The organism is Candidatus Pelagibacter sp. HIMB1493 (assembly GCF_052047995.1).
Taxonomy (GTDB): domain Bacteria; phylum Pseudomonadota; class Alphaproteobacteria; order Pelagibacterales; family Pelagibacteraceae; genus Pelagibacter.
The window spans coordinates 862,000-919,531 of sequence record NZ_JBNAIP010000001.1 but is presented as its reverse complement, the minus strand read 5'-3'; the positions used below and the strand labels follow the sequence as shown (position 1 = coordinate 919,531).

General features: G+C 27.2%; 60 protein-coding genes, 2 tRNA genes and 1 other RNA gene (2 of these 63 running past the window's edge). 35 read left to right on the top strand and 28 right to left on the bottom strand.

What is annotated here, in order from left to right:
• Window positions 1–303: the end of a putative zinc-binding metallopeptidase gene (locus ACTTBK_RS04950; RefSeq protein WP_440618872.1), read on the top strand. 762 nt of this gene lie to the left of the window's left edge; only the last 303 of its 1,065 coding nucleotides appear in the window; the start codon falls outside the window, past its left edge; it ends in the stop codon at window positions 301–303.
• Here the strand turns inward: ACTTBK_RS04950 and ACTTBK_RS04945 are convergent.
• From ACTTBK_RS04945 to ACTTBK_RS04935, 3 genes are read right to left on the bottom strand one after another with little or no spacing between them, the layout of a single operon-like run.
• Window positions 300–1,997 (bottom strand): tetratricopeptide repeat protein, encoded by a 1,698-nt coding sequence (locus ACTTBK_RS04945; RefSeq protein WP_440618871.1) that lies wholly within the window; start codon window positions 1,995–1,997, stop codon window positions 300–302. The genes ACTTBK_RS04950 and ACTTBK_RS04945 overlap by 4 nt on opposite strands.
• Before the next feature lie 33 nt (window positions 1,998–2,030).
• Window positions 2,031–2,786 (bottom strand): prepilin peptidase, encoded by a 756-nt coding sequence (locus tag ACTTBK_RS04940; RefSeq protein ID WP_440613839.1) that lies wholly within the window; start codon window positions 2,784–2,786, stop codon window positions 2,031–2,033.
• On the bottom strand, window positions 2,787–3,299 hold the full coding sequence (locus tag ACTTBK_RS04935) for an STAS domain-containing protein (protein ID WP_440613840.1): 513 nt from the start codon (window positions 3,297–3,299) through the stop codon (window positions 2,787–2,789). It abuts the gene before it with no gap.
• A 38-nt stretch (window positions 3,300–3,337) separates the two neighbouring features.
• Here ACTTBK_RS04935 and ACTTBK_RS04930 point away from each other — a divergent pair, with 38 nt between their 5' ends.
• Complete coding sequence (locus ACTTBK_RS04930; protein WP_440613841.1) at window positions 3,338–4,111, top strand: hypothetical protein; 774 nt, start codon at window positions 3,338–3,340, stop codon at window positions 4,109–4,111.
• Between the two features lie 9 nt (window positions 4,112–4,120).
• Here ACTTBK_RS04930 and ACTTBK_RS04925 read toward each other — a convergent pair whose 3' ends face one another.
• A complete protein-coding gene (locus ACTTBK_RS04925) occupies window positions 4,121–4,798 on the bottom strand; it encodes a hypothetical protein (RefSeq protein WP_440618870.1) in 678 nt (225 codons plus the stop codon).
• A 68-nt stretch (window positions 4,799–4,866) separates the two neighbouring features.
• On the opposite strand from ACTTBK_RS04925, the gene ACTTBK_RS04920 reads away from it, so the two are divergent.
• Complete coding sequence (locus ACTTBK_RS04920) at window positions 4,867–6,492, top strand: hypothetical protein (RefSeq protein ID WP_440618869.1); 1,626 nt, start codon at window positions 4,867–4,869, stop codon at window positions 6,490–6,492.
• On the opposite strand, the gene ACTTBK_RS04915 is transcribed toward ACTTBK_RS04920, so the two are convergent.
• Both ACTTBK_RS04915 and ACTTBK_RS04910 read right to left on the bottom strand, forming a co-directional pair.
• Complete coding sequence (locus tag ACTTBK_RS04915) at window positions 6,481–7,188, bottom strand: glycosyltransferase (protein WP_440618868.1); 708 nt, start codon at window positions 7,186–7,188, stop codon at window positions 6,481–6,483. The two genes, ACTTBK_RS04920 and ACTTBK_RS04915, sit on opposite strands and share 12 nt — an antisense overlap.
• On the bottom strand, window positions 7,181–9,070 hold the full coding sequence (locus tag ACTTBK_RS04910; RefSeq protein ID WP_440618867.1) for a tetratricopeptide repeat protein: 1,890 nt from the start codon (window positions 9,068–9,070) through the stop codon (window positions 7,181–7,183). The genes ACTTBK_RS04915 and ACTTBK_RS04910 overlap by 8 nt, the downstream gene beginning before the upstream one ends.
• A gap of 246 nt (window positions 9,071–9,316) precedes the next feature.
• On the opposite strand from ACTTBK_RS04910, the gene ACTTBK_RS04905 reads away from it, so the two are divergent.
• Window positions 9,317–9,904 carry a pilin gene (locus ACTTBK_RS04905; protein WP_440613846.1) on the top strand — a complete coding sequence of 196 codons (588 nt, stop codon included), beginning with the start codon at window positions 9,317–9,319 and terminating at the stop codon, window positions 9,902–9,904.
• A 39-nt stretch (window positions 9,905–9,943) separates the two neighbouring features.
• Here ACTTBK_RS04905 and ACTTBK_RS04900 read toward each other — a convergent pair whose 3' ends face one another.
• From ACTTBK_RS04900 to ACTTBK_RS04880, 5 genes are read right to left on the bottom strand one after another with little or no spacing between them, the layout of a single operon-like run.
• A complete protein-coding gene (locus ACTTBK_RS04900) occupies window positions 9,944–11,800 on the bottom strand; it encodes a hypothetical protein (RefSeq protein WP_440618866.1) in 1,857 nt (618 codons plus the stop codon).
• Window positions 11,781–13,715, bottom strand: a complete 1,935-nt coding sequence (locus ACTTBK_RS04895; RefSeq protein WP_440618865.1) for a transglutaminase family protein — start codon at window positions 13,713–13,715, stop codon at window positions 11,781–11,783. Before ACTTBK_RS04895 ends, ACTTBK_RS04900 begins: the two co-directional genes overlap by 20 nt.
• On the bottom strand, window positions 13,708–14,619 hold the full coding sequence (locus ACTTBK_RS04890; protein ID WP_440618864.1) for a hypothetical protein: 912 nt from the start codon (window positions 14,617–14,619) through the stop codon (window positions 13,708–13,710). The genes ACTTBK_RS04895 and ACTTBK_RS04890 overlap by 8 nt, the downstream gene beginning before the upstream one ends.
• Complete coding sequence (locus ACTTBK_RS04885) at window positions 14,609–15,493, bottom strand: AAA family ATPase (RefSeq protein WP_440618862.1); 885 nt, start codon at window positions 15,491–15,493, stop codon at window positions 14,609–14,611. The genes ACTTBK_RS04890 and ACTTBK_RS04885 overlap by 11 nt, the downstream gene beginning before the upstream one ends.
• A complete protein-coding gene (locus tag ACTTBK_RS04880; protein ID WP_440618860.1) occupies window positions 15,490–16,098 on the bottom strand; it encodes a class I SAM-dependent methyltransferase in 609 nt (202 codons plus the stop codon). The genes ACTTBK_RS04885 and ACTTBK_RS04880 overlap by 4 nt, the downstream gene beginning before the upstream one ends.
• 20 nt (window positions 16,099–16,118) lie before the next feature.
• Here ACTTBK_RS04880 and ACTTBK_RS04875 point away from each other — a divergent pair, with 20 nt between their 5' ends.
• The 4 genes from ACTTBK_RS04875 to ACTTBK_RS04860 are packed head-to-tail and all read left to right on the top strand — an operon-like array spanning window position 16,119 to window position 19,030.
• Window positions 16,119–16,814: a glycosyltransferase gene (locus ACTTBK_RS04875; RefSeq protein WP_440618858.1), complete on the top strand. Its 696-nt coding sequence runs from the start codon at window positions 16,119–16,121 to the stop codon at window positions 16,812–16,814.
• Window positions 16,815–16,821: 7 nt separating this feature from the next.
• Complete coding sequence (locus ACTTBK_RS04870; RefSeq protein WP_440618856.1) at window positions 16,822–17,238, top strand: hypothetical protein; 417 nt, start codon at window positions 16,822–16,824, stop codon at window positions 17,236–17,238.
• Window positions 17,235–18,356: a DegT/DnrJ/EryC1/StrS family aminotransferase gene (locus ACTTBK_RS04865; RefSeq protein WP_440618855.1), complete on the top strand. Its 1,122-nt coding sequence runs from the start codon at window positions 17,235–17,237 to the stop codon at window positions 18,354–18,356. Before ACTTBK_RS04870 ends, ACTTBK_RS04865 begins: the two co-directional genes overlap by 4 nt.
• Before the next feature lie 26 nt (window positions 18,357–18,382).
• On the top strand, window positions 18,383–19,030 hold the full coding sequence (locus ACTTBK_RS04860; protein WP_440618853.1) for a prepilin-type N-terminal cleavage/methylation domain-containing protein: 648 nt from the start codon (window positions 18,383–18,385) through the stop codon (window positions 19,028–19,030).
• 32 nt (window positions 19,031–19,062) lie between these two features.
• Here ACTTBK_RS04860 and ACTTBK_RS04855 read toward each other — a convergent pair whose 3' ends face one another.
• From ACTTBK_RS04855 to carA, 5 genes are all read right to left on the bottom strand, one after another.
• Window positions 19,063–19,365 (bottom strand): STAS domain-containing protein, encoded by a 303-nt coding sequence (locus ACTTBK_RS04855; RefSeq protein WP_440618851.1) that lies wholly within the window; start codon window positions 19,363–19,365, stop codon window positions 19,063–19,065.
• A 99-nt stretch (window positions 19,366–19,464) separates the two neighbouring features.
• Window positions 19,465–19,677 carry a hypothetical protein gene (locus tag ACTTBK_RS04850; RefSeq protein WP_440618849.1) on the bottom strand — a complete coding sequence of 71 codons (213 nt, stop codon included), beginning with the start codon at window positions 19,675–19,677 and terminating at the stop codon, window positions 19,465–19,467.
• 4 nt (window positions 19,678–19,681) lie between these two features.
• Window positions 19,682–20,068 carry a hypothetical protein gene (locus ACTTBK_RS04845; RefSeq protein WP_440618847.1) on the bottom strand — a complete coding sequence of 129 codons (387 nt, stop codon included), beginning with the start codon at window positions 20,066–20,068 and terminating at the stop codon, window positions 19,682–19,684.
• Between the two features lie 87 nt (window positions 20,069–20,155).
• The gene (gene carB, locus ACTTBK_RS04840; RefSeq protein WP_440618845.1) at window positions 20,156–23,374 is read right to left on the bottom strand and encodes a carbamoyl-phosphate synthase large subunit; all 3,219 of its coding nucleotides are present in this window, start codon (window positions 23,372–23,374) and stop codon (window positions 20,156–20,158) included.
• Complete coding sequence (carA, locus tag ACTTBK_RS04835) at window positions 23,352–24,548, bottom strand: glutamine-hydrolyzing carbamoyl-phosphate synthase small subunit (protein ID WP_440618844.1); 1,197 nt, start codon at window positions 24,546–24,548, stop codon at window positions 23,352–23,354. The genes carB and carA overlap by 23 nt, the downstream gene beginning before the upstream one ends.
• Window positions 24,549–24,675: 127 nt before the next feature.
• Here carA and ACTTBK_RS04830 point away from each other — a divergent pair, with 127 nt between their 5' ends.
• The 6 genes from ACTTBK_RS04830 to ACTTBK_RS04805 all read left to right on the top strand — a co-directional run bounded on the left by ACTTBK_RS04830 (window position 24,676) and on the right by ACTTBK_RS04805 (window position 30,789).
• The gene (locus ACTTBK_RS04830) at window positions 24,676–25,137 is read left to right on the top strand and encodes a GatB/YqeY domain-containing protein (RefSeq protein ID WP_440618843.1); all 462 of its coding nucleotides are present in this window, start codon (window positions 24,676–24,678) and stop codon (window positions 25,135–25,137) included.
• Window positions 25,137–26,912 carry a DNA primase gene (dnaG, locus tag ACTTBK_RS04825; RefSeq protein WP_440618841.1) on the top strand — a complete coding sequence of 592 codons (1,776 nt, stop codon included), beginning with the start codon at window positions 25,137–25,139 and terminating at the stop codon, window positions 26,910–26,912. Before ACTTBK_RS04830 ends, dnaG begins: the two co-directional genes overlap by 1 nt.
• Before the next feature lie 65 nt (window positions 26,913–26,977).
• The gene (gene rpoD, locus ACTTBK_RS04820) at window positions 26,978–28,801 is read left to right on the top strand and encodes an RNA polymerase sigma factor RpoD (protein ID WP_440618840.1); all 1,824 of its coding nucleotides are present in this window, start codon (window positions 26,978–26,980) and stop codon (window positions 28,799–28,801) included.
• Between the two features lie 3 nt (window positions 28,802–28,804).
• A tRNA-Val gene (locus ACTTBK_RS04815) sits at window positions 28,805–28,879 on the top strand.
• 232 nt (window positions 28,880–29,111) lie between these two features.
• On the top strand, window positions 29,112–30,029 hold the full coding sequence (locus tag ACTTBK_RS04810; RefSeq protein ID WP_440618839.1) for a glycosyltransferase family A protein: 918 nt from the start codon (window positions 29,112–29,114) through the stop codon (window positions 30,027–30,029).
• Window position 30,030: 1 nt separating this feature from the next.
• Entirely contained in the window at window positions 30,031–30,789 is a 759-nt protein-coding gene (locus ACTTBK_RS04805) for an FkbM family methyltransferase (RefSeq protein ID WP_440618837.1), read from the top strand.
• Between the two features lie 30 nt (window positions 30,790–30,819).
• Here ACTTBK_RS04805 and ACTTBK_RS04800 read toward each other — a convergent pair whose 3' ends face one another.
• Complete coding sequence (locus ACTTBK_RS04800) at window positions 30,820–31,515, bottom strand: hypothetical protein (protein WP_440618836.1); 696 nt, start codon at window positions 31,513–31,515, stop codon at window positions 30,820–30,822.
• 74 nt (window positions 31,516–31,589) lie between these two features.
• Here ACTTBK_RS04800 and ACTTBK_RS04795 point away from each other — a divergent pair.
• Window positions 31,590–31,666, top strand: a tRNA-Ile gene (locus ACTTBK_RS04795).
• Between the two features lie 164 nt (window positions 31,667–31,830).
• On the opposite strand, the gene ACTTBK_RS04790 is transcribed toward ACTTBK_RS04795, so the two are convergent.
• Window positions 31,831–32,133, bottom strand: a complete 303-nt coding sequence (locus tag ACTTBK_RS04790) for a hypothetical protein (protein ID WP_440618834.1) — start codon at window positions 32,131–32,133, stop codon at window positions 31,831–31,833.
• Window positions 32,134–32,181: 48 nt separating this feature from the next.
• On the opposite strand from ACTTBK_RS04790, the gene ACTTBK_RS04785 reads away from it, so the two are divergent.
• Together ACTTBK_RS04785 and ACTTBK_RS04780 are read left to right on the top strand one after the other, a co-directional pair.
• Window positions 32,182–32,844 carry a hypothetical protein gene (locus tag ACTTBK_RS04785; protein WP_440618833.1) on the top strand — a complete coding sequence of 221 codons (663 nt, stop codon included), beginning with the start codon at window positions 32,182–32,184 and terminating at the stop codon, window positions 32,842–32,844.
• A gap of 9 nt (window positions 32,845–32,853) precedes the next feature.
• On the top strand, window positions 32,854–33,045 hold the full coding sequence (locus tag ACTTBK_RS04780; RefSeq protein WP_440618832.1) for a hypothetical protein: 192 nt from the start codon (window positions 32,854–32,856) through the stop codon (window positions 33,043–33,045).
• 196 nt (window positions 33,046–33,241) lie between these two features.
• Here the strand turns inward: ACTTBK_RS04780 and ACTTBK_RS04775 are convergent, their stop codons facing one another.
• From ACTTBK_RS04775 to ACTTBK_RS04750, 6 genes are read right to left on the bottom strand one after another with little or no spacing between them, the layout of a single operon-like run.
• Window positions 33,242–33,742 (bottom strand): hypothetical protein, encoded by a 501-nt coding sequence (locus tag ACTTBK_RS04775; protein WP_440618831.1) that lies wholly within the window; start codon window positions 33,740–33,742, stop codon window positions 33,242–33,244.
• The gene (locus tag ACTTBK_RS04770; RefSeq protein ID WP_440618829.1) at window positions 33,732–33,989 is read right to left on the bottom strand and encodes a hypothetical protein; all 258 of its coding nucleotides are present in this window, start codon (window positions 33,987–33,989) and stop codon (window positions 33,732–33,734) included. Before ACTTBK_RS04770 ends, ACTTBK_RS04775 begins: the two co-directional genes overlap by 11 nt.
• Complete coding sequence (locus ACTTBK_RS04765; RefSeq protein ID WP_440618827.1) at window positions 33,958–34,485, bottom strand: terminase small subunit; 528 nt, start codon at window positions 34,483–34,485, stop codon at window positions 33,958–33,960. The genes ACTTBK_RS04770 and ACTTBK_RS04765 overlap by 32 nt, the downstream gene beginning before the upstream one ends.
• A gap of 29 nt (window positions 34,486–34,514) precedes the next feature.
• On the bottom strand, window positions 34,515–36,299 hold the full coding sequence (locus ACTTBK_RS04760; protein ID WP_440618826.1) for an AAA family ATPase: 1,785 nt from the start codon (window positions 36,297–36,299) through the stop codon (window positions 34,515–34,517).
• 4 nt (window positions 36,300–36,303) lie between these two features.
• Window positions 36,304–36,654, bottom strand: coding sequence for a hypothetical protein (locus ACTTBK_RS04755; protein WP_440618824.1), 351 nt, complete (start codon window positions 36,652–36,654; stop codon window positions 36,304–36,306).
• Entirely contained in the window at window positions 36,654–36,908 is a 255-nt protein-coding gene (locus tag ACTTBK_RS04750; protein WP_440618822.1) for a hypothetical protein, read from the bottom strand. The genes ACTTBK_RS04755 and ACTTBK_RS04750 overlap by 1 nt, the downstream gene beginning before the upstream one ends.
• A gap of 541 nt (window positions 36,909–37,449) precedes the next feature.
• On the opposite strand from ACTTBK_RS04750, the gene ACTTBK_RS04745 reads away from it, so the two are divergent.
• The 5 genes from ACTTBK_RS04745 (at window position 37,450) to ACTTBK_RS04725 (ending at window position 40,008) form a co-directional block, all read left to right on the top strand.
• Window positions 37,450–38,052: a hypothetical protein gene (locus tag ACTTBK_RS04745; RefSeq protein WP_440618821.1), complete on the top strand. Its 603-nt coding sequence runs from the start codon at window positions 37,450–37,452 to the stop codon at window positions 38,050–38,052.
• Window positions 38,049–38,222, top strand: a complete 174-nt coding sequence (locus tag ACTTBK_RS04740) for a hypothetical protein (protein ID WP_440618819.1) — start codon at window positions 38,049–38,051, stop codon at window positions 38,220–38,222. Before ACTTBK_RS04745 ends, ACTTBK_RS04740 begins: the two co-directional genes overlap by 4 nt.
• Before the next feature lie 123 nt (window positions 38,223–38,345).
• Window positions 38,346–39,242, top strand: coding sequence for a DUF3427 domain-containing protein (locus tag ACTTBK_RS04735; protein WP_440618818.1), 897 nt, complete (start codon window positions 38,346–38,348; stop codon window positions 39,240–39,242).
• A 24-nt stretch (window positions 39,243–39,266) separates the two neighbouring features.
• On the top strand, window positions 39,267–39,725 hold the full coding sequence (locus tag ACTTBK_RS04730; protein ID WP_440618817.1) for a hypothetical protein: 459 nt from the start codon (window positions 39,267–39,269) through the stop codon (window positions 39,723–39,725).
• On the top strand, window positions 39,715–40,008 hold the full coding sequence (locus ACTTBK_RS04725; RefSeq protein ID WP_440618816.1) for a hypothetical protein: 294 nt from the start codon (window positions 39,715–39,717) through the stop codon (window positions 40,006–40,008). The genes ACTTBK_RS04730 and ACTTBK_RS04725 overlap by 11 nt, the downstream gene beginning before the upstream one ends.
• Here the strand turns inward: ACTTBK_RS04725 and ACTTBK_RS04720 are convergent.
• From ACTTBK_RS04720 to ACTTBK_RS04705, 4 genes are all read right to left on the bottom strand, one after another.
• A complete protein-coding gene (locus tag ACTTBK_RS04720) occupies window positions 40,005–40,952 on the bottom strand; it encodes a tyrosine-type recombinase/integrase (protein WP_440618815.1) in 948 nt (315 codons plus the stop codon). The two genes, ACTTBK_RS04725 and ACTTBK_RS04720, sit on opposite strands and share 4 nt — an antisense overlap.
• 153 nt (window positions 40,953–41,105) lie before the next feature.
• Window positions 41,106–41,576, bottom strand: coding sequence for a hypothetical protein (locus tag ACTTBK_RS04715; RefSeq protein WP_440618814.1), 471 nt, complete (start codon window positions 41,574–41,576; stop codon window positions 41,106–41,108).
• 6 nt (window positions 41,577–41,582) lie between these two features.
• A complete protein-coding gene (locus ACTTBK_RS04710) occupies window positions 41,583–42,167 on the bottom strand; it encodes an MlaC/ttg2D family ABC transporter substrate-binding protein (RefSeq protein ID WP_440618813.1) in 585 nt (194 codons plus the stop codon).
• 17 nt (window positions 42,168–42,184) lie between these two features.
• Window positions 42,185–42,991 carry an MlaA family lipoprotein gene (locus tag ACTTBK_RS04705; protein WP_440618811.1) on the bottom strand — a complete coding sequence of 269 codons (807 nt, stop codon included), beginning with the start codon at window positions 42,989–42,991 and terminating at the stop codon, window positions 42,185–42,187.
• A gap of 104 nt (window positions 42,992–43,095) precedes the next feature.
• Between ACTTBK_RS04705 and ACTTBK_RS04700 the strand changes: the two genes are divergently transcribed.
• The 13 genes from ACTTBK_RS04700 to murC all read left to right on the top strand — a co-directional run.
• Complete coding sequence (locus ACTTBK_RS04700) at window positions 43,096–43,827, top strand: N-acetylmuramoyl-L-alanine amidase (RefSeq protein ID WP_440618810.1); 732 nt, start codon at window positions 43,096–43,098, stop codon at window positions 43,825–43,827.
• A gap of 41 nt (window positions 43,828–43,868) precedes the next feature.
• An RNA gene (rnpB, locus tag ACTTBK_RS04695) (RNase P RNA component class A) lies at window positions 43,869–44,225 on the top strand.
• Window positions 44,226–44,488: 263 nt separating this feature from the next.
• Window positions 44,489–44,956: a division/cell wall cluster transcriptional repressor MraZ gene (gene mraZ, locus ACTTBK_RS04690; protein WP_440618809.1), complete on the top strand. Its 468-nt coding sequence runs from the start codon at window positions 44,489–44,491 to the stop codon at window positions 44,954–44,956.
• 1 nt (window position 44,957) lies between these two features.
• Window positions 44,958–46,433, top strand: coding sequence for a cell division protein FtsZ (gene ftsZ / locus ACTTBK_RS04685; RefSeq protein WP_440618808.1), 1,476 nt, complete (start codon window positions 44,958–44,960; stop codon window positions 46,431–46,433).
• An 18-nt stretch (window positions 46,434–46,451) separates the two neighbouring features.
• Window positions 46,452–47,462: a 16S rRNA (cytosine(1402)-N(4))-methyltransferase RsmH gene (gene rsmH, locus ACTTBK_RS04680; RefSeq protein ID WP_440618807.1), complete on the top strand. Its 1,011-nt coding sequence runs from the start codon at window positions 46,452–46,454 to the stop codon at window positions 47,460–47,462.
• Window positions 47,459–47,767 (top strand): cell division protein FtsL, encoded by a 309-nt coding sequence (locus ACTTBK_RS04675; protein WP_440618806.1) that lies wholly within the window; start codon window positions 47,459–47,461, stop codon window positions 47,765–47,767. Before rsmH ends, ACTTBK_RS04675 begins: the two co-directional genes overlap by 4 nt.
• Window positions 47,764–49,452, top strand: coding sequence for a peptidoglycan D,D-transpeptidase FtsI family protein (locus ACTTBK_RS04670; protein ID WP_440618805.1), 1,689 nt, complete (start codon window positions 47,764–47,766; stop codon window positions 49,450–49,452). The genes ACTTBK_RS04675 and ACTTBK_RS04670 overlap by 4 nt, the downstream gene beginning before the upstream one ends.
• Before the next feature lie 2 nt (window positions 49,453–49,454).
• Entirely contained in the window at window positions 49,455–52,298 is a 2,844-nt protein-coding gene (locus ACTTBK_RS04665; protein ID WP_440618804.1) for a UDP-N-acetylmuramoyl-L-alanyl-D-glutamate--2,6-diaminopimelate ligase, read from the top strand.
• Window positions 52,299–53,384: a phospho-N-acetylmuramoyl-pentapeptide-transferase gene (mraY, locus tag ACTTBK_RS04660; RefSeq protein WP_440618803.1), complete on the top strand. Its 1,086-nt coding sequence runs from the start codon at window positions 52,299–52,301 to the stop codon at window positions 53,382–53,384. It begins immediately after the preceding gene.
• A complete protein-coding gene (gene murD, locus ACTTBK_RS04655; RefSeq protein ID WP_440618802.1) occupies window positions 53,384–54,667 on the top strand; it encodes a UDP-N-acetylmuramoyl-L-alanine--D-glutamate ligase in 1,284 nt (427 codons plus the stop codon). Before mraY ends, murD begins: the two co-directional genes overlap by 1 nt.
• Window positions 54,657–55,775, top strand: coding sequence for an FtsW/RodA/SpoVE family cell cycle protein (locus ACTTBK_RS04650; protein ID WP_440618801.1), 1,119 nt, complete (start codon window positions 54,657–54,659; stop codon window positions 55,773–55,775). Before murD ends, ACTTBK_RS04650 begins: the two co-directional genes overlap by 11 nt.
• 3 nt (window positions 55,776–55,778) lie before the next feature.
• On the top strand, window positions 55,779–56,843 hold the full coding sequence (locus tag ACTTBK_RS04645; protein ID WP_440618800.1) for a UDP-N-acetylglucosamine--N-acetylmuramyl-(pentapeptide) pyrophosphoryl-undecaprenol N-acetylglucosamine transferase: 1,065 nt from the start codon (window positions 55,779–55,781) through the stop codon (window positions 56,841–56,843).
• A protein-coding gene (gene murC / locus ACTTBK_RS04640; RefSeq protein WP_440618799.1) for a UDP-N-acetylmuramate--L-alanine ligase crosses the window boundary here: on the top strand, window positions 56,833–57,532 show its 5' portion. It continues 698 nt past the right edge of the window; 700 of the gene's 1,398 nt are visible here — the first part of the coding sequence; its start codon is at window positions 56,833–56,835; the stop codon falls past the right edge of the window. Before ACTTBK_RS04645 ends, murC begins: the two co-directional genes overlap by 11 nt.

Below are 57,532 nucleotides of genomic sequence, written 5' to 3'. Positions count from 1 at the left end.
TTGTCTTTAATGCAATTAGATGAAGCTTGGGAAAAAATAAACAAAGTGGATTATTCTAATGATTTAATAACAGGGGGCATTGGAATAGATACATCTGTTGAAGGTTTTATTTCAGGTTATGCTAGAAATAATTCTGCAGAAGATAAAGCAGAATTATTTGCTTTTATGGTAGCTCAACATAAAGAATTTAAAAAAGCCATTGCTAAGGATGAAATATTATTAAAGAAATCCAAATTAATGATTTCAAGGCTTAAAGGAATTTCTAAAGAAATAGATAAAAGTTTTTGGAAAAAATTAAATTAAGATTTTCTTAAATCACTGATATTTTTAATTAGCTCTTGGCAATCTTTTTCCACCCTTGAAAATACATCCGACCAGTCTCCCTGTATTTTTTGGCGATAAATTCTAAAATTGTCATACCAAATAGTTTCATCTTTAGAATTTAACCATCGCCAATCAGAAACTTTTGGAAGTAATAACCAAGTTTGAGTACCAAGTGTTCCAGCCAAATGAGCAATTGAGGTGTCAGTTGTAATGACTAGATCTAAATATTTTATAATTGCAGCTGTATCTACAAATTTTTTTGATCCTGTATCCATCAGTAAATCATAATTTACAATGTGTTCTTCCAACTGAAATTTTTCAATTTCTGAAACAGCGTTGCCTTTTTGTAAATTTATGAATGTAGCTAATGGATTCTTAACAATGCTCTTAAAACCATTTAAAGAAACTGAGTTATTAGCAACTCTAGGATTTAAACTGCTACCTTGCCAATTTAAACCAATTTTCACATTATCATTTACTTCGATAAGAGTTTCCCATTCCAGAAGTTTATTATCATTTATTTTTAGAGGTGATGGAAAAGGACAATTGCTATTAAGATCTGGTGTAAGTAAATAGATTAAATTTTGTAAGGGTATCCAATAATCATAATCATCATATTCACTTTCATTAGAAATAATTTCTTCTATAAAAACCATATCCTCAAAAAAATGATGCAGTTCTTCTTGGCACTGGAATATAATTTTACAATTTAGTTGGCTTAATGTTTCAAGATATCTCGAAAATTGTAAAGTATTACCTAATCCATTTTCTGTGATAATAAGAATTTTTTTATTCTCAATATTTTGACCATTCCAAATTAAATTTTTTTTATGAAGTACTGATTTAAAATTTTTATCTTCATATATTCTATGATGATATTCTTTAAAACCTTCTTCAAAATTTGACATTGATAAAAGAGTAGTTCCTAAATTAATTTTTGATTTGTTAAAATTAGGATTAAGTTCAATTGTTTTTCTATACATTTCAATTGCCTCAGAGTACTTTCCAGCATTTAGTAAAGTATTTGCAAAATTAAAATGTACTACATGTGAATCTGGTTTAGCCTTAATCGCTCTTTGATGACAGATTATTGCATCTTCGTATTTATGCTGAAGATAGAATAAGTTCCCAAGGTTACTTAAAATGAAATGATTACTTGGATTATTTATAAGTCCTTGTTGATAAACTTTTATCGCTTCATCATATTTTTGATCTTGTTTGTATAAAGTTGCAAGACTTAAATATGCCTTTATTTCTTTAGGATCTATTTTGATTACAGCCTTATAACATTCTATTGCTTTTTCTAACTTTTTACTTTGTTCATATACTAGACCTAAACTTAAGTAACCATCGACATAAGTAGGGTCGTGAGCTAAAAGATTTGTCAAAACTTTTTCGGCAGCAGAGTTATTGTTTAATAAAAAAATATTTGTACCTAATCTATTAAGAGCTTTACGATCAAAGTTTCTATCTAGTGAAGATAGATAATACCAAATAGATTTATCAAAATTGTTTTGTTTATAATGAATATCTCCTATTAAATTATAAATTTCATGATTGTTAGGATCATGCTTTAACAAATTACATGCATTCTGTTCAGCAAGACCATATTGTCTATTGTCTAATAATTGATAATTTTTTTTTATGTTTTGAGCAACAAGAGATTTATTCATTTTTAAACGAATCAGTTAACTAACAATATATCTTTAAATCCAATTATAAAAGACTGATCCTAGATATGGATAGAGTGCCGAAGCTATGACAATAAAACACCCGTATGGAATTTGAAAATCTTTATCTTTTTTGTAAATATAAATAATCATTAGACCAACAATAGCACCAGTAATTGCTGAGCTTGCTAAAATTAAATAAATTGATTTTATTCCAAGCCAAATACCAACCATTAAAAATAATTTTGCATCTCCTAACCCCATGCCTTCAACTTTTCTAATTTTAAAGAATAAAAATCTAATAATATAAATAATTAAATAACCAATTATCCCACCGATGATAGAGCCTAATATACTCACATCAAAAGGATTAAACTTGAAAAAGGTAAAAACTAACCCAAGAACAGAAAGTGGAATTGTGATTTTATCTAAAATTAAATAATATTTTAAATCAGTAAAAAAAATTATTAACAATCCTGAATAAAAAATAATATAAGCTAAAGTTTTAAAACTAATTCCGTGTAAACTATAAGCGTAGACAAATAAGCATGCTGTTAAAATCTCTACTATAAGATAACTTACACTTATTTTACTTTTGCAATTCTTGCATTCACCAAGATTAGCTATGTATGAGATGATTGGAACATTGAGATAAAAAGGTATTTTATATTTACAAGTTGTGCAAAATGATCGTTTTGTGACAATATCTAAATCATTAGGAAGTCTATATATACAGACATTATAAAAACTACCAAAGATTGATCCAATAATAAACAGAGAAAGGGTAAGCACTTACCTTTTAAATTTTATTTTATCTCCATCGTCATCATCTCTTTTGATGCTAGGGTTTGTTTCCTCAGTTTCTTTGTTTTCTGTTTCTACATTCTCAGATTGTTGCTGAGGTTCTTCGTTTGGAGCAAGATCCACGTTCTCACTTGCTTGAGGCTCAGGTTCTTGAACTGTTTCTGGCTCTGAACTTACTTCAGCTGCATTTGTACCAGTTACATTTTTAATTTTAAATATTTTATCTAAGTGAGCTAATTTAATTACTTTCATGACCTCATTGCTCACATCAGTTAGAAAAAATTCTTTTGATTTACTTTTTGAAAGTTGCATACCTTCAACTAATGCAGCTATACCTGAAGAGTCTATGTAATTCACCTTTGACAGCTGAACTTCAATTGTCTTAACATTATCAATTAAATCTTTTATATTATCTCTTAATTCGGGTGAACTATCTAAATCAACTTCACCAGTAACAAACAATTTTCCTACATTTCCATTAATTTTTTGTTCGATAGACATATGTATTTTTTTATATTATTAGTTTTAAATTACAACATATGATTATCGACTGTATTTGCGGAAAAAAAAAATTTAAGTTAGCTGACGGAGTTATGCCACAACAGGGCTCAAAAGTTAGATGTGGCTCATGTTCTGAGGTATGGTTTTATCATCCAGATCAAGGTAACAATCCAATCGCTCAAGATAACACGGCTAATGAAGAACAAAATTCTTTAATAGAAAATGAGAATGATATTGGAGAAAATAAAGAAATTAATGATTTCGCTACAGCAAGTCAACCTGAAGTACACGAAACTGAAAATGTAAATCAAACAACCAGCCCAGAAGACGCAGAAGATTTATTATCCACTCCAGAAGAAAATTTTTTAGAAGAGGAAGTTGGAAATGAAAATCTTGACGAAATAAAAAAAGAAAACCCAGAAAGCGTTTCAAACTTTAAAATATTTACAGATGAAGATGAAAATGATCTTCCATCAAAAGAGGAAATGGATAAAAATTTAGATGAATACAAAGTTGATAGAGATAAAAATCTTAATTTTTTTCAAAAATTATTTAGAAAGGATAGAATTAAAGAAGCAAAAAGATCTTTAGAAAAAAAACAGCAACAACAAGAACAAACTGAACAAAAGCTAAACAAAGGAAGAAGAGCTAGATTGCTTACTTATCTTCTTTTATTATTGTTGATAGTTTTTTCTATTCTAATTGTCCCATTTAGAGACCAGGTAGGAATGGCATTTCCATTTATGGAGAGCTATCTAGAATTTTTAATTCCTATGTATGATTATATTAAAGGACCTTTGGCTCTAAGTTAGATAGATACTTTAATTTTCAGTTTCTTGCTTTTCCTTTTCAGCCAATTTTTCTTCCTCAGCCTTAAAAATTTCAATTATTTTTGACTTATCTTTCAATAATTTTTCTTTACCAGGAAAAACATAAACTCCGATTTTTCCATTAGCTAATACTTTATCAGAATTAGCATTTTCTCTAGAAATTTTTTCCTCGATAATATTTATTTTAAATTCACTCTCTGCAATTTTATTTTTTAAATAAGTTAAGTTTTGAAAAGTACTTAAGAACTGATACTGAATGTAATTAATTGAATATTTTTCGCCTAATGGGTCAGCTTGACTTTCATTTAAACTATTAATTTGCACATTAAATTCGCTTGCAATTCCTGAAATAGAATTTTTGAAATTTTGAAATTCGGTTGGAGACATAAACATCATTATTTCTTTAATATATTCGTATTCACTTTTATTCACATCCTTACCAACTTTAGCCATTTCAATAATGATTTTGTCAGACTCCTCTTGAATACTCCCCGTATTAGCTAAAAGTTTGCTTTGCTTAGAAAGTTGAAGTGAAGTGTAAATTTCACCTATTAAAAATGCCAATAAAACAAAAATCATTACGGTAAAACCTACGACAACAAATTTTGATTTATCTTTAATAGATTCGTCTTCGACTGTTTTTGATTTATTTTTTCCTAATCCAAACATTATAAATTTTTTACTATCATTTATAGATTTGATAAACTGTAAATGATTCGTACGTATAAATTTATTATATGAAAAAAACTCCAATTTACATCAAAAAAACTCTTGATGAAATTAGGCTTGAGTTACTAAAAGATAAAAAACTTAAACTATCAAGACAGCTTTATGTGCAAAAACTCAAGGAAATTTTCAACGATCAAGTAATTGATCTTAAGGATGGCATGGAAGCAAAGATGTCATCAACAGGAACAGATAAAACCGTTGTAGTTTCATCGTCTCAAGATACAACCGCAAAACCAAAATCAACTCCAAGAAGTAATAATAGTGAAAAAATTATTTTTCTTAATAATGAAATTGTTGATCAAAATTTAAGCGAAGTAGATGAAGCTAATAATGATTTGTCTAATTTTGGAAATGTTGATGAAAATATTATTGAACTCAAAGATGAAGTTGCTGACATTAATAATCAAAAAATAATAGATTTAATTGAAGAAGTAGATGATATCATTAATCTAACTGATGAAGTTGCAGAAACTGTTGTGAATGCTCAAGAAGCTGATTATGAAAAATCTGCAAATGGTGAGGTAATTAAAGAAGAAGTAAAAAGTTCTCAAATATTCTCTAACGAACAGTTGGAGATGTTAAATGCAAAAATAAACGATTTAGATCTAGGTAGTTCTGAACTTACAGAAAAATTAGATGAGTTATTAAATCAGAAAAACCTATTCTCTGAAAAATTTAATGATGAACTTGATACAAAACTAACTGAGGCACTTACCAGATCAGAAGAAAGCATTGAAAATAAACTTAATAACATTAACGAAAGTTACCACCAAGAGTTTGAAAAATATGAGGATGAAGCAAACAAAAATTTTGCAAATTTAGAGGATCAAATTGGTAATTTAAATAATCAATTTGATGACATCCAAAATAATATCAATTCTATTTCAACTAAAATAGATGATAGCATTAGACAATTGAATGATCCTCAAAAATTAAATGAAAATGTAAATTTAGAAAAACGATTTGAAGATAGAATAAATGATTTAAAAGATTACAATTTAAAAATCGAAAATTCATTAAATAATCTAAATAATAAAATTGATGAGACTTTAGACAACATCTCAACTTATAGAAACGAAGCCACTCAAAAAATTGAAGAGTTAAATCAAAAAGTTCAAAATATAGAGCCGGAGTTGTTTAATAAAATTGAAGAAAAACAAAAAAATAAAAGCGAGTCTGAAAAGCTTCAAGATAAATTTGATCAAATGTCAAAAATTATGGATATGCAAAATATGAGAATGTTGCAGATGTATCATTCATCTGAGTTGCAACATAGTCACTCTATATTGCAAAAAAACATGGAAGCCAGAAATACAGTACCAGAGCAAAAATCTTTTAATCCCGAATTAATTTCAGAGGAAATAAAAAAAGAGTTTTTCCCAAAAATTCAAAAAGAAATGGATAAACAATTCAACTTGTTAAAAGAACAATTATCTGAGTATGAAATAAAAAGTATTTTAGATAAAATTGGCTCAACAGATTTGAATAAAGAATTTAAAAAACCAATTAAAAAGTTTTCAAATTTAGTTGATGCAAAAAAATATGTTAAAAATTCAATTTCAAAAAAATCAAGAGAATGGATAAAACATAATGAGTTTATGATTGATGAAATTGCAAAAAAATTAATAGGTTAGAAATTTTTTTATCAAACTAATTATATAAAAATTAATTAATATCAGCAAAATTTTAGTATTCATTTTACTTTCACTCTCATAACGTCTGTTAAAATTTATTGGAACATCTTTAGCTTTCAATTTTGTTTTTGAGTTAATTAATATATCAGCTAGGATTTTAAATCCCTTACCAAAAAATCTTTTCTTGTTTTTTAGATAGATATCCTTTTTAAATAGAAAAAAACCACTCATTGGATCTTTTGTTTGAATATTAAAAATTTTAAAAAAAAATATTAAAAATATTGAAGCAAATCTTCTTGTCTCAGATAAACCTTTATTTTTTCCCGATGTTAGTTTTCGAGCTCCTATAACAATATCCTGTCCTTTGTTAAATTCCTTAAGCATCTGAGGAATATATTTTGGATCATGTTGTAAATCAGCGTCTAAAATAAGAATATTTTTAAATTTAGCTTTTTCAATTCCATCAAAACAAGATTGTGTAAGATCTCTTTTTTTTCTTCTTAAGATTGGATTAAAAAATTTGTATTTTTTAGCTAAATTTAAGAGTATTTTTTTACTTTGATCAGTTGAATTATCATCAACGAAAATAATTTCAAATTTAGTTTTTTTTGTATGCTCAATGATTTTTAAAGTTAAAGGTTCAATATTTTTTTCTTCATTAAGTGCAGGAGCAATTATGCTTAATTCATTACTCATTTGTATTAGCAATTAAATTATTAGCTGTTTCTCTTAAAAAAGGATTTATTTCAATAGCATCCTTATATAATTGTGTAGCCTCTTTATTTAGTCCAAGTTTTTTAAGCGTTATAGCTGCATTGTAAAGTGCTGTTGCGTGCAGGGGGTTAATTACATTTGCTGTTTTAAAATTTTCTAAGGCTTTGTCATAGTTTTTTTGATAAAAATTAATTTTTCCAAGTTCAAAATATAAGTCATCAATTGGTGGATCTAAAAATGTAACTTTTTTCCCTGAAGCTTCTAATTGCTTCTTAATTTTATCATATTGTTTAAAAATTTTTTTTATTTCATTTTCAGCTTTTTGATATTCTTCATTAAAAACATAAAATCTTGCTAATTTAAAAATTCCATAAGGTTTATCTTTAAATTGTTTTTCAAATTCGTCTTCAAAAAATTTAATGCCCACCTCGTTTTCTTCGTGAATGAAATATCTTAAAAATTCTAATATAACTTCGTCAAATTTAGTATTTAATTGATAAAACTGATAAAGATTAAATTTATAAGCCGTCCAGTCATTATTTTTTACAGCATTTCTCATTGGAACCGAAAATGAATATCTATGAACATTTTTAGGACTTTTCTCATCTGTTTCAGTCATAAAAGTATAGTTATCAATATAAACTTTGCTTCTGTCATACAAAATAAAAATACAAGAAAATAGTATTAAACAGTAAAAACTCAGAGCTAATGTTTTTTTGTAAAGATGATTAGATAAATTTTTTAAAATCCAAAAAAATATTATTGAAATTGCAACAACTGATGAATATTGATATCTCTCAGCTAAATTTGAAATTAGTGGAAAACCTTTATCAACCATTCCAAAAATAACAGGCAATGTTAAACTTGCAATGATCCAAAAAACACTAATTAATAGAATTGGATCTTTCTTATTAAAAAATAAATATGTCGCAAAAATTGAATAAATTATAAAGAGAGTAAATAAAATAATGGATAAATTTAAGTCATAGTTTGTTGCATAAACATAAATATGTTCAAAAGGATAAAATAATCCAATTAAATAAAATTTTGATGAAGTAAAAAAATAAAATAATAAATCATTAAAACTGTCGTAGAAAAAAATATCATTTTTCTCAGTGAAAACACTTCTTAAATAATAGTAAACAAAAAATGTTACACATAGTAGAATAAAAACATCAAAATTTTTTTTAAAATTTTCTTTTAAATTTATTTGATGAAAATTGAGCAAAAAGATTGTTAGTGGAATTAAACCAGCTAAATAGATGGTCATTAGTTTTGAACACAATGACAGAAAAAATAATAATGCTATAAATAAATAATTAATAAATTTTTTATCATAGGCATTGTTTAGACAATAAATAAAAGTTAAAAGTCCAAAGAATAATGCTAAACTTTCATTACGGGTAGTTATATTAAAAATAATTTGTGAAGTAATAGGGTGAAATAAAAATATTAAAGAACTTAGAAAAATTAAAATATTATCTCTTAAATTACTCTCAATTCTTAAAATTTTCTTTATAAACAAATAAACTAAAAAACTATTTGTTACGTGCAAAAAAATATTTGTAAATTTAGCTATTTTTGTATTTAATATTTCAATCCCACTAAAGTTAAATAAAAAGGTTAAAAAATTATCTAATTCATGTGTTAAAAAATACACAGGATAAAAATGAAATTTTGCATATAAAAAACTAGATATAAGTTTTGCATCTCCAGGGGATCTTGTGAATTGATCTAGTAAAGCATCATCATCATAGGTTCTCCCGTAATCTAATGTGTGTTTAAAAAAAAATATAAAAAGTCCAAATGCAATTAGATAAATACAATACTCAAATATTTTATTTTGAGAGTTTGTTAGCTTCATATTTTTCTTAATAATTAAGTTTTAAATAATTTAAACCGGAATAAATTTAATTATTAATTTAACAATTTTTGATTCTGCCACTTAGTTTTCCTCAATATTTCTTGTATAATACCCCCAAATTGGGTGTATAAAAAATTTAAATAGCTATTTAAGTTAGCTATTTTTTATAGTTTACATAGTAAAGAATATTGGTAGAAGAACCTCATATATATATATATAATTCTAGAATATAGGAAAAACATAATTATGAAAAAAACACTACAAAAAGGTTTCTCACTTGTAGAGCTTCTAGTTGTTGTTGCAATTATTGGAGTTTTAGCAGGTGTTGGAATTGTGGGTTATCAAAGTTACACTGACTCTGCAAAAAGTAGAGTTGCGGTAGCTAACTTTAACTCAGTAAAAAGATTTGTTGAAACAGAGCTAACTCTGCTTAACAACAATATCCAAACAGTATCCGGAGCAATAAGCGCTGGATCTGACTGTTCCTCTCTTCAGGCATACACTGTTTACAGTGATAATCTAGGAGACTTTATTAAGGGACTAACTTGTTACTTTGGCACTGATGGATATGGGAATGCATTTAAAAACCCGTATGATGCTGCAGGTGGAAATCAAATTGTTTACAATTCTGCTGCTGCTGATGTGAAAAAGGGTCAGATTAACATAGCCCATTTTACAGCTGAAGATTATACGCAAAATGGTGCGGTAATTCCTTCAGGCGGATTGTTCTCATCTGCTGGAACTTCAGGATATTTTTACGTGGAATATTACACTGCAGATGGTGCAGCAGGAAGTGAAGGAGAATATAAAGCTAAAGAATTTCAACTTAAATAATTTTAAAATAAGTTAAAATTAAAATTTAAAAAAACCCCTCTAATATTTATTAGAGGGGTTTTTTTTTATTCTGTAAATTGTCCAAAAAAAGAAGATAGTAAAAATAAAAATTAACGTAAATATACTTAAATAATTAAAAAATATTTGAAGTTTTAAATGTTTAAATTCAAAAGGTTCATAATTTAAAAACTTTATTAGTTCGTCTTTTTGATCAACTTTAAATAAGAAGTTTTTTTCACAATTATTTCCTTCTGGATTTAAATAACATGAGGGATTAATAAAATTTAAATTTTCATTTATTACAAGTAAAGGATCGCCTTGATAAAATCTTAACTTAAGTTTTTTTTCAATATTTAATGTCGTGGTGTTATTTTCTTCAGTACCATCGTATATTTTGTATTCATTAAATTTTATTTTTGAAACTATAGGTTTCAGTAATTTTAAATCATAGCCCAAAATAGGAAAATAACAGTATTGAATAGACCGATTATTTAAAAAGTAATGATGCTCATATGGACGAGAATAACTAGTTTCATCATTAACAATTGAAAGAACTTTTTCGATTTTAAAATCATCAACGTTATCTTTTGTAACATTATAATTAAGCAGTATATCCAATTCTGAATATCTAAAAATTTTATTTAATTTATTCCTATCAAATGAAATATTTTGAATAATAATAATTGATATAAATAAAAATGTTATCAAATTGTATTTTTTAAAAGAAATCTTATCAAACATCATTGCTGTAAGGATTGAAAATAACAGAATAAATGGAGTAAGCTTTCTAAGTGACAACCAGTCTGTGGTCATAAAAGGAATTTTTCCAACTAAAGAACCGAGAAATGTATTAGAGAAATTTAATAAAATTAGTACAAAAACTGCAATTAATAATACAGAACTAAACAATAATTTAAATTTATCCTTTGTAATTTCTGGAACACTTCTTAAGTAAATAACTAGGATTATCAAAGGAACAATCGATAAGTTAAATGACAATTCTTCAATTGATAAAAGAACATCAAATTTAGCAACATCATTTCCAATAGCTTCTCTAGGTGATAAGAAAAAAAAATCAAAAAAAACAGAAATAAAATGTCGAATGCTCTTAAAGTATAGAACTGATACATCTCGTTCTAATTCACCAACAAATGACCATCCAGCATAAATTTTTGAGGATGAAATCATTAGGCCAATTAAAACAGCTACAGATACATGGAATATAATTTTAAAATTTTTGAAATTGATTAGGTGTAATACTGTTAGAAAAAAAACAAAAATTAAAATTTCAATAACAATTCTTGTTCCACCGCTGTGCATGATAGTTGCAAAGATTAACCCGGCACATGAGATTAAAAATAATGAAGATATTTTATTTTGATTATTTAAAGATAAAGCACATAAGAAGAAAAAAAATGGAACTATATAATATAAACCCCATGCAATATGACCAGACAAATAATGAAAAGCAAAACAATGGTTAAATAAAAATATTGTTGATCCAATTAAAGACGCATTATTAGATAGTTTAAAAATATTTCTTAAAACTAAGAAAAAACCACAAAAACCAATTAATGAATATAAAAAGAATATTACTTTGAATGTAGTTAGTGGTTTTAAAAACAAAAATAAAAATTGCACTGGTGAATAAAATTCTGATTCTGGGTTTGAATACAAGGGCAATCCACAACAAACATGAGGAGTAAACCAAGGAACATCCAATCCATTTTTAAAAAACCAGATTTTACCAAATATTAACCTTGATAATACAGATTGAAAATCAAAATGATGTTTTTCAAAATCTAAATAGGATAGGAAAATAATCTGATGAATTAAAAAGATTAAAACTCCTGATAAAAATAATATTAGTTTTGTTTTATTTTTTAAAATAAGCATATTTTAATATTTTTATATTTATCTCATAAAAATTCTTTATTGAAACTTTGAAATCTTTACTAAACTTAAGCTTTTCATAAAAATCAAATAAAATTTTATATTTATGCTGATCAATTATATTTAATGAACTAAATATTTCTTGATGTGTCATAAATTCTGAAATGTTTTTATTTTCTTTTCTGAGTTTTTTAAAAAATAATGTAAATAAAAATTTTTTGGAATTAATAAAAGTTAGAACTTTAGTAACGTAAAAAACAAAAATTGAAAAAAAAATAAGAGTTAGGAAATATTTATAGTTATTTGCTTTTGTTAATTTTTCTTTGATAAAATTTGATCTCGATTTTTCGTCATATCTAATAAAACTATTAGTCCATATATAGTTTATGTATTCAAAATAAATTCCAATTCTATTAATATCCATTTGCCCAGTTTCAAAATTATTTGTTGACGATGTATTGAAACTATCAAAATTGTTGTTGTTTGAATTTAAAATATTATTACTAGGAACAGACAATGTTGGGTCATACAATACCCAATCATTATTTATAAAGATTTCCACCCATGAGTGAGCATCTTGTTGTTTGAATGTATAGAAATCCCCAATTTCATTATAAGATCCACCATAATAACCAGTGACTATTCTAGATGGTATGCCTGCTAATCTTGCGAGTATCGCAAAGGTTCCAGCATAATATTCGCAATAACCATTTTTAGTGTTGAAAAAAAAGTTTGCATAATCATTGCCTTGAGTTCCAGGGGTTAGACTGTAATAAAAATCATTAGTCTTAAACTCATTCAAAATTTTATTTAAATATTCATTAGCATCTTTTGATTCTTCATAATTTGTTTTTGCCCACTGCTTCAATTTAGGAGAAATATTTTTAGGCAAAAGTGTATAATACTTCAAAATATTATTTTGAAATGTAATACCTTTTTTATCATAAATTAATTTGTATGATTTTTTATTACTTAAAATTTCTTTAGAAGTGAGTGTATTATTAATTAAATTTAAATCTAAATTGGAATTATTAAAATTATAGTTTGCTAATTTAGGTAGCCAGTTTTTTTCATGTGGAAACATTATTAATGAAGCATCAACACTTTCATTTCTGTTATGATTAGAGACTTTAAAACTATTCTTAAATTGTGAGAGTAATATTTTATATTCTGAATTTAACCAATCTTTATTGTTATTTAACTTATCAAATACCTTAACCCTAAAGTAGTACTTTTGATTAATATCTTGATTATTAATCTTAAAGATAAAAACATTTTCTTCGCTACCTGATATATTGTGAAATGAACCTAGACTGATTTCATCAGGTATACCTAACTGATTTTTCTTAGTTTCAAATAGTTTTATATTCAATTCTGCCCTTGGAAAAATAAAGTACACAATTGCAATTATAGGAATAATACTAATTGCAAATATAAAATATTTAACAAGATTATTTAAATTTAGTTTTAATATCTTAGTTTGATTTAGTGAATAAAGATGAATGATTGATAATATAATTATCAAAAGAGAGAGTAGTGAGCTTATTAAGTCTTGACCATAAACAAGTGAGCTTACAGCTAAAAATACACAAGTAAATCCAAAAAAATAATGATTTTCTTTATTTTCAATTTCTGAATATTTTAGAAAGGCTAAACCCAAAATTAAATTTATAAAATATTCTTTAGATAATGTTTGATCATTTAAAATAAATAAGATGCAAACTGTTGATATAGCTAAAATAGAACTAAATACCTTTTTGTATTTATAGTTAAAGCTTTTTTGAAGAATAGCAAAAACATATAAGATAATAAAAAAAAGATTTGTTATTAGGTCAACTTCATCAATTAAAAGTAAATAGCTTGATGTTAATATAATCAAAGCATTAAAATTATAATTTAATAAATTTAGTCTAAACATTTGCAAGGTAAGTTAAGAGTTTGTTTCTATGTTCTAAAGAGCAAGCGATCGTAGAAATAAAATCTTTATTTTTTAATAAAAATGGTTTTTTTAAATTATAAAAATATTCAATCAAATAGCTGGCATAAGAAAGTTTTTTTTCAAAGCTATCATTATTCAATTTTTGTATGTCTATAGTTACATGCTGTAAATTGTTAGAAAACTTGAATTTTTTTTCGTAAAGCTTTTTTTTAATTGATGAGTGTTTCCATGAAATTTTAGATAAATTAGTATTTTCTTTATTTTCTTCAATTTTATCAAATTCATAGTCAAAACCTTCATCAGTATTCAGCTGATATAGTTGTTCAAAAATTTCATTTGAGGGTTTAATTGGTTCTGGGTAAATAGTTAGATATTCGCTAAAAGAAACATTTGTGAAAGTTTTTATAATACCAAAAGGGAATTGAGAGTGAATATCCAAAGTTGGGGCTTTAACATTACCTCTTTTATTAAATTTATGCTTTAAATTTATATTAATTTTATTTTTGATATCTGCTTTGACACTATCTTTTCCTAAATCAAAATTAATATTAAGTCTTTCTCTTTTATGTTTGTCACTAATTAGGTATCTTAAATTTACAATTTGATTAGCTGGGTGAAGTTTATCATTAATATATAAATCTAAATTAAGTAAGTTTTGATAAGAGATTAGAATTGAGATGAAATAAATAAAAAATAAAATAATTGATAAGAGCAGTGCAAAATTATTTTGATAAAAAATAGCTACCGAAAAACAAAAAAATATTAAAACTGCAATTTGAAATCCTCTTAAATTTGGAAAGATATATAAATTTTTTCTACTGATAGTGTTAAGATATTTTAGAGATTTTTTTAAAAAAAACTTTTTCCAAAAACTATTTTTCATCAGGTAGAGGAACTTTCTTTAGAACTTCATTTTTCATAAATTCAATAAATTCGTTTTTTTCAACAATATTCAATCGATGACGAAGTATATAAGGAAGCACATCCTTAATTTCTTGATATGTTACATATTTATTTGAGTTTAAGTAACTTAATGATTTTGAAAGACTGATTGTTTGTTTTAAGCATCTTGGAGAAATATGAATATTATTAAAATTATTCTTTATGAATTGAGAGACGTTATCTAAATATTCAATTACACTATCATTGATATTTATCTGGCTAATATCTTTGATAGTTTGATCAAATGTAAAATTTGATTTAATTGAATTATTGCTTATCTCGTTTTTTAGTAATTCTATTCTTTGATCTTTACTTAGTTCCTCTAAAGAAAATGAAATAGTGAAACGATCTAATTGTGATTCTGGTAATAAAGAAGTACCAGATAAATCTGATGGATTTTGTGTTGCAATAACAGAAAAAGGAATTGGAAGATTAAAGGTGTCCTTATCAATTGTTACTGTTTTTTCCTCCATAGATTCTAGAAAAGCACTTTGTGTTTTTGGACTTGCACGATTTAATTCGTCTGCGAGAACTATATTTGTAAATATTGGACCTTTGTTAACTACAAATTCGTTATTTTTTAAGAATGTGTATCCAATTATATCACTTGGTAATAAATCAGATGTAAATTGAATTCTTTTAAATTTTAAATTCATTGCATTTGTTAAAGATTTTGCAAAAGTAGTTTTTCCTGTTCCTGGAAGATCCTCAATTAATATATGTCCTCCACTTAAAATTGTAGCTATAGAAATTTTAATCTTGAATTCATTTCCAATTATATTGTTTGAAATTGTGTCTATTAATTCTTTAATCATTTTGATTTTGTGAAATAAATATTTTTGCTGTTCGATATAATATAACTATCAATTACTTCAAGATTTGAATTTATTATTTTTGTTTTATCTGGAGTAAGATTAATAAAAACAAAATAACAATGTCTTTTTATTAATTTTAGCTTTTCAACTATTTTTTTTAAATCATCTCTTTTTTTAACAGGATCATTAAGAATAAATAAATTATAGTTTTTTGAATTTAAATCAAAGTCTAAAATATTTTGATTTAGAATATTTATTCTTTCATTTTCTAATGATTTAGATATTTGATAAATATCTTTATCCAATTCAATACCATCAATTTTGTATTGATTTATTTTACCAAAAAAATATAGCACTTTACCATAACCTGATCCAAGATCACAAATTAAATTAATATTTTTTTTTTCAATGAAAGATTTTATTATTTTTAAGAAAGTGAATGGACATGGAATAGAGTCTGATAAAAAGTTGCTTTTTAGATACTTGAAATTATTTAGATTTTTATCGTATTTAAAATTGAATAAAATTTCATTTATAATTATTGGAATAGTATAAAAATGATAATTTAAAATTATATGATACAAGGCTCTAATGTTATTTAACATTTTAAATTAAATATATTGTAATGGGAAATCTATCAATAGTATTAAGCTCTTACAACGAAGTAGAAAATATTAAATTTGCAATTGATGCATTGATTAATCAGACCGTTGTTAAAGAAATAATAATAATTGATGATAATTCATCTGATGGAACAATTGATATTTTAGAAAATTATAATCATCCAAAAATAAAATTTGTAGTTAGAAAAAACATCAGAGGTTTCGCCAGCGCTTTTATTGATGGTATTAAATTATGTTCTGGAAAATATATTTTAAGATTTGATATTGATATGTTCAATAGTATTGATCATTTTATTAAAACTTTTGAAAATATTAAAAATGAAGATTGTATAATATTTTCTAGATATGTTGAAAACGCTTTAGATGAAAGAAGTCAATATAGAAGATTACCAAGTTTAATAATTAACAAATTATGTCAGTTGCTTCTTTATTCACAAGTTAAAGACTACACAAGTTGTATAATAATATTTAAAAGAAACATTTTAACTGATATTTTTCCTAAGAATACTTTTTATGCAAATTTCATTATTGATTTCATTTTTGAGATAAAAAAAAATAATAAAATAATAAAAGAAGTTCCATTTACTCAAGAAAAAAATACTGAATTAAACAGTAAATCTGCACCAAGTATTTTAAAATTTTTAACTAATGGTTTATACTATCTTATTTCAATATTAAGGTGTTCATTAAATAAATAAAAAATAAATGTATTTTAAAATTCAAAATATAAAAATAGGTAGAGAAACTGTTGCTAAGGTTTTTAAGTATAAAAAAAAAAAATTTAAAGGAATTGAATTTTTCACACCAAAATTAGAAAATTTCCAGATTGGTTTGATGAATCATCCAAAAAATCATGTAATTAATCCCCATTTTCATATTAATAGAAAAAAAACAATTAAGCATATGTCTGAATTGTTAATTATATATTCAGGTAAATTGAAAGTTTATTTTTATAATAAAAATAAAAGTAGAGCCAAAAGTATAATTTTAAATAAAAAAGACATGATATTGCTTATTTCAGGAGGTCATGGTTTTAAAGTTTTAGAAAAAGTAGAAATGCTTGAAATAAAACAAGGTCCATTTTTAGGTGATCAAGATAAAATTAGATTAAAAAAACTTTGAAAAAATTCATCCCAGTAAACGAACCGTTGATTACAAATTCTGATGTTTTGTCAGTTGGTAAAGTTATGAAGAGTGGTTGGATTTCTTCAGAGGGACCTAATGTCAATTTGTTTGAAAAAAAGTTTGCTAAATACATCGGTCACAAAAATGCAATTGCTGTTTCAAGTGGTACAGCGGCATTAGAAGTAGCTATTAAATCATTGAATTTAAAAAAAGGAGACGAGGTTATTGCTCCAAACTTTACAATAATTTCAAGCACATTAGCTGTGATAAAAGAGGGGTTAAAGATTAAATTTATAGATTGTGATTTATATGATTGGAATATGAATTTGGATAAAACAATCAAATCAATAACAAAAAAAACGAAAGCAATAATTGCAACCCATATTTATAATTTCCCTTTTAGAATTGATATACTCAAAAAGATTTGTGAAAAAAAAAATATAATCTTAATTGAAGATACCGCAGAAGTTTTAGGTCAAAAAATATTTAATAAAAAATGTGGCAGTTTTGGAGATATTAGCACTTTCAGTTTTTATGCAAATAAGCAAATTACTACGGGGGAGGGTGGAATGATAACTACCAATAACTCAAAGTTAGCTGAAAAAATGAAAAGTTTAAGGAACCTAGCATTTGGAAAAAAAGATAGATTTAATCATGATGAAATTGGCTGGAATTATAGAATGTCCAACATTCAGGCAACACTGGGCTTGAGTCAATTAAAAAGAATTAATCAAATAATTAAAATACGTCACTTAAATGGAAAGAGATTTTATCTAAATTTATCTAAAAATAAAAATATCTATATTCCAAAACCTAAAAATGCTTATTCAAAAAATATTTACTGGGTTATTGGCTTATTGATTATGAATAAATCTTTAAAGATTGATTCAAAAAAAATTGCTAAAAAATTAAGTGAATATGGAATTGGGACACGTCCTTTTTTTTGGCCAATGCACAAACAAAAAGTTTTGAAGAGACTACGTTTAAGTAAATCAAAAAATTTTAAAAATTCAGAATATTTGAGTAAATATGGGTTTTATTTACCTTCTGGTTTAACTTTAAAAAACAAAGAAATTGACTATATCTGTAGTGTTGTAAATAAAATATTAAAATAAAGTCTATGAACCGAATTAGTTTTAAAATGAAAATCCAAGAAGGTTTCTCACTGGTTGAACTTTTAGTTGTGGTCGCAATTATTGGTGTATTAGCAGGTGTAGGTGTTGTTGGCTATCAAAGTTATGTAGATTCAACTAGATTAAAAGTATTAGAGCAAAACTATACGACAATTACAAAATATATGGACACAGAAACTATTATTATTCAAAATGACCTTGGAAGTGCAACTCCTGAATATGATGATGGTGGTAATTTAACAGGTGACATGGTTAATTCTGACACCACTTGTAAACAATTCTTAATTTCAATGAAAAATTATTTCTTAGGTGGTGGAACTGATAATTCTAAATTTAAGAATCCATGGAAACCCAATAAAACAAGTATTACAATTGATAATGAAGCTTGGGGTAATCATAAACGAGGTCAAATTCAAATGTTCTGTTATAAATCTACGGGAGGATATGGCTCAGGTGGTGGTTGTCCGATGGCAAAAGCTAGATTTAGAGTGATCATACATAGAGATACAGGGGATTATTCACATAAATCAATTGGCGGTAAATATTTTGGTAGTAGTGCTGCAGATGGTCAAGCAGATTGTGGCTGGAATTTATCAGATCATGGTGCATGGCATACAGGTGCAGACGCTATTGATACTGACGCAGATTACGATTAATAGAAGCGAGTTTAAATTTAAAATATTTAATATTAATTCTCGATGTCAAAAAAACTTGTTAGTTTTGCAAGTTTTAAAACTGAAACTACAGCTTCGCTAGGTTTAACTATTTTAAATTCTTTACTTCCTTCCCCAGCTCTTTGTTTACTTTCAATAAGTACTGCAATTCCTGAACTATCAATATAATTTACTGCACTCATATCAACTGATACAGCTTTATTGTCATCTAAAGCTCCGTGTACTTGTTGTCTTAAATTTCCAGAATTTTCTAGATCTATTTCACCACTGACTGTTATTATCAGCACATCATTTTCAGTTTTTTCTGGATAACTCATGATTTCAATATAATCAGAGTAAACACGTAGTCAACAAAATCATTAAACTTAAATCTTGTTGCTGATAGTAAATATTGAATTTAATTTAAATAATTAAGGCTAAGAATAGCTAGCAGCAATTAATGCGATTGCAGAAACAGTGGATACAAAATAGATTAGTTTCTTCTTCTTCTTCTCTTTCCCATTAATCTTGTTCATCATTTCTTCATAGCTTAATTTAGCGTTATATTCATTGTTCTCTAAATAAGCCTTAGGTACCACTACATCATTTATTTTTTTATTTTTTAAAATTATATGTTGAATGTTGTTCATAGTCTTAAATTTTTCTAGAAAGCTCAATTAATTCTTTCAAAATGATCTCATTGTTTTCTAAATTTTTTTTTCTCCATTCTTGAGAAACATAAATTTTTGAATTATCTTTAACCAACCAATTAAGTTTAATTAATTCTGAAACTTTTCTTCTAACAGTTTCTCTTGGAAGTCCAAGACTTCTTGAAATTAAATTAATACTTGCTCCATTTGAAGTAGAACAAAACACCATATCTTCACAAATTAGATTTTCATTTGTGAAATTTTTTAAATTAATTCTACTTACTAATTTTAATATTTGAGGATAATAAGATCTGTCACCAAAGTCGGATATATCTTTTGTATATATTGAAGCTACTAAATCTTCGATTATTTTGTAATTTTGTAAATGCATGAAATGATCTTTTACCCAAATTGGGTTTTTTTTAAAATAAAATTTATATTATTATCTAAGCTTAATATATAATTTTTCTATAGATATTTATTGTAAAGCTTGAACTTCTAGTTTTTTAGTTTTTAAAGATTTAATTGCTTCTAAACATGCAAGAGCAGTGGACATATTTGTACAATAAGGAACTTTATTTTTAAGCGTTGCTCTTCGAAGTGCAATAGCATCATTTAATCTGTGTTCACTGTTTCCACCACCTGTATTAATAACAAGTGCAATTTTATTTGAATCTAATACATCTACAATGTGAGGACTACCACTGCTCACTTTGTTAATAATTTTACATTTCATTCCATGTTTTTGTATATATTCAGCAGTACCTTTTGTTGCACATAATTTGAAGTTAAGCTTTATTAGCTGTTTTGCTAAATCAATACCTTCATCTTTATGAGAGTCTTTTAAAGATATGAATGCAAGACCTTCTTTTGGAAGTGAATTAGCTGCAGCAATCTGACTTTTAGCAAAAGCCATTCCAAAATCTTTGTCAAATCCCATTACTTCACCTGTAGACTTCATTTCAGGGCCTAAAAGTAAATCACTATTAGGAAATTTGTTAAAAGGGAATACAGCTTCTTTTACCGCATACATTCCTTTTGATTTATCTTTAAGATTAAATTTAGAAAGCTTTTCTCCAGCCATTATTCTTGATGCAATCTTTGCAAGTGGAATTCCTTTTGCTTTTGATACAAAAGGTACAGTTCGACTAGCACGAGGATTTACTTCAATAATATAAATTTCATCTTTCTTGATTGCATATTGAATATTCATAAAACCTTTTACTTTTAAAGCTAGAGCCAGTTTCTTTGTTTGGTTTTCAATTTCTTTTATAAGATATGGTTTAATAGATACTGGAGGTAAACTACATGCTGAGTCCCCAGAATGAATTCCTGCTTCCTCTATATGTTGCATGATACCTGCTACATAAACATCTTTTCCATCAGAAATAGCATCCACATCAACTTCCATTGCATGATCTAGAAATTTATCTATTAGAATTGGATTTTCTTCTGCAGCTTTAAATGCTTCTTCAACAAAGTTTTTTAACTGACTTTTTTCATGAACAATTTCCATTGCTCTTCCACCTAGAACATATGAAGGTCTAACTACTAATGGTAAGCCAATTTTTTCAGATATTTTGATTGCTTCTTTGAATGTTTTTGCAATTCCACTATCAGCTTGTTTTAAATTTAATTTAATTAATAAATTTCTAAATTGATCTCTATCTTCTGCTAAATCTATTGAGTTATATTGTGTTCCTAAAATTGGAAGTTTGTTATCATTTAAAAATTTAGCAAGCTTAATTGGAGTTTGTCCTCCAAACTGAGCAATAACTCCCATTAGATTTCCTTTTTCTTGCTCTTTTTTAATAATGTTAAATACATACTCTTCTTTCAAAGGTTCAAAATATAACCGATCACTCGTATCATAATCAGTAGATACAGTTTCAGGGTTACAATTAACCATGATGGTTTCAAAACCTGCATCTTTTAATGAAAAACTTGCCTGACAACAGCAATAATCAAACTCAATGCCTTGTCCTATTCTATTAGGGCCACCACCTAGAATTATTATTTTCTTTCTATTTGATGGATCTGCTTCACACTCAGAATTTATTGAAAAATTTCTTTGATAAGTTGAATACATGTAAGGCGTAAATGATTTAAATTCAGCAGCACAGGTATCAACTTTTTTATATACAGGTAGCACTTTTAGAGCCGTTCGTTTTCTTCTTATTATATCTTCTGATGAATTAGTAAGCTCTGCTAATTTTTTGTCTGAAAAACCAATGGATTTAATTCTATTAAATTCATTATAATCTTTAGGAAGGCCTTTTCTTTTAATAGCTAACTCGTTATCAACAATCTCTTTGATTTGTCCTAAGAACCAAGGATCAATTTTAGATAAACTGTAAATTCTTTTTAAATTGATTTTTTTTCTAAAAGCCTCGGCAACAAGAAGCATTTTGTTTGGAATATGCTCTTTCAGTTTTTTTTCTATTTGTTTTTTATTTAGATTAAATATTTTGTCAAAACCAGAAAAACCAGTTTCTAGTGATACCAAAGCTTTTTGAACAGATTCTTTGAAATTTCTTCCAATAGCCATTGCCTCTCCAACAGATTTCATTGAAGTACCTAAAGTTGCTGGTGAGGTAGAAAATTTTTCAAAAGTAAACCTTGGTATTTTAGTTACTACGTAATCAATACTTGGTTCAAAAGATGCGGGGGTTACTTTTGTAATCTCATTTTTAAGTTCATCTAAAGTATAACCAACTGCTAGCTTTGCTGCTACTTTTGCAATTGGAAACCCAGTTGCTTTAGATGCAAGTGCTGATGATCTAGATACTCTTGGATTCATTTCAATAACAACCATTCGTCCATTTTTTGGATTGATCGCAAATTGAACATTAGACCCACCTGTCTCAACTCCAATTTTTCTTAAACATGCAATAGAGGCGTTTCTCATAACTTGATATTCTTTATCAGTAAGAGTTAAAGCTGGAGCAACAGTTACAGAATCTCCTGTGTGAATTCCCATCGGATCAATATTTTCTATTGAACAGATAATTATACAGTTATCTTTTTTGTCTCTTACAACTTCCATCTCAAATTCTTTCCAACCTTCTAGACATTCCTCTACAAGAACCTGGCTAACTGGTGACTCGTGTAAACCGTTTTTTATAATTTTAAGATATTCTTTTTTATTTTTTGCTATTCCACCACCTAGACCACCTAGTGTAAATGCAGGTCTTATGATTGCAGGCAAACCAATTTTATTTAAAACTTTAGAAGCTTGATTTATATTATTAACAATTTCAGATTTTGGTAAGTCTAAACCAATATCAATCATATTTTTTCTAAATTTCTTTCGATCTTCAGCATTAGAAATTGCTTTAGAATTTGCACCAATAAGCTCTATTTTATATTTTTTTAATATCCCCTTTTTTTCTGCTTCCATTGCAAGATTAAGAGCAGTCTGACCTCCCATTGTTGGAAGAATTGCATCTGGTTTTTCTTTTATAAGGATTTTCTCTAGAACCTCTAAGGTGATTGGCTCTATATAAGTTTTATCTGCAACATCAGGATCAGTCATGATTGTTGCAGGATTAGAATTAATTAAAACAACTTTATAACCTTCATCTTTTAAAGCTTTACAAGCTTGTGTTCCTGAATAATCAAACTCACATGCTTGACCAATAATAATTGGACCAGCACCTACTACTAATATTTTTTTAAGATCTTTTCGTTTTGGCATTTTTTTTCATATTGTTAATAAATTCTTTAAATAAATAGACACTATCTTGTGGTCCAGGGTTAGACTCGGGGTGATATTGAACTGAAAATATGGGTTTATTTTTTAACTTAATACCCTCAATACTGTTATCAAATAATGATTTATGAGTGACTTCAATATTTTTCGGTAAAGTTTCTTTTACAACTTCAAAGCCATGGTTTTGACTAGTGATCTCTACATTGTCATGAATTAAATTTTTTACAGGATGATTTGCACCTCTATGACCTAACTTCATTTTTTTTGTTTTACCACCAAGTGCTAAAGCGAGAATCTGGTGACCCAAACAAATGCCAAATATTGGAATGTTTTTTTTAATAAGTTTTTTAATTATATTTATCGCATACTTTCCAGTTGCAGCAGGATCGCCAGGACCGTTTGATAAAAATATTCCATTTGGTTTAAGACTTAAAATTTTTTCAGCAGATGTTTTACAATGCACAACCGTCACTTTGCAATTAAAATCAGAAAAATATCTTAAAATATTTTTTTTGACTCCATAATCTATTGCAACAACATGAAATTGATTTTTTTTATTTTTTACAAATCCATCTTTCTTTTTCCAAGTTTTAAAACCCTTCCAAATATAATTTTTTGGAGTTGATACTTCTTTAGCGAGATCTAGATTTTTTAATCCACTCCATTTTAAAGTAGTATTTGTTAATTTGCTTAAATTGATTTTTTGTTTTTTTGAGAAAGCAATTGTTCCTCTTGGTGCTCCTTTATCTCGGATAAAATTAGTTAGACTTCTAGTATCGAGACCAGTTAAACCAACAATTTTATTCTTCTTAAGCCATGCATCCAGATGTAAAAAAGCTCTATAGTTTGATGGATCAGTTATTTCTGAATTAAAAATCACTCCCTTAGTCCATATCTTGTCAGACTCTATATCTTCTTTGTTAGTACCTACATTTCCAATATGGGGAAATGTAAAATTGATAATTTGACCCGCATAGGATGGATCTGAGATTATTTCCTGGTAACCAGTTAAAGAAGTGTTGAAACATACTTCTCCAGTTGCCTCTCCTTCGTAGCCAATACCAATTCCGTTAAATACCTTCTTATTTTCAAGAACTAAAACGCCTGTATTAATTTTATGATTATTTTTTGAGTTTATTTTTTTTGAATTTTTGATCAATTACAACTCATGAGTTAAAGGTTAATACAATAATTGCTTTATTATCGCAACAGAGATGTATTATAAAATTGTAAAAAAACAATTTTTCTTTTGAAGAATTTTTTCTTTGAAGTAGATTAAAAAAATTATGTCATTAAAGAACACTATCGAAAACGATTATAAAAATGCTTTAAAATCGAAAGATAAAAATAAAATATCAACCTACAGGTTAATTTTATCTTCTATAAAAGATTTAGATATTGAGAACCGTTCTGGCCCCAACAAAAAAGATACAGATGATGAGGATATAAAAAGACTTCTTAAAAAAATGGTCAAACAACGTGCCGAATCTATTGAGATTTATAAAAAAAACAACAGAACAGATTTATTAGAAGTTGAACAGAATGAATATAATATTTTAACAGGTTTTTTACCCAAACAGATGAGCGAAGAAGATACCAAAAAATTATGTGCTGAATTAATAGGCAAGTTGGGTGCTAGTTCTATTAAAGATATGGGCAAAATAATGGGTGAGTTAAAGAAATCTTATTCTGATGAAATTGATTTTTCTAAAGCTGGATCAATAATTAAGGAATTATTGAATAGTTAATGAAGTATCCCAAAGAGTATTTAGATGAAATTAAGACACGGTTGAAAGTATCTACCGTTGTTTCAAAAACAGTTTCATTAAAAAAAAGAGGTAAAGAATTTGTAGGTTTATCTCCATTTAAAAACGAAAAAACACCTTCATTTACAGTTAATGATGAAAAAGAATTTTATCATTGTTTTGCTACCTCAGAACATGGAAATATTTTTGATTTTATAATGAAAACTCAAAATTTAAAGTTCGGAGAAGCTGTTAAGCATTTGGCGCAACTAGCTGGCATGCAACCTTATTTGTTTTCAAAAAAAGATGAAGAAAGAGAAAAAAAGTGGGATGAATATAAATCAATCTTTAATGAATATGTTGATTTTTATCACAATGAATTAATTAAAAATGAACAACATTCAAATGCTAGAGAATATTTAAAAAATCGATCTTTAAGTAAAGAAAACGTAAAAAAATTTAAAATTGGATATGTGGAAAAAAATCCAAGTATATTCGAGCAATTTAAAAATAAATATACTGAACAAACATTAGTTGAAACTGGATTGTTTTATTTAGATGAAAAAAAGAAAATTTATGTCGAAAGATTTAGAGGAAGATTAATTTTTCCAATTAATAATATAACTGGTCAACCAATTGGTTTAGGTGGAAGAATAATAGAAAACCTAGATTATCTTGCAAAATATATTAACTCACCTGAAACTTTATTTTTTAAAAAAGGATCAAACTTATACAATCTAGATTTAGCTAGAAAATTATCAAATAAATTAGATCATATTTATTTGGTTGAAGGTTATATGGATGTTATTGGGTTAAGTAAAAATGGAATTGATAATGCTGTTGCAAATCTTGGTACCTCACTAACTGATAAACAAATTCAAATTCTTAATCAATTTTTTGATGATATAATTATATGCTTTGATGGTGATGAAAGTGGTTATAAAGCAGCATTAAGAGCTGCAGAAAACTCAATTAAAGAATTAAAACCAGAAAAACAAATTTCATTCTTATTTTTACCAAATAAAGAAGACCCCGATAGTTATGTGAATAAAAATGGAAAAGCTAATTTCATAGAATTTACCAAACAATCTAAGTTATCAATTCATCAATTTATTTTTAGTCACTATAAAAAACAAACTGAAAACAACCCTTCTTCGATGGCTATTTTTGAAAAAAGATTAAGAGATGTAGCAAATACTATTAAGGACGATTACATAAAAAAATATGTATTAGAATATTTTTTAGAGAAAATCGCAGAATTAACTCCTCATTCTAATCAAAAAAATAAAAAAAATTATAAGAAACCAACCAAATCTTTAGATGCCACAAAGAAGTATTATAACGAAAGCCAATCTTTATCTGGAGTTGAGCTTAAAGAATTTTCTTTAATTTATTTGGTAATTAATAATTTAAATTTAATGCAATCAAATATTCATTTAATTGAAAATATTAAATTATTTACTGAAGTTAATAAAAAAATCTTTAAACAAATAATTGAAATTTTAAAATCTGAAAATCAAATAGCTGTTCAGGACTTAAATTTGGATAGTCAGCTAATTGAAAAAATAAATAAATTTGCTCCAATAAAATATATTTTAAAAAATAGTTCTGAAGATGAGCAGAAAATCATTGAATTGCTTGAAGATATTTCGCGAGATTTAATGAATTATGATCTTGAATTTAGAATTCAAGAGTTAGAATCAAAGTTCTCAGTTGATATGAGCGAGAGCACATTTAATGAGCTAAAAGAGCTCAAAAAAAAGCAGAATCTCAATTAATCTGGACAAATTTGTAATGGATTTTTACAGAATTGACATTATATAAGACTTTCAATTTTATCGCTGTGGAAAGAATTATAACAAAATCATTTGCTAGATTAATGGGTCGTGGAACCCATAGAGGTTTTATAACTTATGAAGAACTTAGCAAATCGTTAGGTAAAAGAAATTTATCAGACGAAAATCTTGCTCAAGCATTTATTCACATATTAGATGAAAATATTTCACTAGTTGAAAAGAAATCAGACTTTAAAGTTTTAAGAAAAAAAGAAAATTCAAATAAAGAAGAAGGCAAAACAATAGAGAAAAGTGATGATCCTATCAGAATGTATTTGCGTGAAATGGGTGGTGTTGAGTTACTTTCAAGAGAGGGAGAAATTGCAATTGCAAAAAGAATAGAGGCCGGAAAGGATGTAATGTTAATTGCATTATCACAAAGCCCTATAACAGCACAACAATTTTTTGAGTGGAATGAAAAACTTCAAAAAGATGAAATCTTAGTTAGGGAAATAATAGATATCGATACAAACTATATGGAAGATGAGTCAACTGGACCAAGTGCTAAACAAAAAAATGCTGGTGAGACAGATAAAGAAGATGGTTCCTCAGATGAAGATGATGATTTCAATCCTACTCTTGCTGCAATGGAGACAGAAATTAAACCTAAAGTATTAAAAACAGTAAGTACATTAACTAAAGAATATTCAAAACTAATTAAGTATCAAAAAGAAAAGTTAGATTGTGTCTTAAATTCTCAAAATTTTACACCCGCAAAGGAAAAAGGTTATGAAAAAATTGTAAATGATATTTTAGAAAATATTAAATCTCTTCAGCTTTCTCCATCTGTTTTAGAGGAACTTGTTCAAAAACATTATGTTGAAAATAAAAAAATTATTTCTTTAGAGGGAAATCTTTTAAGACTTGCAATGGATCAAAAAATACCAAGAAATGAATTTATAAAATTTTATGTTGGCAATGAAATAAATCCAAATCTTAAAAAATTCTTAGATACAAATTTAGTCTGGAAACAATTCTTTGCAAAAAATAAAGAAGAATTTAAAAATATCAGAGAAAGACTTATTGAAATTAGTCATAAACTTGAAATTTCTGTTACTGATTTTAAAAAATTAGTAAGTAGAATTCAAAAAGGTGAAAAAGAATCAAGAATAGCCAAAAAGGAAATGGTTGAAGCTAATCTTAGATTAGTAATTTCAATAGCTAAAAAATATACAAACAGAGGATTGCAATTTCTAGATTTAATTCAAGAGGGTAACATTGGGCTAATGAAAGCAGTCGATAAGTTTGAGTATAGAAGAGGTTATAAATTTTCTACATATGCAACTTGGTGGATTAGACAAGCAATTACAAGATCAATTGCAGATCAAGCAAGAACAATTCGTATCCCTGTTCACATGATTGAAACCATTAATAAAATAGTAAGAACCCAAAGATTAATTCTAAGTGAGTTTGGAAGAGAGGCTACACCTGAGGAATTAGCTCAAAAATTAAGAATGCCTTTAGATAAAGTAAGAAAAGTTTTAAAAATTTCAAAAGAACCTGTTTCTCTAGAGAAACCAGTAGGCGATGAAGAAGATAGTAGTTTAGGAGATTTCATTGAAGATACAAAAGCACTGGCCCCACTAGAACAAGCAATAAAATCAAATCTTGGGGAAGCAACAACAAAAATTCTATCAACTTTAACACCAAGAGAAGAGAGGGTTTTAAGGATGAGATTTGGTGTAGGAATGAATACAGACCATACTTTAGAAGAAGTAGGGTTGCAGTTTTCTGTAACAAGAGAGAGAATTAGACAGATAGAGGCCAAAGCCCTTAGAAAATTAAAACATCCAAGCAGATCTAAACAACTAAAAAGTTTCTTAGAAAGTTAGATTGGGCCGTTAGCTCAATAGTAGAGTACTGCATTGACATTGCAGGGGTAGTTGGAGCGTAACCAACACGGCCCACCATTCTTATAATGATGTATCAATTTAAAAACCCATTTATAATAAATCCAGCTATCCATAGAATTTTTAATAACATTGCTTGCTATACTTTATTTTCTTATTACTTATCAAAATACTCATAAGTTAACTCAATATTCATAAATTTTTTCTAAAAACTCAAACTTAATATTACTTAAGTCTTAATTTTGGAATATATTTTAAAAAATTATATATAAAAAAATATTTCAAAATCTTAATGGATAAAATAAAAGATTTAGATGTTCTTTTTGCTGGTTGTGCAAAAAATTGTGAAAAATATTTGCCTAAGGTTTTAGAAAATATTAGCCATTATGGGAAAATTTTTAAAAAAACATCAAAAATAATTATTGAAAATGGTTCAACTGACAAAACAAAAGATATCTTAGATCAAATTAAAAATGAAGATAATATTATTTTATTTAAAGATGAATTTGATAAGATAAAACAAAGAACCATTAGACTATCCTATGCAAGAAATTTAATTATTGATGAAATTAAAAAAAGTGAAAAATTTAATAATTTTGATTTATTAATCCTTTTGGATCTAGATGATAGAGCACTCTTTCAAATTGAACATCAAAACCTAATTAAAGCGATTAACTTTCTTTACTCATCAGAAAAGATTGCAGCTGTATTTGCCAATCAACCTAATCAATATTATGATGTTTGGGCTCTTTTAGATGATCTATATTGTAAAAATGATTTTTGGTCAGAATCATTAAAATATACTTTGATGAAATTAAATTCTGATGAACCAATTACTTTTGAGATTTTAAAAGATTTAAAAACTAATTTTTTAGATAAAACTAAAATTTTTTTTCATCAAGATGATGAACCTCATAAAGTGCATTCAGCCTTTGGTGGTTTTGGAATATATAAAATAAAAGATATATTAAAAAATAAAAAAAAGTATGTTGGCGAACAATATTTTCCAATCAAATTTAAAGATGGCACAAAAAAAAATGTTCATTATCAAAAAAGCGAACATGTGAGTTTTAATTTAGGATTAAAAGAAATGGGTTATGAATTATATATTTTACCATACTTAATTAATTCAAAGCCAAATATAAGTAATTATAAGCCAGAGGCAGCCTTTCAATTTATAATTAATAAAAATGAAATACTAAAACTATAAAATGAAATTAGAAAATAAATACATAAAAATTATTAATACAGTTTATGGAAAGATTGTTATTAATATTAATGATAGATTTATTGGCAAATCATTTAGTGAAAATAAATATTGGGGGATAGAAGATATAAAAGTTATATCTAAATTTATTGAATATAAATGTAAAAATAAAAAAAAAATAATTTTTTATGATGTTGGTGCTAATATCGGAAGTCATACTTTAGCATTATCAAAAATATTTAATAATAAAATATTTATAAGATCATTCGAAGCACAATATACAGTTCACAACATGCTTAAAGAAACCATTAAAATTAATAATTTAAAGAATATTAAACTTTATCATAATGCTGTTAGTAATAAAAATGGAGAGACAATAAAAATTGAGCTACCTAGTTACTCAAAAATTAATAATTTTGGCGCTTTAGAATTAATTAAACCATATAAAAACTCAGATAATAATTTGTTAAATAAAGATGGAGCCTATGAGGAAGTTAAAACTATTTCTTTAGATAGTTTTGATGAAGAAGTTGATTTTATTAAAATGGATATAGAGGGTATGGAGCACTTTGCTTTAAAAGGATCTAAAGAGTTAATTTTGAAATATAGGCCTTATTTATATGTTGAGCTAAGAAAAACTAAAAAAGATGAATTAATAACTTTCTTTAAAGAAAATAAATATGAAATATATCAAAAAGGATTAGATGCATATATTTTACCGATTGAGTCTAAAATTAACATTAAAGGATTAAATAAATTATAATAAATATATAAAATTAAGTATTTTTTAATATCAAAACTTAATTAAATTTGAGTTATCAAATTTTTTTAGTGATGAGAAATCATACATTTTAATTATCTTTTTAAAAAAATCATAATTGTAAAACTCAAAATTTCTTACATTCGTGTTTAGTTTAATGAATGTTTTAAATTTAATTTCAGGTATTAGGTCGATGGAATTTTCATCCATAAAGTAATTTAAAGTTGCCATCAATGTTTCATGGTCCGAGGTAATATCTTCATAATTTGCAAATTTCAGTATATTGTTGTCTTTTTTTAAAATATGTGAAGCATCTATAATATATTTTTTTATAAAGCCATCGTAATATTTAATTTGTTTTTTAAAAAATTCTTCCCAGATTATTTTTTTATCAATATTAGGATTTCTCTTAATCAAGCTCACTTCATTGAGTTTCCATCTTGAAATAATTGCTGGAACAGGATGTCTTATTAATGAGAAATATTTTACTCCTTCTTTTTTAATTATTGGCTCATTTAATAAAAAATCGTGTGTTTTTTGAATTCTTTTACCAGCTTTACAAATTTGCCTTTGAGATAAATGAAGATCTTTTCCAGCACAGTCTATTTTGTTTCCTAATTGATCTTCGCATTTATATTTTTCACAATAAGAAATATTTTTATAGACTCTACTTAATGTATTAATTACAAAATGATGACCAGATCTAGGAAAAGAAGCAAATATTATCATATTTATTTAATGTTTATATAGATTATAATTAATTTGATATTTATAAGAAGTATTATAAAAAATAATTTAACTAAGGGCCTGTAGCTCAGTTGGTTAGAGCAGTACACTCATAATGTATTGGTCCCAGGTTCGAGTCCTGGCGGGCCCACCAAAACGTTAAGTATTTTCAATAACAATTTCAACATTCCTATCTTCAACACTCAAAAAAGACTCTATCAAAAAACAAGCATTTGTGTAACAAAAATAAAATTAGTGTAGCCCAAATTGAGTCCAATCTTTTTTAGATATGTATTAGTTGTATTTGAAGAAATAGAGTTATTTCTTTTTTGAAATTTCTGACATTTCTTTTTTTGTAAATTCAAATTCGTAAAGATTCTTCATTAACATTTGAAAAAGAGCATCAGCTGAAACTGGATTTTTATCTTTAAGTTCTGGAAAATTAAAATTAATCTCGGTCTTAATTGAATTTTTTATTAATGAATAAATATCAGAAAAAGTCTCAATATCTTTTCTATCAATATCTTTAAATTCTTCTTCAATTGTGAATGTCATAGTATCAATTAACTTGAATAATAAATCGTTTTTTCTTATTTTGATTAGATCATCCTCATTTTCCATCCCAAACATTAACATAATAAAGACAATATTTAAGTTTATTATTAACTAATGAAACATTGGTTTTTGTATCCAATTTCTATTTTATTCATTTTTATAATAACAATCAGCTTACTAATTGGTGAGGATAAAGCTTGGGTCGATTGCTCAAATGAGAACGATTTATATCGTTATGTCAAAGAAGGATGGAAAGTAGACAAAGTTTTAAAAGATGGAGATGTTAATTATGGAAGAGATGGTACAAAATATTTCTATAAAAATGAATATCCTCAAATATGGATGTCCAGAGGGAATAAAATAAAAGCATTAAATTTTGGTTGGAGATGTTATTTTTTAGAAGGTGCAGAACTTAATTTTACTAGAGCAAATTATCAATCTTATAAAGCAGAAAAATATGGAGATGTAATTGCAAAATATGAAATAGAAAATGAAGAGTATGTAATTACACAAGAAGCTACTTATCAAGAACTATGGAAAATAAGCCCTAACACAAAAGAAAAGAAATCAATAAAGAAAGCTTTTAGTATTGAAAAGTTTGCTGAACACTGTGAAATGATTGGAAAAAATCCATTATTTTTTGCAACTGTTAAGGAATATTATTTTTCTGGTGGGTGGGCAGAGCCAAGTCATTTAACAATATTTGATTTAACTGGCAAAAAGGTAGGTATAGCTCCTGACTGGGAGTATGCAGAACAGTTTTGTGAATTTTATTAGCACTATTTTATGATTATATATTTAGATAAAAAATGCGTGTATGAAATAACTTATTTAAATCTTTCTGGATATTTATCGGTTAGAGAAATCAAAATTAAATCGATAGATAAAAAATATATTGTGGCATTTGATAACATATGCAATGAATTAAGAACTTTCAAAAAAAGTGGAATTAAATCAATTAAATTATTAAATAACTAAATAAATATGGGAATTTTTGACTCATTAAAAAGATTGATAACAAATGTATTTAGACCTTAATAGAGGTACCATTGAGCTTCTAAAAATACCTTTAGTTTAAAAAGGGGACCCATACAATTTCAAAATTAGGTACTTATAGTTTGGCTTATAGTGTTTGATCTAAACGTTTATAATTCACATTTTGAAAATATTTTTTTCAAATTTTTTTGATATCGACTCCTAGAATTCCTGCTAATCCTTTATTTTTTTCTTCATCACTTCGACGTTTATCTTCAAATATTTTTTTTCCTAATGCTTCTAAACGTGGATCTTTGGGAAAAGGTTTTAATATTTCTAGATCAAGAGTAGGGGTAGGAATTACGGGTAATATAATCTTGGTTTTTTTCTTAAACGGTTTTTCCTTTTTAGGATCATAACCATAAGCTCTACTATTGGCTAAACGTTTCTTAACTCCATCAATCATCTTACCCCTTTGTAAGATATTTGGTTTTATTTGACCAAGAGCTGCAAGGTTTTTATCTTCTGCAGCTATTGCTTTATCAAAATCCTTTCCTAGCTTAACGTTGTCATAAGTTTCGGTATAATATTTGATACGTCTTAAAATATTTGGATCTTTATTGATTTCTGCTTCTGATATTTCACGTTCAGATCTTATATTTACTTTTGATCCACTATAGATATTATTTTTAATTTTCATTGCCTTTAATCATTTCCTGCAGCTCTTCTTCGGTAACTGCTTCCATTGGGTTTATTGCTTTTAAACGTCTAGTTAAATATCTGACTTTCCATTTCTCGTGATAAACATCTGATTCTAGACGCATAATTAATTGTTGCGCATCCATTAATCGATCATAGTTTTTGGCTAATTTTTTAACAGCAAATCCTAAATCTTTTAATGCAGATTTCATTTCTTTATCGCTCATTGCTTCCGTTAGTTTTTCCATTTTTTTTCCTTTGCTCTTCATTGTGTTTTTGTTTCCTCTCAACCAAATCTTTTCCTTTAGGTGTTAAAATATGTTCGTAATCTAATAACATCTTATTCATTGCGTCCTCTAATTCCTCCGAGGACATTGAATCATAATCAGGACCATTTTTATTTTTAATGATCTGTCGGTCTATGTAGTAACCTGCAACTTTGCCTCTTAATTCCTCTGCACGTAAAGCAACGCCAACCATTTTATTTTGCTCTGCAAGCTGACCTAAATAATGCAATCGTGCCATATGCTTATCAGGATCAATATTATTTTTTAATCGAAAGTCCTCTTGCAGTTTGCCAATATAACTAACAACGTGTGGGGATATTCTGGGATTTAATAATTCATATGCTCTCTGATATGCACTATCTGCAGAATAACCTGCTTTGATAGCGCATTCAGTGTTTGATAAACTTTGATTGCCATATTTAGCTTCTACGTAATAACGAGCAAACTTCTTTTGCAAATCCGTTAATGGTTTATCAATTAACTCCATTAATAATTACCACTTTGTTTGTTTTCTTCGTCATAAAGTCCCTCCTGAACTAATATCTTTATTGTTTTATAAACGTTGGCCTTACTCATTCCCTCTTTCTTGTTATCAATTATTTGTGCAGGTAATTTTCCTGCTTTTAATTGATTCCATATTTTACGTTGAGTTTTAGAAAGTTTAGGAAACAACAACCAAGAACCTGTGGTTCGATTAATTATTGCTGTACGTTCTTTTGAGTGGGTGGTGTTCATATGTTCTCGCCACTTCAAAAAAGAAATAGTCATTTGAGTATGATTATCTTCGTAATCCTCAACACTTTCTTTTTCATCAGGGGTGGTAAGTTTCATATCAATATCGATTGAACGTTCTTTAATGTTACTTCCAGAAGCTGTTGCACCCTCTTTTGTTGGGTGGTGTAAAAACGTAACGTGGTAACCTTTATTTCGCAAACGAGATAACCAATGCATAAGCTCAACCCAATCAGCACCCTCTTTTTCTTGCATCAGGGTTAATGCTGTAATGTTGTCTAAATAGATGACAGGTTTAATTTTTGTAAGTTTTTCTATTTCTTTTGCAGCTATCTCAACGTTGAGTCTTCCAACTTCTTTGGTTAATGATTCAAAATGCATATGATCTTGAATTGCTAACGTAGCAAAGAACATAAAATTCATATTCAACTCTTCACCAGCCATTTCGTATGCGTCCTGGATATCAAATATTCTTTTCTTAATACTTGCAGAGTCCATTTCACCCTCTACGTAAAGGACAGGTGTTTTATGTCCGTTGTGTTTATACTTTAAAAAGTCCACTCCACTAGCAACTGCTGCTGCTTCGTGTAAGCAATAAAGAGTTTTACCTGTACCTGCTTTTGCAAAAACTTGACGTATTTGTCCTTTAGCTACTATTGGATTTAACAAGTATTCAGGTTCAGGAAAATCTTTAACAACAAACTGATGTCCGTTGTAAAACTTTATACCTGCTGCTGTTTTTTTTTCTTCAATGTTGGTTTTTTTTATTTCATCAAAACCTTTGAGGTTAGTATCAAGAAATTCTGCTAACTCTTTTATGGAGTAACAATCTTTTCCACTCTCATAATTATTCTGCTGCCTTTCAATACAAGAGAGTCTATTTTTGACCTCATTATCATTTGTTAGATCACATAACTTCTCCACGTATTTTAATCTTGTAGGCATTGGAATATCTGTTTGACTAGCCAATGCACCACCGAGCCTAAAATAAAAATGATTTCTCTGATCAAGGTTTATTGTATGTTTTAACAATTCTGAAAAAGCTGCAATCATTCTTAAATCAGTATCAAGAGCTGCAGGATCGAGAACCGTTGGTTCGACGTTATCAATTATAACCCTGTCTACACCTGCAATAATTGTTTGTGTGCCTGCAAGTGTTTCAATAACTGTTTCACCTTTCTTTGCTGCTTTTGGATAATGATATTCTTTAAACTTTACGTTTTCAGGAAGTTTATAAAGTTTATGTGTTGCAATAACTTTACCATTAACTTTTTTTCCAATGGTCAATGTTCGTGGCAATAGATCTATAAACTTATGAGCGTTGTATGATTTATCATCAAAATCAACGTCATAAATTCCTGATTCTTTATGAAAAGCACCGAGTCTATTTGCATCAAGCAACTCCTGATCGGTCCAATCATATGACCAAGAACCATTTTTAGTAACAGGGGATTTATCCCATTGATCGTCAGTTTTATTTACAGGTGTAAGAACGAGACCATAACTTTTAAATTTTTGTACGTTATCATTAGTAATCATTGTCTTATTCCTCCTTTAACTTTTCGATTAATTGAGCTTTACGTATTCGCTCTATGTAGTTGGTAAGATCTTCACCAGGCATTACATCGATACCTTTTTTATAAGAATCAATTAGATCTTCGTAACGTTCACCAACAGATCCACCATTATTGAGCTCTATTCGTTTGAGCTCATCAATTGGTTTATTCTTTAACCAATCAGAGAATGTTTGACCTTTCGTCTTTTCTTTCTCGTACATTTCTTTTAACGTTTCGAGCAGATCTTGCTGCACATCAAATTCAATCTTTTCAAGATCAGCTAATTTCATAAGCTTATCCTTTGAGATTTCTTTTCCTTTACGTTCGATATTATTCATCAGTTTGCCTCCTTAAATGTTGCGTCTTGGCAATCCTGACAAAGACCTGAAATTAAATATTCGTGCCTGCTTTTTTTATCTCTAAATTTATCGATATCGCATTCGCACCAACTGCATTTATTTTCGTTTATAGATTTTCTTAACTCTCTACGTAGTTTTGTAAGTTTGGTTAAGATGTTTTGAGTAGTAACTTTCTTATTTTGTTGAAAGTCCTGAAATAGCTCTTCGTTTAGAGCTCTTATTTTAGAGGTCATTAAATAACTCCTTTAACTAAATATGGGCTCAAATTAATTCTAGAGAACTAACAAGAGCCCATTCGTTAAAAGATGTTATTACTAATGATGAATCGTCTATAAACCTGAATAGGTTTTATTTCAATGTCATTAGTAAAAATCTTTTCTCTAGAAAAAATTTGATGTTATTTGTGTGGAGTGTCTTTTCTGACCTCGCATAAATTTTGAAGATTTATGAAACTTGTATAATTAACCTTATGCATATTTTCATATATAGGATCAAGCACTATTCACTAATCGCTTCTAAATATTTTAATTAAAAAAAGACTCTGGTTCGTGGTTTTTGAATCATTTATGAGATTACGACGCACCTTGGAACTATGAAATAGGGGTGACTTGTAATACCCTTTTGGAGTCTTGAGAGTGTCCGTCTATACATACGAGACTATGAGACTAATAATAATTATATTAAATCTCAAAGTCTCAAATACGTAGAGAAATACCTATGCGACCGAACCAATTGAATTAGACTCAAAGTTCAGGATTTGGTAATCTTTGGTGTATGGATACAAAACCATTTGAGTTAGGTAGGCCAGGTTCAGATCCAAATGATTGGATCAATTCAACAATTGATATTGCAGTTAACATACTTGCTCACCGACTAAAAACTTTGAAATTTTACAAAGATGAAGGAAAAAAAGTTAATGATTTAATAACTAGAGAATTATTAGGTCGATCTATATGGAAATATAGTGAAGCATACGGTAAGTTTAAAGGGTGCCCATTCTGGAGTGTTAAGGCTTACAATTTATTCTTGAAACAAAAATCATCATCAGTAGGAATTTTAGGAAAGTATTTACGACACGAGCATACATTTCCACAAAGATTGTTAATTGAAAAAATGTGGTCACTTAAAGATCCAACTAAAGAAAATATAAGAGAGCTTTATGATAAATTTGCTGTGGCAGCTGTTGTAACAAAAGAGGAAAACGACAAATTAAACAGTAAAGATGTTGGTTTGAGAGTATCAACTATCGATGAAAAAAATATCTGGTTAAGGTACAACAATCCCAAAATAAAAATTTTTATGATGGAAAATCCTTTAGAAAATCAATTTTATAAAAATCATTATTTATTGATGAAAAATGCTAAGGTCTTTAAATGAAAAACTTCCAAAAATATTTCAAAGAAAGCACGCCTGAAGCAACAATAGATAAGTACATCCAACTAGTTTTAAAAACCATTGATCCTGATGACGAAGTTGAGATTTATTATGACTTTGAAGAAGGAATGCAGAAAGTGAATATTAAAGTTTTGGATCGGGTTTTGCATTAATGCTCGAAGCCCTAATCATCATAGAACTAGCAGCCATAGCTGTGACTATGTATGTTAATTCGCAGTCTTAACGTTTAGTTTCAGGGTGTTGTCGAAGGTATTTAGATTTGGTAAATTTTTAATATGTTTAAAAAAGGTTCTAAATATACAAGAGTAGATGTTGGTTGGATTTGTTTGCCTGAAACAGGAAGACCAGCAGGTGGAGAATGGGATACTGGATATGTAAGAGTTGAAGATAAACTCATTATATTTATGAACATTGGTGTACCAGGAAAAACAGGTCACGATTTCAACAATTATTATGACAATCAAACCCAGCAAATTGTTTGGTATGGAAAACCTAAATCTCATTCTAATCAACCCACATTTAAAAAATTATTAAGTGGCGAACTAACCCCTTATTTTTTTGCAAGATGGGATACTAAAGATCCAGCATTTACATATTTAGGTATTGGAAAAATAGTTAGTTATAAGGATGGAGTTTATTGTAAAGATGGTAAAGGTAACGACTCTGAAACTATAGAATTACAATTAAACATCCAAGATTCAGGAGAGATAATTCAAGAAATAATCACTCCTGTAGATCAAACTCCAGCAAGTATAACAAAAACAATTTCATCAAAATCATCTGCTTATGCAAAAGAAAAAGAGTTAGAAAAATTTATGATTAAGAATTGGGATGAGATATCTTTGTCTGAAAACTATGATTTAGTTCCAAATAAATCTACAGGTAAGCCTGGTCAAAATTGGGCTGGTTCAGGTCCTTTAGATATTCTTGCGGTTAAAAAAGATAAATCTGAATTGTTAGTTATTGAATTAAAAAAAGGACAGGCGAGTGATGAGGTAGTTGGTCAAATTACTAGATATATGGGCTGGATAAAAAAGAATTTAGCAACAGAAAATCAGGAAGTTAAAGGATTAATAATAGCTTTAGAGGAAGATAGAAACATTAGATTGTCTTTAGATGTTGTAAATAACGTTAAATTTTTAAGATATAAAAAATTTGAACTGGTTGAATAGTTTCATATTTGATAACCTAAGATTATGAAAAAATTTTTAGGAAGTTTATTTTTTTTCTTTTTATTCAGCGTTAGTACTCAAGCTAAAATAATTAATTTTGATAAGTGTTGGTCACCAGATGAATTTAAAAGTTTTAAGCATCAAAAAGCGACATCAATTATAGAAAATCAAATGTTTGAAATAGACTTAAAAAAAATGAATGTAATCAGAACAACTATTTGGTCAGATGATTTCGTTAAGAAAAAGAAAGCTATGCAAAACAATAATATCAAAATAAATGCTAACAAAATAGACCAAGATATTGTCAAAATAAAAGCATACACAAAGGATTTTGTAACAACTAAACCTTTAAAATTATACTCTGGTGACAATACTTTTGAAGGTACCCAAGAATTTGTTTTTTATCTCAAAACAGGGAATGTTGAAACAACATTAAAAAGCGGTTTTAGTAGTACTGACACCGATAAATGTGATGAGTATTAAAAAAAAATTAATATCAGCTTTAATAATCAGTCTATTTTTTATCTCTAATTCTATATCTGCAACTCCATCATTTGAGGATTTTAAAATTAATACTAAAAATAAGATACATTCTAACCGTAATGTTAGTTATTTTATCAACCAGGGTTATAGTATTGTCCTTCAAGAAACTAGAGGAACAACCACAGCTTATGTTTTAAAAAAACTTGAAGATTATGTAGGTTGTCGATCAATAGGTCTTTCAAAAGATCAAACTTGTTACATAATTGAGCTTATCAAAAATTAACCAAGCTTATGCACAATGTCCTCTGCTTTGATGTTTGCATACACTTTTAACAATGTTCTAGGCTCTAAATGTCCACTTATAACCTGCGCTTCGGGTACTGATAAATTCTTGTCAGTAAATAATCTGCAGATACTTTCGTGCCTTAAATCGTGAAAATGTGCATCTTCAATTTCATAATGTTTCATTAATCTTTTCCACATCATTAAAATTGCATTAGCACTTTTACGTATAGGCAAATTATCTTTAAGCAGCTGCTGTGCTCTTTTTGTTAAAGGTATTGTTCGAGGTTTTACTTTTGCTTTTATAATCTTCAACATTGTTCCTGTAAAATGTTCAGGTTTAATGTTTGCAATTTCTGATCTTCTCATTGCAGTTTCTAAAGCTAACTCAATTATAAACTTCATATGTGGATCTGCTCTATTTCCACGTAGCAGTTTATGCAGCTCTTCCTTTGTAAATCGTCTATCTCTTGGTTCAGGATTTACAGGTCGTCTGATATGCAGCACAGGATTATCAAGGTTATAACCCCATTCTTTAAGAGCAATTGAGAACATATGTGAAATGATTGCTAAACGTCTATTAACGGAACTTGATTTAAGAGATTTTAAAGCTCTGTCTCTGTATGAAGCAAGCATTGAAGAATCAATTTTATTAATTGGAAAATTAACAAAACCCTCGGTTAATATGTACTTAACGAGCCTTGATTCCATTTCTTTAGAACGTTTAGTTACAATGATTTCATCTCTGTAACGTTCCAAGCATTCTTTGAATGTAGGATATTTTATTTTTTTAAGATTGTGCAGGTCTCGTTGAATATCTAATTCAATCTGCTTTGACCAAGCAATAGCATCAGCTTTCATTGTAAAACTTTGTGTACGTTGCGGATATCCAACCACTCGTACTATACTTTGCCATTTGTTATTTCGTCTTCGAATTGTCGCCATTTTTTATCCTTTCTTGTTAGCGAGTGTGTTCGAAATTGTGTAAATGGAATTGCTATTATTAAATTAGTTAGATACTATAACGTTAAAAAGGGTTCACGCAGTACACTCATAATGTATTGGTCCCAGGTTCGAGTCCTGGCGGGCCCACCAAAGTTATTTTTTTGAAATCCCTGCTAGTTTCTGCAAAAGATATATTTCTTTATCAGTTAAACCTTTTTTATTTAATTCAGCAATTATTGTCTTTTTAAGATTTTTTATTGCTAAAAATGAAAGAACACCAACACTTAAGGTAAGTAAAGAAATCCAAAAATTTGAGAAATTTATAAGCATTAAAAATATTGAAATTGCAGACCAAAAAACTGTTAAACCTATAACAATTATTTTTTGACTTTTTAAGTCTTTTATTTTTAAAAAAAACAGAAACATGAAAGTCAGGATTGTTAAAATTCCAGAAATTGCAAACCACAAAAACATTGAAATATCAGATGTACTTCCACCCACAAAAGTATCTTCTAATGCTTGGCTAACAAAGTATAAAATTATTCCTTTGTAAGATGTGTAAATTAAAAAAAATGAAGAAGTTACAGCTGAAATTAAAAGTATTGATTTAGTTGAAATCTTCAAAATTTATTAGCTATTTGAAAAATCTCTTAATTTTGAAATTAATGCATTGATGTCACCATCAGCGCTAAGGATAATTGAATTAAATTCCTCTTTCTGAGTTCTTGCTAAACTTAATCCTTCAATAATAAGATCTCTAATAAGTGGTTGGTCCTTATTTTTTGTATATATTCTCCAATCTATTTTGACAGCTGGCCTCTTATCAGTCGCCGCAAGAGTACTTGAGACTATAGTATAATTATCATTTATTTTTTTCTTTGAGTCTACGTTTATAATTGGATTAGAATACTCTGCCAATCTACTTGAGAAACTTTGTAAAAAATATTCAGTGAATACTTTTTCATATTCATTTTTTTGTAGGTCTGATGCACTTTTCCTATGTGCTCCAAGTGAATAGAAACCTATACCTTTTATATCAACTGTATCTAAAGCTATTGATTTCAATTTTTCCATTCTTTCTTCTTTTGTTAAACCACTGCTTAAAGTTTCAGCAGCTCTATTTACAGTAGATTGAACAAAAACATCTGCTTCTACCGAGAAACTGTTTGTTAAATTGAGATTAAACAAGACCAACAATATAAGTAATTTTTTCATTTTATTAGAATAATTAATTATTTGTTTTCAATTTCTTCCCAGCCATTATCATCTTCAAAAATTATTTCTAAGTTTCCTCTTTGAAGATTTTTAATTTTATTTTCTCTATCTTGTAAATATAAACTCCTGATAGAAGCATAAAAATCTATTGAATTTTTTTCAAGGTTTTCAAGTGACTCTATGTTATTTGCTCTAAATTCAATACCACTTATACCTTTAGATGCCAAATAAACTCCTTCACTCAAAAATTCATTGTTACCATGAGTAGAGGCATTATACCAAGGGTCTCCACCTAATACATTAACAAATGATCCTGCGGTATCTCTAACGGTAGATGGTCCTAGCACTGGAAGAACAAGATAGCAACCTGGTCCAAATCCCCATTTACCTAACGTTTGGCCGTAATCTTCTCTTTCATATTTTGGAAATCCCATTTTATTAGCAACATCAACTACTCCCAAAATTCCTATGGTACTATTTACCAATAATCTACCCGTATTAACAAATGCATTTCTAATATCACCTTGTAAAACATTATTCGGTATTGTTATCAAATTAGATAAATTTCTTACAACATTACTCGTACCTGTTTGAACTCCCTCTGGTAATTTTCTATATCCCTCTGCTATAGGTTTTAACAATGTTCTATCAAGACCTTGGTTAAATGAAAAAGTTGTTCTATTTAATTTTTCAAAGCAGTCTCTAGTTTTTGTTACTTGCTCAGTTTTTTTTTTCTTTAAAGTGACTTCTCCATCTGATCCAGCATAGGCATTAAATCCTTGTAGGAAAATTAGAACAGAAATTATTAAGATTTTTTTAATCATTGCTCATCTTATATTATATAAATTTTTATATTAAAGTGTTTTTTAAATTAGAAAAATGTCGATAAAGTGTTTAATAATTGTTGAAAATAGACCCCAAATTGAGCATGAAAATAAATCCAAATTATTCACCTAATTTTGATTTAAAAAAAAGAAGTTTAGATAAAATTAATTTCATTATTTTTCATTATACAGGAATGAAAAATGAGAAAAAAGCTATTGATAAATTATTAGATATTAAGTCCAAAGTAAGTTGTCATTACTTTATAAAAAATAATGGTGAAATTTTAAGAATGGTTCCTGACTCATATACTGCTTGGCATGCAGGTGTTTCTAGTTGGAAAAAGTTTAAATCCTTAAATAAAAATTCTATTGGAATTGAAATAAATAATCCTGGTCATGAGTTTAAGTATAAAAAATTTTCAAAAAAACAAATTTATTCTGTGTTAAAATTGACAAGATATTTAATTAAAAAATATAACATTCCCTCCAATTGTATATTGGGTCATTCTGATATAGCTCCAGATAGAAAAAAAGATCCAGGTGAAAAATTTCCATGGCAATTCTTATCAAAACATAAAATTGGAAACTGGCATAATTTAGACTTAAATAAAATAAAAAAAGGCAGGAGTTTGAATATAAACAATTTATTCAAATTAAAATTTATAAACAATCTTTATAAAATTGGATATCCTAAGAACTCAAAAATAAATAAAAATAAATACATCAAAAATATCACTGTTGCATTTCAAAGAAGATTTAGACAAGAATTGATAGATGGGAAAATTGATAAAGAATGTTTGTTAATAAGCGAAAATCTAATAAAAAAGTTTAATTAAATTGTCTTGTAATTTTTAAGTTTAATTATAAGTTCACTCTGCCAGATAAATGACTTATCGCTTTAATTTATTTTAAAGAGGAAAGTCCGGGCTCTACAAGGACACAGTGCCAGGTAATGCCTGGCGGAGGAAACTCTAGGGATAGTGCCACAGAAAATAAACCGCCATAACATGGCAAGGGTGAAAAGGTGTGGTAAGAGCGCACCGGTTCTATTGGTAACAATGAACGCTGGAAAACCCCACTGGGAGCAAGACTAAGTAGAGATGACATTGTTGAAAAACTAAAAGCCGTCCTTGGCTAGTCATCAGGGTTAGTTGCTTGAGCTTAAGAGTGATCTTAAGCCTAGACAAATGATAAGTTTAAATGACAGAACCCGGCTTATAGTTTATCTGGCACTTCACAGTTTAAAGAACGAAAAAATAAAATATTAATATAATTATCTTTATAGCTAGAAGTATAAATTTAAATGTAGCTTGAATACGCATCCTTATTATCTCAGCAAACAAATAAATGAAAGAGCTCGTCAATTTCAAACCATTATTTTAAATTTTCCTCAAAAAATGACTTTAATTGAGCGTTGAATCAACATTTGACTATCATTTTAAATACCCATATATTCCCAAATATTCCCATTTATGGAATTTATAAAATTAAAAATACATGTTTTTATCTACTTACGAGAACAAATTGGACAAAAAGGGGAGAGTATCTGTGCCTGCTAGCTTCAGATCTCATTTGTCGAATTTAGGTTATAATGGAGTAATTTGTTATCCATCTTTTAATAATTCCTCGATAGAAGCATGTTCTCAAGACAGAATTGAAAAAATTTCTTCTGCGATAGACTCTTTAAATCCTTTTGAGGAAAAAAGAGATTATTTTGCAACATCAATATTAGCCGAAAGCACTAATTTACAGTTTGATAGTGAAGGTAGAATTTCTCTTTCATCAAAATTATTAAAACATGCAAAAATAAAAAATAGCATGTTGTTTGTTGGTCAAGGTCAAACCTTTCAAATTTGGGAACCAACAGCATTTGAAAAATTTAAGACATCAGCAAGAAAAAAAGCAAATTTAAATCGAGCAAGTCTTAAATGGGAAAAACACTTTAACAATAATGAGGGGAAATAAGATGACAATTAACTTTAAAGCACCAGAGATAAAAGAACTTCAGCCACGACTTTTAGTTTTAGGAGTAGGTGGGGCCGGAGGAAACGCAATAAATGAAATGATTGATAACAAACTTCAAGGAGTAGAGTTTATTGCAGTAAATACAGATGCTCAAGACTTAAAGTTAAGTAAAGCAAAAACTAGAATTCAAATCGGATTAAATTTAACAAAAGGTTTAGGTGCAGGTGCAAAATTAGACATTGGACAAGCAGCTGCCGATGAGTCGTTGAATGAAATTGTAAATACACTTCAAGGCGCAAATATGGTTTTTATTGCAGCTGGTATGGGTGGTGGAACCGGTACTGGTGCTGCTCACGTCATCGCTAGAGCTGCTAAAGAATTAAATATTTTAACTGTAGGTGTTGTGACTCTTCCATTTTTATATGAAGGCCCCTCTAGAATGAGAAGAGCACAACAAGGATTGGAAGAATTAAGAAAACATGTCGATACTATAATTGTTATTCCAAACCAAAACTTATTTAAAATTGCAAATGAACAAACAACTTTTGAAGAGTCTTTTAATCTGTCAAATAATGTTTTGATGCATGGAGTACAGAGTATTACAGATTTAATGGTAAGACCTGGATTAATTAATCTTGATTTTGCTGACGTTGAAACTGTAATGGCTTCAATGGGTAAAGCAATGATGGGCACTGGAGAAGCTGAAGGTGAAGGTAGAGCTCTTAAAGCTGCAGAGATGGCGATTAGCAATCCATTAATTGACGATTATACTTTGAAGGGTGCTAAAGGTTTACTAGTAAATATTACTGGTGGTAAAGACTTAAAACTTTTTGAAGTTGACGAAGCAGTTAACAAAGTAAGAGCAGAGGTTGATCCAGAAGCTGAGTTAATCATAGGAGCAATAACTGATGCTGACTTAGACGGAAAAATGAGAGTTTCAATTGTTGCAACCTCATTAGATGGTCAACAACCTGAGTCTAAATCAGTGGTAAATATGGTGCACAGAATACAAAATCGTAATCCAGGTTACTCTGATTTTTCAAATATGGGCTCTCCAGCATTTAATTTTTCAAACTCATCAAGCCCAATTACTCATGGTGCTAACGCTCTTAAGGTTGAGAATGAAATGGTTCAAGAACAAGAGCAAGTAAGTGTTGAAAATAACATGATGAACGAAAATTTTGCTACAGAAAACAGTGTAGTAACAGAAAACATTATCGAAGAAAGCACTGTAAATGAAATGGAAAAATCGTTTACTCAAGAAGCAGTAGAAACATTTGAAGAAAAAAATCATGATGAAAATAATCAAGAAGAACCATCAAATGATCTTAAGGAATTTGGTGTAGATTCAGATTCGCCAGATTTATTTAGCTCTGAAAGCGAAAACTCTTCTCCTTCAGATTTGTTAAATTCTGATGATCAAGGAGATGAAGACGATCTTGAAATTCCTGCTTTCCTAAGAAGACAAAAAAATTAATGGTCTTCAAAGAAATAAATGGAAGCCACCATAGTACCGGATGTACAAAAACATTATCCAGTACTGCTAGAAGAAATTATTAGCGTTATCACCCCTCAACATGGTGGCACATTTATAGACTGTACATTTGGTCAAGGTGGATATTCAAAAAAAATATTAGAGTTTGAAAATACAAACGTAATAGGACTTGATAGGGATATTGAAAGTCAAGAAGTTGCAAACTCAATTTTAGAAAATTTTGAAGATAGATTTATTTTCAAAAATTTAAAATTTAGTCAATTAACAAATTTAAAAATTAAAAACGAAAATATCAAAGGTGTTATTTTTGATCTAGGATATTCATTAACACAAATGAAAGATCCTAAAAAAGGATTGTCATTCAACTCAACGACAGATTTAAATATGCAATTGGGTTTAAATAACTATTCAGCTGCTGATGCTATAAATAAACTTGATGCAAAAGAGTTGGAGAAAATTTTTAAATACTTTGGGGATGAAAAAGATGCAAAATATATTTCTAAAAATATTGTAAAAGAAAGATTAAATAAGAAAATTGATACACAGGGTTTAATTAAAATTGTTGATAAATCAAAAATAAGAAAAAATTTTAAAGTACATAATTCAACTAAAGTTTTTCAAGCTCTTAGAATTTTTGTAAATAAAGAAATTAGTGAATTAATTTTTGGACTGATAAATGCTACAAAAGTACTAAAAAAGGGAGGTGTTTTAGCCGTTGTTACGTTTCATTCTTTAGAAGATAAAATTGTTAAATATTTTTTTAAAAGCCTTTCACAAAATAAAAGTATTTCGAGATACGCACCTATTATAGAACAAAAAGAAACTCTTTTTAATTTAAGTCAAAAAAAACCAATTACTCCATCTGATCTTGAGATAAAAGAAAATCCTCCTTCGAGATCTGCAAAACTAAGATATGCAATTAAGAAAAGTGATTTTTTTAACTTTGATACAGATATAGAGGAAAAATTTAAAAATTTTTTAGAAATTGAAAAGTTTGGAGATAAACTTTGAAAAAATTATTACTAGCATTAACAATTATAATTTTAGTTTTAACTACAGCAATTATCAAAAATACTACAAAAAAAATTGAAGATAAAATATTTGCTTATAAAGAAAGTGTAAGACTTTTAAAATCAGATTTAGAAAATATTCAGTTGGAATACGATTATCTAAGTTCTGCTGAAAAATTATTAGAGTATCAATCCTTATATTTTGAAGATCAATTAGTTCAAAAAAGAATAGAAGATATTAAAATTTATAATATTTCAAAAAATGTAAATAAATCGGAGGATTATAAAATAACTAAGGAAAAATGAGCAATTTTAAAGAAAGATTAACAATTGAAGATCACAAAAATGATTTTGTTTATAAAAAAAGTCATACTGGATTAAATATTCAATTTAATCGAGTTGCTTTTATTTTTTTTGTCTTTTTTGTTATTTTTTCAATATACACAATACATTTAATTCATTTAGGATCTCGAGAGTCAAAAATTGAAAATACAAGCAACAAACTTCCTTTCAGTAGTGATCTTTATAGAGCAGATATTTTAGATATTAATGGAAATTATTTAGCAAAAACCGTTAAGTCTGTTGATGTTGGTCTTAAAACTTCAGACATAATTAGTAAAGAAAAATTACTGTTAAGTCTAAAAATTATTTTCCCAGACAAAGATTTTAAAGAAATTGAAAAAAAAATAGAAAACAAAAAGTTTTTTTATTTAGAGAAAAAAATTTCAGAAGAAAAATATGAGCAAATTATGAAGTTGGGAGATAAATCTCTTATCCCAGAAGAAAAAGTGCTTAGAATGTATCCACAGAAAAATCTTTTTAGTCATATTTTAGGACAAATAGATAATGACAATAATGGTATTTCAGGTTTGGAAAAATCATTAAATGAAGAACTTAGATCATCTAGAGAACCAATTAAATTAACTGTTGATAAAGACATTCAATTTTTAATTAGAAAAGAATTATTAAAATATCAGGAAATTTTTAAAAGCAAAGGAAGTGCAGCAATTTTAATGGATGTTAATAACGGTAATATACTCTCTTTAGTTTCATTGCCTGATTTTAATCCAAATGAAAGAAAAAATATAAAAGATGTAAATTATATCAACAGAGTTACTAAAGGTACTTATGAATTGGGATCAGTATTTAAAATATTTACTTATGCCAATGCATTAAATCAAAATTTAATTGAACCAGACACTGAATTTTTAGATTTACCAAAATCTATACGTTGTGACAAATTTAGCATAGGTGAATACGATGACGATATACCTTCAAGTTTAACCGCAGAACAAATTATAGTTAGGTCAGGTAATATTGGTTCAGTTAGAATTGCTCAGAAAATTGGGCCAGAAAAATTTAAAGATTTTTTAGAAAAAATAGGAGTTTTAAAAAACATTAATTTTGACATTGAAGAAGTAGCTCCACAAAATAGTTACGAATTTAAAAAATGTAAATTAGCTACAGCATCTTATGGCCATGGGATAGCTACAACTATTCTTCAATTAGCTAAAGGATATTCAATTTTATCTAATGGTGGTTTTGAAATTTCACCAACTTTAATCAGCAGAAAAGATACATCGATAAAAAGAAAAAGATTAATTAGAAAAGAAGTTTCAGATCAAGTAGTAACAACACTTAGAAAAATTGTTAATACAGATGAGGGCACAGCTAAATTTGCTGATGTACCAAATTATGAAATTGGTGGAAAAACAGGCACTGCAGATAAAGTTTTAAATGGGAAATATTCTGAAGGAAAAGTGAATACTTTTGCATCAGTATTTCCAACTTCAAAACCTAAATTTGTATTTATTGTTATGTTCGACGATCCTCAAAAATCAAAAGACTATTATTACAAATACAGACATAGAGATGGAGGATGGAGAGGAACTTTAAAAAATAGTGCTGGCTGGACATCAGTGGAAGTTGTAGGTAAAATTATTGATAAGATTGGGCCTATTTTAGCCACAAAATATATACAGGTTTACTAACAATGTTTCTTGGAAATTATTTTGATGGAATCCACAAAAATTATAAAGAAATATTTTTTTCAGGTATCTCTTTTGATACTAGATCTTTAAAAAAAAATAATATTTTCTTTGCTATAAAAGGAAATAGTATAGATGGAAATAAATTCATTTCTGAAGCCATAGAAAAAGGTTCTAAAATAATTGTAACTGAACAAAAAATAAAAGATTTTCGTAAAGGAATTTTCTTTATAAGAACAAAAAATATAAGAAAATTATTAGCAGAAGTCTCATTTAAAATTTATAACAAAATACCAGAAAATTTAGTAGCTGTTACAGGAACCAATGGAAAATCTTCAGTTGCTGAATTTTATCTTCAAATAATGAAATTAAATAAAAAAAAAGTTGCCTCAATTGGAACATTGGGGGTCAAATCCAAAAATATTAACTTAAATTTATTTAATACAACAATTGATCCTATTAAATTAGGTCAGATCTTACAAAAATTAAAAAAAGAAAAAATTGAAAATGTTATAATGGAAGCTTCTAGTCATGGACTAAAGCAAAATAGATTAGATGGATTAAATTTTAAATCTGGAATTTTTACAAATTTATCACAAGATCATCTTGATTATCATAAAAATTTAAAAAATTATTTAAAAGCAAAACTTTATTTATTTGAGAATTTAATAGAAAAAAAAGGAAATATAATTACAGACAAAAATATACCTCAATATAAAACAATTAAGAAAATCTCTTTAAAGAAAAAATTAAAATTATCAGCAATAAATGAAAAGAAAAGTAATTTTGAAATATTATCTCATAGATATGATAATGAAAATCAACTAATCAAATTTAAACATAAAAATTTAATTAAGGAAATTAATTTAAATTTAATAGGTAAAATTCAAATAAAAAATATTTTGATGGCTGCAATGGCAGCACAAAAAAGTAATTTAAATTTTGAAAATATTTTACAAGTCTTACCAAAATTAAAACCAGTTGAAGGTAGATTAGAAAAAATTGGAACAATTAAAAATAATTCAATTGTTATTCTTGATTATGCACATACTCCTGATGCTTTAAAAGTTTGTCTTTTAAATATTAAGGAGCAATTTCCTGATAAAAAGCTAAACCTTTTATTTGGTTGTGGGGGTAATAGAGACCAGAACAAAAGAATGAAAATGGGTAAAATAGCAAGTATTTATGCAGATAATATTTATCTAACTGATGATAACCCACGTTATGAAAACCCAGTGAATATAAGAAAAGATATTAAAAAGGGCATCAATGCTAAGAAAATTAAAGAAATTTCTAATAGAGCAATAGCAATATCTAAGGCCATTAAAAATTTAAAAAGTGGAGATGTTTTATTAGTTGCAGGAAAAGGCCACGAAAACATACAAGAAATTGGTAAAAAGAAAATCAAATTCTCTGATAGAAAAAAAATCCTAATTGAAATCCAAAAAAAAAACAAGAATTTGTCTAATCAACTAAAGATAAATATTATAAAAGAACTTTCTAAAACTCAAAAATTATCAAAGTCTATTTCTATAAATAAGGCAAGAATTAATTCTAATGAAGTAAAAAAGAACGATGTATTTTTTGCTATCAGAGGAAAAGTAAATGATGGAAATAAATTTGTTTCACAATCATTTAAGAAAAAAGCATCATTAGCAATTGTAAACAAAATTCAAAATAATCTTGATACTAAACAGCAGATAAAAGTTAAAAACACCTTAAAATTTTTAACAAATGTTTCAAAAGTATACAGAAAAAATATAAGCACTAACATTATAGCTATCACAGGTAGTTGTGGGAAGACAACACTTAAGGAACTATTGGGAAGTGTGATGGGAAAAATTTCATATACAAGCATATCACCAAAGTCTTATAACAATAAATTTGGAGTTCCTTTAAGTCTTCTGAATATTAAAGAAAACGATAAATATGGAGTTTTAGAAGTAGGAATGGATAAAAAGGGTGAGATTGATTATCTAACAAAAATAATAGAGCCAAATATTGGAGTTATTACAAATATAAATTATGCCCATGCAAAAAATTTTAAAAATATAAAACAGATTGCCTTAGCAAAATCAGAGATTATAAATAATATTAAATCAAATGGTTCTATTATCTTAAATGCAGATGATAAATTTTTTAAGCTTCATAAGCAAATTTCTAAAAAGAAAAATCTTAAATTAATTTCATTTGGTATCAAAAGTAAAACAGCAGATATTAAGTTAATAGATATTAAATCCTTTGGAAAAAATTTTAAAATTCAGATTAAATTTATGAGTAAAATTAAACATTTTATAATCTCTGATGACTATCAAAACAATATTTATAATATTCTATCTGCATTAGCTGTTATTAGTGTGAATTCAAATATATTTAATTTAAATAAAAATATTTTTTTAAAATTTAAAATTCCTGATGGAAGAGGGGACCATTCAATTATAAAAATAAATAATAAAAAAATAAATTTAATTGATCAAAGTTATAACTCAAACCCCCTATCGTTAAGTTCTGCTATTAAAAATTTTGATAAAATAAAGTCAAACAAGTCTAAAAAATATTTGCTGCTTGGAGACATGTTGGAGCTTGGAAGTTATTCAAAAAGACTTCACGAATCTATTGCTCCATTAATAAATCAAACTAAAATTGATAAGGTTTTTGTTAAAGGAAAAATGGCCTCTTTAATATATAAAAAAATATTGAATAGTAAAAAAGGCAAAATATTAAGTAACAATTCTCAGATCAATGATTTGATTAGAAATGATATTAAAAACAAGGATTATTTAATGATTAAAGCCTCACTTGCGACAGGTTTCAATAAGATAGTTAATGAAATAAAAGGTTTAAATTAAATGCTATACCAGTTTCTATTAAATTTTGTTGATAATTTCGGCTTTTTAAACGTCTTCAAATATTTAACTTTCAGAACGGGTTTATCCTTTTTTACGTCATTAGTAATAGTTTTGTTTATTGGAGGTCCTTTTATAAAATTTTTTTCAAATCAAAAAATTTTTAATCCAATTAGAGATGATGGGCCTGAAGATCACATAGTTAAAAAAATTGGAACTCCAACAATGGGTGGTATTATTATTTTACTTGGCCTAATAATTTCGGTTATTTTATGGGCAGATTTATCAAATAATAATATTTTATTTTGTTTATACATTGCTATTTCATTTGGATTACTAGGTGCATTTGACGATTATAAAAAAATTAAGCAAAGTAATTCTTCTGGTATTTCATCAAAGTTTAAAATAATCGCACAGATTATATTATCTTTATTAGGAGTAAGTTTGTTTGTCTATTTGAATGATTATCAAGATTTAAATAATTTATATTTTCCTTTTTTTAAAAATTTAATAATTGATCTTGGATGGTTTTTTTTACCTTTTGCTGTATTTGTAATAATAGGTTCTTCTAATGCTGTAAATCTTACAGATGGTCTGGATGGTTTAGCAACAGTACCAGTAATATTGGTAGCAGCTTGTTTTGCATTTATAAGCTATGTAACTGGAAATATTGTTTTTTCAAATTATTTACAAATTCCTTATATTGAAGGAACAGGTGAAGTTGCTATTTTTTGTGGAGCAATTATTGGAGCCTGCTTAGGATTTTTATGGTTTAATGCTCCTCCAGCTAAAATTTTTATGGGAGACACAGGCTCTTTATCTTTAGGTGGTTCTTTAGGAGCGGTAGGTATTATAACAAAACATGAGATTGTTTTAGCGATAACGGGAGGTCTTTTTGTTTTAGAAGCAGTCTCCGTAATGGTTCAGGTAATTTCATTTAAGCTTACAGGAAAAAGAATTTTTAGAATGGCACCCATACACCATCATTTCGAGAAAAAAGGTTGGCCTGAGTCAACTGTAGTTATCAGATTTTGGATTATCTCAATAATTTTAGCAATGATAGGACTTGCTACGTTAAAATTAAGATAATGAGAAATAGAAAAAATATTTTTTTAAGAAAAAAAATATTAATATATGGATTAGGTAAAAGTGGGATATCCTCATATAAATTTTTAAAAAAAAAAGCAGATGTTTATCTTTTTGATGACAATTCAAAAATAAATAAAAAATTAGTTAGTTTAAGTAAAATTTCAAAAATAAGTTTTGATGTAATTATTATTAGTCCAGGAATAGATATTTCAAAATGTAAATTATCGACTTTCTTGAAAAAAAATTTACAAAAAATTTATACAGATCTTGATGTTTTGTACTCTTTTTATGATAATTTGAGCATAACAATTACAGGTACTAACGGAAAATCAACCACAGCAAAAATACTACATGATGCTTTGGTTGATCAGAAAAAAGATGCTCGATTGATCGGTAACATAGGAAATCCAGCACTTGCAGAGAAAAAAATAACAAAAAAAACGATTTTTGTGATTGAAGCCTCGTCATATCAGCTTGATTATTCAAAGATTTTTAGTTCAAAATATAGCTTAATTCTAAATATTTCAGCTGATCATATTGAAAGACATAAGAACCTAAAAAATTACGTTAATGCAAAATTTAAATTAATTGAGTCTCAAGTTAAGGGAAATTTTGCGTACGTTAAAAAAAATGATTCATTAATTTCAAAAAAAATTGAAAAAAATAAATTTAAGTCAAAAATTTATAAAGTTGATATCTCAAATTTGAAAAACATAATTAATAAGATTAGCAATAAATACTTTGCTTCCGATGGTAATAGAGAAAATCTCTCATTTATTTTTGAAATTGCATGTAAGTTGAAACTTTCTAAGAAAAGATTAATCCAAACAATTAATAATTTTAAAGGTCTTAATTATAGACAACAAATTGTTTTTGATAAAAAAAATTTAACAATAATAAACGACTCTAAATCAACAAGCTTTGCTTCTTCAGAAAATATATTAAATAATTTGAATGATGTTTATTGGATTTTGGGAGGAATACCTAAAAAAAATGATAAGTTCAAATTATCTAAAATAAAATGCAAAAATATAAAAGCATTCGTTTTTGGTTCATATCGAAATACGTTTCATAAAGTTTTGAGAGATAAATTAAAGGTTAAAAAATATAAAACTTTAAATGAAACTTTACGTGCAATTTTCTTAGAGATAGAAGATCAAGAAATTAAAAAAAATATAATTTTTTTTAGTCCTGCTGGTGCATCATTTGATAGTTTTAAAAATTTTGAAGATAGAGGTAATTACTTCAATAAAATAGTTAAAAAATTAATATATGCAAAGTAATAGCATAATTTATAAATTTTATTACCAGTGGTGGAAAAATATTGACAAACCTTTATTGTTTTTAGTTAGTATTCTATTTACTATTGGACTTTTTTTCTCTTTAGTATCAACATCACTCATAGCTTCAGACAAATTAGATACCAATAATTATTTCTTTTTTTTTAAGCATTTAATTTATTTAATTATTGGAGTAATTCTTATTTTTATTTTTTCATCTTTAAATCAAGATAAATTGTATAAATTTTCAATAATTCTCTTTTTTATTTCATTACTCTCTTTGTTTTTAGTTCCTATAATTGGCATAGAAGTTAAGGGATCAAGGAGATGGATCGATTTATTTTTTTTACCAAGATTTCAACCCATAGAAATAGTTAAACCTTTCTTGATTGTAATTCTTGCAATTATTTTATGTAAAAATGAAACTAATATTTTATTCAAATATTTAGCATCAACAATTTTAATGACTTTAGTTTCTTTGCTACTGATAATTCAGCCAGACATTGGTCAAACATTATTAGTAGTTTTTTCATGGGCTGTTTTGATATTTTGCTCAGGTATTAATTTATATTTTTTGCTCACAATCACCTCTATTGGATTAATTTTGTTGTCTTATATGATTATTTACATACCAAAATTTAATTATATTAAAGCTAGAATTTTTTCATTTTTCGATAAAGAAACAGGTACTCATAATTTTCAATCAGATAAAGCAATAGAGTCAATAACAAGTGGAGGTTTTTTTGGAAAAGGTATAGGAGAAGGAACACTAAAAAATAGAGTACCGGAGGCACATACTGATTATATTATTTCAGTAATTTCTGAAGAGTTTGGTGTGATTGCCATAATTTTAATCTTAATTTTGTTTTTAGTCCTAATTTATATGGTTTTTAAAAAAATAAGTTTTGAAACTGAGGAGCAAAATAAACTTATTCTAATTGGATCAGTAAGTTTAATTCTTATGCAGGCCACAATTCATATTGGAGTTAATATAAGATTATTTCCAACAACTGGAATGACATTACCTTTTTTGAGTTATGGTGGCTCTTCAATTGTAAGTACCTCAATTTTAGCTGGAATAATTTTAAACTTAACAAAAAGAAAAATATAACAGGTGAAAGAAAAAGTATTAATTTCCACTGGAGGTTCTGGAGGACATGTCATTCCTGCAATTACAATTTATGACCATTTGAAAGAAACATATGATGTTATAATATCGTCAGATTCTAGAGGATTAAAATATTTAGAAAAAAATGATTGTAAATCTATTTTAATAGATACACCAAAGCTTAATAGTTTAATACTATTTCCTTTTATATTATTTAAAGTCTTAATATTAACAGTTAATTCTATAAAAATATTAAAAAAAGAAAAAATTTCTTATTTAATTTCAACAGGTGGGTACATGTCTTTACCTTTGTGTTTAGCAGCAAAAATTTTAAATATTAAAATTTTTTTAATTGAACCAAATATGGTTTTAGGAAGAGCGAATAAATTTTTTTTAAATTTTTCTAAAAAATTAATTTGTTATTCAAAAAACTTAAAAAATTATCCAAAAAAATTTGAAAACCAGAAAAAAATTTCAAAACCTTTCATAGGAAAAAAATATTATGAGTCAGATTTAAAAAAAGATGTAAATTTGTTTACCATCATGATTATTGGAGGTAGTCAAGGAGCTAAAATTTTTGATACTCTTATTAATGAATCAATTTTGACTGTTTCAAAATCTTGCATTATTAATGTAAATCATCAAACTAGTGAAAAAAACATAAACTACTTAAAAAATTTTTATAAAATTAATAACATACAAAGTAATGTTTTTAGTTTTGATCAAAATTTAAATAAACTCATGAAACAGTCTGATTTATGTATATCAAGGTCAGGCGCTTCAACCTTGGCTGAAATGTCGTTAATGAATATTCCTTTTATCGCCGTGCCACTTCCTAGTTCCAAGGATAATCATCAATATGAAAATGCTAAATATTATTATGATAAAAATTGTTGTTGGATAATTGATCAAAAAAAATTTGATAAAAATAAATTTGAAGAATTATTGTTGAAAATATCAAAGAAAGATGAAAATTATATTGCAAAAAAAGAAAATCTAAAAAAATTAAATTATCAAAATACTTGGAATAATGTTAATCAAAATTTATTGGAAATTTTAAATGAAAATTGAATTAGCTAAATCAGAGGTTATTCATTTTGTTGGTATAGGCGGGATAGGGATGAGTGGCCTTTCAATGATAATGAAGAGAAAAGGTTTTAAAGTTCAAGGTAGTGATATTTCAAATAATAAAAATATTAATAGGATTAGAAAAGAAAAAATCAAAGTTTACGTTGGACATAAAAAACAGAATATAAATAAGGCTACAATTCTGGTTGTTTCTTCAGCAATTAAAAACAACAACCCAGAATTAATTGAAGCAAAATCAAAAGGTCTACCAATATACAAAAGAGGAGAAATGCTAGCAAACATTGTGTCTCTCTCTAAAAATATTGTTGTCGTTGGATCTCACGGTAAAACAACAACTACTTCTTTAATTGCATCAATTTTTCAGAATACAAAAATAGACCCAACTATTATTAATGGAGGAATTATAAATTCGATACAAAATACAGCAAAATTGGGTAAAAGTGATTGGTCTATATTAGAGGCAGATGAATCTGATGGCAGCTTTATATTTATTCCACCAACATACTCTATCATAACTAACATTGATAGAGAGCACATGGATTTTTATAATTCGATGAAAAAATTGAATAAATATTTTATAGATTTTGTTGAGAAGGTTCCATCGTTTGGAAAATCATTTATCTGTTTAGATGATAAGAATAACAAAAATCTAATAAAAAAAATTAAAAAAA

Excerpts from the sequence above, each read along its gene's own strand:
- ACTTBK_RS04915 (WP_440618868.1), bottom strand. The coding sequence starts at position 7,188 with ATGAGTAATGAATTAAGCATAATTGCTCCTGCACTTAATGAAGAAAAA.
- ACTTBK_RS04665 (WP_440618804.1), top strand. The coding sequence starts at position 49,455 with ATGTTTCTTGGAAATTATTTTGATGGAATCCACAAAAATTATAAAGAA.
- rsmH (WP_440618807.1), top strand. The coding sequence starts at position 46,452 with ATGGAAGCCACCATAGTACCGGATGTACAAAAACATTATCCAGTACTG.
- ACTTBK_RS04880 (WP_440618860.1), bottom strand. The coding sequence starts at position 16,098 with ATGTTAAATAACATTAGAGCCTTGTATCATATAATTTTAAATTATCAT.
- ACTTBK_RS04925 (WP_440618870.1), bottom strand. The coding sequence starts at position 4,798 with ATGTTTGGATTAGGAAAAAATAAATCAAAAACAGTCGAAGACGAATCT.
- ACTTBK_RS04760 (WP_440618826.1), bottom strand. The coding sequence starts at position 36,299 with ATGATTACTAATGATAACGTACAAAAATTTAAAAGTTATGGTCTCGTT.
- ACTTBK_RS04720 (WP_440618815.1), bottom strand. The coding sequence starts at position 40,952 with ATGGCGACAATTCGAAGACGAAATAACAAATGGCAAAGTATAGTACGA.
- ACTTBK_RS04875 (WP_440618858.1), top strand. The coding sequence starts at position 16,119 with ATGGGAAATCTATCAATAGTATTAAGCTCTTACAACGAAGTAGAAAAT.
- ACTTBK_RS04930 (WP_440613841.1), top strand. The coding sequence starts at position 3,338 with ATGATTATCGACTGTATTTGCGGAAAAAAAAAATTTAAGTTAGCTGAC.
- ACTTBK_RS04745 (WP_440618821.1), top strand. The coding sequence starts at position 37,450 with ATGGATACAAAACCATTTGAGTTAGGTAGGCCAGGTTCAGATCCAAAT.
- ACTTBK_RS04755 (WP_440618824.1), bottom strand. The coding sequence starts at position 36,654 with ATGAATAATATCGAACGTAAAGGAAAAGAAATCTCAAAGGATAAGCTT.
- ACTTBK_RS04670 (WP_440618805.1), top strand. The coding sequence starts at position 47,764 with ATGAGCAATTTTAAAGAAAGATTAACAATTGAAGATCACAAAAATGAT.
- ACTTBK_RS04850 (WP_440618849.1), bottom strand. The coding sequence starts at position 19,677 with ATGAACAACATTCAACATATAATTTTAAAAAATAAAAAAATAAATGAT.
- ACTTBK_RS04770 (WP_440618829.1), bottom strand. The coding sequence starts at position 33,989 with ATGGAAAAACTAACGGAAGCAATGAGCGATAAAGAAATGAAATCTGCA.
- ACTTBK_RS04735 (WP_440618818.1), top strand. The coding sequence starts at position 38,346 with ATGTTTAAAAAAGGTTCTAAATATACAAGAGTAGATGTTGGTTGGATT.
- mraY (WP_440618803.1), top strand. The coding sequence starts at position 52,299 with ATGCTATACCAGTTTCTATTAAATTTTGTTGATAATTTCGGCTTTTTA.
- ACTTBK_RS04845 (WP_440618847.1), bottom strand. The coding sequence starts at position 20,068 with ATGCATTTACAAAATTACAAAATAATCGAAGATTTAGTAGCTTCAATA.
- ACTTBK_RS04860 (WP_440618853.1), top strand. The coding sequence starts at position 18,383 with ATGAAAATCCAAGAAGGTTTCTCACTGGTTGAACTTTTAGTTGTGGTC.
- ACTTBK_RS04785 (WP_440618833.1), top strand. The coding sequence starts at position 32,182 with ATGAAACATTGGTTTTTGTATCCAATTTCTATTTTATTCATTTTTATA.
- ACTTBK_RS04740 (WP_440618819.1), top strand. The coding sequence starts at position 38,049 with ATGAAAAACTTCCAAAAATATTTCAAAGAAAGCACGCCTGAAGCAACA.
- ACTTBK_RS04650 (WP_440618801.1), top strand. The coding sequence starts at position 54,657 with ATGCAAAGTAATAGCATAATTTATAAATTTTATTACCAGTGGTGGAAA.
- ACTTBK_RS04730 (WP_440618817.1), top strand. The coding sequence starts at position 39,267 with ATGAAAAAATTTTTAGGAAGTTTATTTTTTTTCTTTTTATTCAGCGTT.
- ACTTBK_RS04910 (WP_440618867.1), bottom strand. The coding sequence starts at position 9,070 with ATGAAGCTAACAAACTCTCAAAATAAAATATTTGAGTATTGTATTTAT.
- mraZ (WP_440618809.1), top strand. The coding sequence starts at position 44,489 with ATGTTTTTATCTACTTACGAGAACAAATTGGACAAAAAGGGGAGAGTA.
- ACTTBK_RS04710 (WP_440618813.1), bottom strand. The coding sequence starts at position 42,167 with ATGAAAAAATTACTTATATTGTTGGTCTTGTTTAATCTCAATTTAACA.
- ACTTBK_RS04905 (WP_440613846.1), top strand. The coding sequence starts at position 9,317 with ATGAAAAAAACACTACAAAAAGGTTTCTCACTTGTAGAGCTTCTAGTT.
- ACTTBK_RS04920 (WP_440618869.1), top strand. The coding sequence starts at position 4,867 with ATGAAAAAAACTCCAATTTACATCAAAAAAACTCTTGATGAAATTAGG.
- ACTTBK_RS04895 (WP_440618865.1), bottom strand. The coding sequence starts at position 13,715 with ATGTTTAGACTAAATTTATTAAATTATAATTTTAATGCTTTGATTATA.
- ACTTBK_RS04870 (WP_440618856.1), top strand. The coding sequence starts at position 16,822 with ATGTATTTTAAAATTCAAAATATAAAAATAGGTAGAGAAACTGTTGCT.
- ACTTBK_RS04885 (WP_440618862.1), bottom strand. The coding sequence starts at position 15,493 with ATGATTAAAGAATTAATAGACACAATTTCAAACAATATAATTGGAAAT.
- ACTTBK_RS04945 (WP_440618871.1), bottom strand. The coding sequence starts at position 1,997 with ATGAATAAATCTCTTGTTGCTCAAAACATAAAAAAAAATTATCAATTA.
- ACTTBK_RS04750 (WP_440618822.1), bottom strand. The coding sequence starts at position 36,908 with ATGACCTCTAAAATAAGAGCTCTAAACGAAGAGCTATTTCAGGACTTT.
- murD (WP_440618802.1), top strand. The coding sequence starts at position 53,384 with ATGAGAAATAGAAAAAATATTTTTTTAAGAAAAAAAATATTAATATAT.
- ACTTBK_RS04855 (WP_440618851.1), bottom strand. The coding sequence starts at position 19,365 with ATGAGTTATCCAGAAAAAACTGAAAATGATGTGCTGATAATAACAGTC.
- ACTTBK_RS04800 (WP_440618836.1), bottom strand. The coding sequence starts at position 31,515 with ATGATAATATTTGCTTCTTTTCCTAGATCTGGTCATCATTTTGTAATT.
- ACTTBK_RS04900 (WP_440618866.1), bottom strand. The coding sequence starts at position 11,800 with ATGCTTATTTTAAAAAATAAAACAAAACTAATATTATTTTTATCAGGA.
- ACTTBK_RS04890 (WP_440618864.1), bottom strand. The coding sequence starts at position 14,619 with ATGAAAAATAGTTTTTGGAAAAAGTTTTTTTTAAAAAAATCTCTAAAA.
- ACTTBK_RS04810 (WP_440618839.1), top strand. The coding sequence starts at position 29,112 with ATGGATAAAATAAAAGATTTAGATGTTCTTTTTGCTGGTTGTGCAAAA.
- ACTTBK_RS04790 (WP_440618834.1), bottom strand. The coding sequence starts at position 32,133 with ATGGAAAATGAGGATGATCTAATCAAAATAAGAAAAAACGATTTATTA.
- ACTTBK_RS04935 (WP_440613840.1), bottom strand. The coding sequence starts at position 3,299 with ATGTCTATCGAACAAAAAATTAATGGAAATGTAGGAAAATTGTTTGTT.
- ACTTBK_RS04830 (WP_440618843.1), top strand. The coding sequence starts at position 24,676 with ATGTCATTAAAGAACACTATCGAAAACGATTATAAAAATGCTTTAAAA.
- ACTTBK_RS04705 (WP_440618811.1), bottom strand. The coding sequence starts at position 42,991 with ATGATTAAAAAAATCTTAATAATTTCTGTTCTAATTTTCCTACAAGGA.
- dnaG (WP_440618841.1), top strand. The coding sequence starts at position 25,137 with ATGAAGTATCCCAAAGAGTATTTAGATGAAATTAAGACACGGTTGAAA.
- ACTTBK_RS04775 (WP_440618831.1), bottom strand. The coding sequence starts at position 33,742 with ATGAAAATTAAAAATAATATCTATAGTGGATCAAAAGTAAATATAAGA.
- ACTTBK_RS04780 (WP_440618832.1), top strand. The coding sequence starts at position 32,854 with ATGATTATATATTTAGATAAAAAATGCGTGTATGAAATAACTTATTTA.
- ACTTBK_RS04700 (WP_440618810.1), top strand. The coding sequence starts at position 43,096 with ATGAAAATAAATCCAAATTATTCACCTAATTTTGATTTAAAAAAAAGA.
- ftsZ (WP_440618808.1), top strand. The coding sequence starts at position 44,958 with ATGACAATTAACTTTAAAGCACCAGAGATAAAAGAACTTCAGCCACGA.
- ACTTBK_RS04725 (WP_440618816.1), top strand. The coding sequence starts at position 39,715 with ATGAGTATTAAAAAAAAATTAATATCAGCTTTAATAATCAGTCTATTT.
- ACTTBK_RS04805 (WP_440618837.1), top strand. The coding sequence starts at position 30,031 with ATGAAATTAGAAAATAAATACATAAAAATTATTAATACAGTTTATGGA.
- carB (WP_440618845.1), bottom strand. The coding sequence starts at position 23,374 with ATGCCAAAACGAAAAGATCTTAAAAAAATATTAGTAGTAGGTGCTGGT.